This is a genomic window from Streptomyces sp. Act143 (assembly GCF_003143935.1).
Classification (GTDB): domain Bacteria; phylum Actinomycetota; class Actinomycetes; order Streptomycetales; family Streptomycetaceae; genus Streptomyces.
Map to the genome: position 1 here is coordinate 3,197,586 of NZ_QFRX01000001.1, position 47,041 is coordinate 3,244,626.

General features: G+C 71.1%; 43 protein-coding genes and 1 tRNA gene (1 of these 44 running past the window's edge). 13 read left to right on the top strand and 31 right to left on the bottom strand.

Annotation, left to right across the window (positions count from 1 at the left end):
• The 5 genes from ffh to DI272_RS14205 form a co-directional block, all read right to left on the bottom strand.
• Positions 1–1,431: the 5' portion of a signal recognition particle protein gene (ffh, locus tag DI272_RS14185; protein ID WP_109495729.1), read on the bottom strand. 123 nt of this gene lie to the left of the window's left edge; only the first 1,431 of its 1,554 coding nucleotides appear in the window; the start codon lies at positions 1,429–1,431; its stop codon lies off the left edge, out of view.
• 81 nt (positions 1,432–1,512) lie between these two features.
• Entirely contained in the window at positions 1,513–3,960 is a 2,448-nt protein-coding gene (locus tag DI272_RS14190; protein ID WP_109495730.1) for a [protein-PII] uridylyltransferase, read from the bottom strand.
• Between the two features lie 23 nt (positions 3,961–3,983).
• On the bottom strand, positions 3,984–4,322 hold the full coding sequence (locus DI272_RS14195; protein ID WP_003997576.1) for a P-II family nitrogen regulator: 339 nt from the start codon (positions 4,320–4,322) through the stop codon (positions 3,984–3,986).
• The gene (locus DI272_RS14200; protein ID WP_109495731.1) at positions 4,319–5,653 is read right to left on the bottom strand and encodes an ammonium transporter; all 1,335 of its coding nucleotides are present in this window, start codon (positions 5,651–5,653) and stop codon (positions 4,319–4,321) included. The genes DI272_RS14195 and DI272_RS14200 overlap by 4 nt, the downstream gene beginning before the upstream one ends.
• Before the next feature lie 324 nt (positions 5,654–5,977).
• The gene (locus DI272_RS14205) at positions 5,978–7,471 is read right to left on the bottom strand and encodes a hypothetical protein (RefSeq protein ID WP_109495732.1); all 1,494 of its coding nucleotides are present in this window, start codon (positions 7,469–7,471) and stop codon (positions 5,978–5,980) included.
• Between the two features lie 433 nt (positions 7,472–7,904).
• Here DI272_RS14205 and DI272_RS14210 point away from each other — a divergent pair, with 433 nt between their 5' ends.
• Complete coding sequence (locus DI272_RS14210) at positions 7,905–8,570, top strand: bifunctional DNA primase/polymerase (RefSeq protein ID WP_109495733.1); 666 nt, start codon at positions 7,905–7,907, stop codon at positions 8,568–8,570.
• 78 nt (positions 8,571–8,648) lie between these two features.
• On the opposite strand, the gene ftsY is transcribed toward DI272_RS14210, so the two are convergent.
• Positions 8,649–9,860, bottom strand: a complete 1,212-nt coding sequence (ftsY, locus tag DI272_RS14215; protein ID WP_109495734.1) for a signal recognition particle-docking protein FtsY — start codon at positions 9,858–9,860, stop codon at positions 8,649–8,651.
• A gap of 322 nt (positions 9,861–10,182) precedes the next feature.
• Between ftsY and DI272_RS14220 the strand changes: the two genes are divergently transcribed.
• Complete coding sequence (locus DI272_RS14220) at positions 10,183–11,154, top strand: LLM class flavin-dependent oxidoreductase (RefSeq protein ID WP_109495735.1); 972 nt, start codon at positions 10,183–10,185, stop codon at positions 11,152–11,154.
• Positions 11,155–11,270: 116 nt separating this feature from the next.
• On the opposite strand, the gene DI272_RS14225 is transcribed toward DI272_RS14220, so the two are convergent.
• The 4 genes from DI272_RS14225 to DI272_RS14240 form a co-directional block, all read right to left on the bottom strand.
• The gene (locus DI272_RS14225; protein WP_109495736.1) at positions 11,271–12,689 is read right to left on the bottom strand and encodes a sugar porter family MFS transporter; all 1,419 of its coding nucleotides are present in this window, start codon (positions 12,687–12,689) and stop codon (positions 11,271–11,273) included.
• Positions 12,690–12,867: 178 nt separating this feature from the next.
• On the bottom strand, positions 12,868–16,452 hold the full coding sequence (gene smc / locus DI272_RS14230; protein WP_109495737.1) for a chromosome segregation protein SMC: 3,585 nt from the start codon (positions 16,450–16,452) through the stop codon (positions 12,868–12,870).
• Positions 16,453–16,668: 216 nt separating this feature from the next.
• A complete protein-coding gene (locus DI272_RS14235) occupies positions 16,669–16,872 on the bottom strand; it encodes a hypothetical protein (RefSeq protein WP_059198049.1) in 204 nt (67 codons plus the stop codon).
• A 383-nt stretch (positions 16,873–17,255) separates the two neighbouring features.
• Positions 17,256–17,537 carry an acylphosphatase gene (locus DI272_RS14240; RefSeq protein WP_059198050.1) on the bottom strand — a complete coding sequence of 94 codons (282 nt, stop codon included), beginning with the start codon at positions 17,535–17,537 and terminating at the stop codon, positions 17,256–17,258.
• Positions 17,538–17,710: 173 nt separating this feature from the next.
• Here DI272_RS14240 and DI272_RS14245 point away from each other — a divergent pair, with 173 nt between their 5' ends.
• Positions 17,711–18,904: a CAP domain-containing protein gene (locus tag DI272_RS14245; protein ID WP_109495738.1), complete on the top strand. Its 1,194-nt coding sequence runs from the start codon at positions 17,711–17,713 to the stop codon at positions 18,902–18,904.
• 69 nt (positions 18,905–18,973) lie between these two features.
• Here DI272_RS14245 and DI272_RS14250 read toward each other — a convergent pair whose 3' ends face one another.
• Positions 18,974–19,564, bottom strand: coding sequence for a flavodoxin family protein (locus DI272_RS14250; protein WP_109495739.1), 591 nt, complete (start codon positions 19,562–19,564; stop codon positions 18,974–18,976).
• A 108-nt stretch (positions 19,565–19,672) separates the two neighbouring features.
• On the opposite strand from DI272_RS14250, the gene DI272_RS14255 reads away from it, so the two are divergent.
• Positions 19,673–20,074, top strand: a complete 402-nt coding sequence (locus DI272_RS14255; protein WP_109495740.1) for a helix-turn-helix domain-containing protein — start codon at positions 19,673–19,675, stop codon at positions 20,072–20,074.
• On the opposite strand, the gene mutM is transcribed toward DI272_RS14255, so the two are convergent.
• From mutM to recG, 8 genes are all read right to left on the bottom strand, one after another.
• A complete protein-coding gene (gene mutM, locus DI272_RS14260) occupies positions 20,047–20,907 on the bottom strand; it encodes a bifunctional DNA-formamidopyrimidine glycosylase/DNA-(apurinic or apyrimidinic site) lyase (protein ID WP_109495741.1) in 861 nt (286 codons plus the stop codon). The genes DI272_RS14255 and mutM overlap by 28 nt on opposite strands.
• A 73-nt stretch (positions 20,908–20,980) precedes the next feature.
• A complete protein-coding gene (gene rnc, locus DI272_RS14265; RefSeq protein ID WP_109495742.1) occupies positions 20,981–21,772 on the bottom strand; it encodes a ribonuclease III in 792 nt (263 codons plus the stop codon).
• Positions 21,773–21,791: 19 nt separating this feature from the next.
• On the bottom strand, positions 21,792–21,965 hold the full coding sequence (gene rpmF / locus DI272_RS14270; RefSeq protein ID WP_003951102.1) for a 50S ribosomal protein L32: 174 nt from the start codon (positions 21,963–21,965) through the stop codon (positions 21,792–21,794).
• 2 nt (positions 21,966–21,967) lie between these two features.
• On the bottom strand, positions 21,968–22,615 hold the full coding sequence (locus DI272_RS14275) for a DUF177 domain-containing protein (protein WP_109495743.1): 648 nt from the start codon (positions 22,613–22,615) through the stop codon (positions 21,968–21,970).
• Between the two features lie 132 nt (positions 22,616–22,747).
• Positions 22,748–23,800, bottom strand: coding sequence for a DivIVA domain-containing protein (locus tag DI272_RS14280; protein WP_109495744.1), 1,053 nt, complete (start codon positions 23,798–23,800; stop codon positions 22,748–22,750).
• Positions 23,801–23,858: 58 nt separating this feature from the next.
• On the bottom strand, positions 23,859–24,338 hold the full coding sequence (gene coaD / locus DI272_RS14285; protein WP_181387183.1) for a pantetheine-phosphate adenylyltransferase: 480 nt from the start codon (positions 24,336–24,338) through the stop codon (positions 23,859–23,861).
• A gap of 26 nt (positions 24,339–24,364) precedes the next feature.
• Positions 24,365–24,952, bottom strand: a complete 588-nt coding sequence (gene rsmD, locus DI272_RS14290) for a 16S rRNA (guanine(966)-N(2))-methyltransferase RsmD (protein WP_109495746.1) — start codon at positions 24,950–24,952, stop codon at positions 24,365–24,367.
• 107 nt (positions 24,953–25,059) lie between these two features.
• Positions 25,060–27,270 carry an ATP-dependent DNA helicase RecG gene (gene recG, locus DI272_RS14295; RefSeq protein ID WP_109495747.1) on the bottom strand — a complete coding sequence of 737 codons (2,211 nt, stop codon included), beginning with the start codon at positions 27,268–27,270 and terminating at the stop codon, positions 25,060–25,062.
• Positions 27,271–27,439: 169 nt separating this feature from the next.
• Between recG and DI272_RS14300 the strand changes: the two genes are divergently transcribed.
• Positions 27,440–29,266, top strand: a complete 1,827-nt coding sequence (locus DI272_RS14300; RefSeq protein ID WP_109495748.1) for an HSP90 family protein — start codon at positions 27,440–27,442, stop codon at positions 29,264–29,266.
• A complete protein-coding gene (locus DI272_RS14305) occupies positions 29,266–32,241 on the top strand; it encodes a tetratricopeptide repeat protein (RefSeq protein WP_109495749.1) in 2,976 nt (991 codons plus the stop codon). Before DI272_RS14300 ends, DI272_RS14305 begins: the two co-directional genes overlap by 1 nt.
• A gap of 24 nt (positions 32,242–32,265) precedes the next feature.
• Here DI272_RS14305 and DI272_RS14310 read toward each other — a convergent pair whose 3' ends face one another.
• Positions 32,266–33,957, bottom strand: a complete 1,692-nt coding sequence (locus DI272_RS14310) for a DAK2 domain-containing protein (protein ID WP_109495750.1) — start codon at positions 33,955–33,957, stop codon at positions 32,266–32,268.
• A gap of 256 nt (positions 33,958–34,213) precedes the next feature.
• On the opposite strand from DI272_RS14310, the gene rpmB reads away from it, so the two are divergent.
• Positions 34,214–34,399, top strand: a complete 186-nt coding sequence (rpmB, locus tag DI272_RS14315; protein WP_003993230.1) for a 50S ribosomal protein L28 — start codon at positions 34,214–34,216, stop codon at positions 34,397–34,399.
• Positions 34,400–34,551: 152 nt separating this feature from the next.
• Here the strand turns inward: rpmB and thiD are convergent, their stop codons facing one another.
• Positions 34,552–35,349: a bifunctional hydroxymethylpyrimidine kinase/phosphomethylpyrimidine kinase gene (gene thiD, locus DI272_RS14320; protein ID WP_109495751.1), complete on the bottom strand. Its 798-nt coding sequence runs from the start codon at positions 35,347–35,349 to the stop codon at positions 34,552–34,554.
• Positions 35,346–36,311 (bottom strand): thiamine-phosphate kinase, encoded by a 966-nt coding sequence (locus DI272_RS14325; RefSeq protein ID WP_109495752.1) that lies wholly within the window; start codon positions 36,309–36,311, stop codon positions 35,346–35,348. Before DI272_RS14325 ends, thiD begins: the two co-directional genes overlap by 4 nt.
• A 206-nt stretch (positions 36,312–36,517) precedes the next feature.
• Between DI272_RS14325 and DI272_RS14330 the strand changes: the two genes are divergently transcribed.
• Positions 36,518–36,751: an Lrp/AsnC family transcriptional regulator gene (locus DI272_RS14330; protein ID WP_003997603.1), complete on the top strand. Its 234-nt coding sequence runs from the start codon at positions 36,518–36,520 to the stop codon at positions 36,749–36,751.
• A gap of 20 nt (positions 36,752–36,771) precedes the next feature.
• Positions 36,772–37,254 carry a DUF3515 domain-containing protein gene (locus tag DI272_RS14335; protein ID WP_109495753.1) on the top strand — a complete coding sequence of 161 codons (483 nt, stop codon included), beginning with the start codon at positions 36,772–36,774 and terminating at the stop codon, positions 37,252–37,254.
• 25 nt (positions 37,255–37,279) lie between these two features.
• Here the strand turns inward: DI272_RS14335 and DI272_RS14340 are convergent, their stop codons facing one another.
• The 3 genes from DI272_RS14340 to DI272_RS14350 are packed head-to-tail and all read right to left on the bottom strand — an operon-like array spanning position 37,280 to position 40,268.
• A complete protein-coding gene (locus tag DI272_RS14340; RefSeq protein ID WP_109495754.1) occupies positions 37,280–38,437 on the bottom strand; it encodes a D-alanine--D-alanine ligase family protein in 1,158 nt (385 codons plus the stop codon).
• Positions 38,438–38,496: 59 nt separating this feature from the next.
• Positions 38,497–39,507 carry an NAD(P)H-dependent glycerol-3-phosphate dehydrogenase gene (locus tag DI272_RS14345; protein ID WP_109495755.1) on the bottom strand — a complete coding sequence of 337 codons (1,011 nt, stop codon included), beginning with the start codon at positions 39,505–39,507 and terminating at the stop codon, positions 38,497–38,499.
• Positions 39,504–40,268, bottom strand: coding sequence for a 1-acyl-sn-glycerol-3-phosphate acyltransferase (locus DI272_RS14350; RefSeq protein WP_109495756.1), 765 nt, complete (start codon positions 40,266–40,268; stop codon positions 39,504–39,506). Before DI272_RS14350 ends, DI272_RS14345 begins: the two co-directional genes overlap by 4 nt.
• Positions 40,269–40,424: 156 nt before the next feature.
• On the opposite strand from DI272_RS14350, the gene cofC reads away from it, so the two are divergent.
• Together cofC and DI272_RS14360 are read left to right on the top strand one after the other, a co-directional pair.
• Positions 40,425–41,069, top strand: coding sequence for a 2-phospho-L-lactate guanylyltransferase (gene cofC / locus DI272_RS14355; RefSeq protein WP_109495757.1), 645 nt, complete (start codon positions 40,425–40,427; stop codon positions 41,067–41,069).
• 9 nt (positions 41,070–41,078) lie between these two features.
• The gene (locus DI272_RS14360; RefSeq protein ID WP_109495758.1) at positions 41,079–41,270 is read left to right on the top strand and encodes a hypothetical protein; all 192 of its coding nucleotides are present in this window, start codon (positions 41,079–41,081) and stop codon (positions 41,268–41,270) included.
• Between the two features lie 79 nt (positions 41,271–41,349).
• Here the strand turns inward: DI272_RS14360 and DI272_RS14365 are convergent, their stop codons facing one another.
• The 4 genes from DI272_RS14365 to leuC form a co-directional block, all read right to left on the bottom strand.
• Positions 41,350–42,003 carry an HU family DNA-binding protein gene (locus DI272_RS14365; RefSeq protein ID WP_109495759.1) on the bottom strand — a complete coding sequence of 218 codons (654 nt, stop codon included), beginning with the start codon at positions 42,001–42,003 and terminating at the stop codon, positions 41,350–41,352.
• A 136-nt stretch (positions 42,004–42,139) separates the two neighbouring features.
• Positions 42,140–42,370, bottom strand: coding sequence for a hypothetical protein (locus DI272_RS14370; RefSeq protein ID WP_109495760.1), 231 nt, complete (start codon positions 42,368–42,370; stop codon positions 42,140–42,142).
• 277 nt (positions 42,371–42,647) lie between these two features.
• Positions 42,648–43,241 (bottom strand): 3-isopropylmalate dehydratase small subunit, encoded by a 594-nt coding sequence (gene leuD, locus DI272_RS14375; protein WP_109495761.1) that lies wholly within the window; start codon positions 43,239–43,241, stop codon positions 42,648–42,650.
• A 6-nt stretch (positions 43,242–43,247) separates the two neighbouring features.
• On the bottom strand, positions 43,248–44,672 hold the full coding sequence (leuC, locus tag DI272_RS14380) for a 3-isopropylmalate dehydratase large subunit (RefSeq protein ID WP_109495762.1): 1,425 nt from the start codon (positions 44,670–44,672) through the stop codon (positions 43,248–43,250).
• 192 nt (positions 44,673–44,864) lie between these two features.
• On the opposite strand from leuC, the gene ndgR reads away from it, so the two are divergent.
• Complete coding sequence (ndgR, locus tag DI272_RS14385; protein ID WP_007384919.1) at positions 44,865–45,581, top strand: IclR family transcriptional regulator NdgR; 717 nt, start codon at positions 44,865–44,867, stop codon at positions 45,579–45,581.
• A 75-nt stretch (positions 45,582–45,656) separates the two neighbouring features.
• Here the strand turns inward: ndgR and DI272_RS14390 are convergent, their stop codons facing one another.
• On the bottom strand, positions 45,657–46,175 hold the full coding sequence (locus DI272_RS14390; RefSeq protein ID WP_109495763.1) for a DUF4188 domain-containing protein: 519 nt from the start codon (positions 46,173–46,175) through the stop codon (positions 45,657–45,659).
• 89 nt (positions 46,176–46,264) lie between these two features.
• On the opposite strand from DI272_RS14390, the gene DI272_RS14395 reads away from it, so the two are divergent.
• A complete protein-coding gene (locus DI272_RS14395; protein ID WP_109495764.1) occupies positions 46,265–46,909 on the top strand; it encodes a MerR family transcriptional regulator in 645 nt (214 codons plus the stop codon).
• A 70-nt stretch (positions 46,910–46,979) separates the two neighbouring features.
• On the opposite strand, the gene DI272_RS14400 is transcribed toward DI272_RS14395, so the two are convergent.
• Positions 46,980–47,041: transfer RNA gene (locus DI272_RS14400), tRNA-Glu, on the bottom strand.

Genomic DNA, 47,041 nt, shown 5'->3' on the forward strand with positions numbered 1-47,041 from the left:
CTGCTGCTTGCGCTTCATCGGGTTGCCGGAGCGCTGCTTGCCCTTGGCCTTCTTGGGCTGCTTCTTGGCGCGGCCGGGACCGCCACCCATGCCCGGCATCCCGGGCATCCCCGGCATGCCGCCGCCCTGGGCCATGCGGGACATCATCTTGCGGGCCTCGAAGAACCGCTCGACCAGGCCCTTGACCGCGCTGACCTCGACGCCGGAACCCTTGGCGATACGGGCGCGACGGGAGCCGTTGATGATCGTCGGGTCCTGGCGCTCGCCCGGCGTCATCGACTTGATGATCGCGGCGGTGCGGTCGACGTCCCGCTCGTCGAGGTTGTTGATCTGGTCCTTGATCTGCCCCATGCCGGGCAGCATCCCGAGCAGCTTGCTGATGCTGCCCATCTTCCTGACCTGCTCCATCTGGGCCAGGAAGTCGTCCAGGGTGAAGTCCTGGCCCTTCTTGGACGCCAGCTTGGAGGCCATCTTCTCGGCCTCTTCCTGGCTGAACGTCTTCTCCGCCTGCTCGATCAGGGTGAGCAGGTCACCCATGTCGAGGATGCGGGAGGCCATCCGGTCAGGGTGGAAGGCGTCGAAGTCGTCGAGCTTCTCGCCGTTGGAGGCGAACATGATCGGCTTGCCGGTGATCTGCCGGATCGACAGGGCGGCACCACCGCGGGCGTCGCCGTCGAGCTTGGAGAGCACCACGCCGTCGAAGCCGACGCCGTCGCGGAAGGCCTCGGCGGTGTTGACCGCGTCCTGACCGATCATCGCGTCGACGACGAAGAGGATCTCGTCGGGAGAGACGGCGTCACGGATGTCCGCGGCCTGCTGCATCATCTCCTGGTCGATACCGAGGCGGCCCGCGGTGTCGACGATGACGATGTCGTGGACCTTGGACTTCGCGAAGTCGATGGAGTCCTTGGCGACCTTGACCGGGTCACCGACGCCGTTGCCCGGCTCCGGCGCGTAGACGGCGACGCCGGCGCGGTCGGCGACGACGCTGAGCTGGTTCACGGCGTTGGGGCGCTGGAGGTCGGCGGCGACCAGCAGCGGGGAGTGGCCCTGGCCCTTGAGCCAGGCGCCGAGCTTGCCCGCGAGGGTCGTCTTACCGGCACCCTGGAGACCGGCCAGCATGATGACGGTCGGCGGCTGCTTGGCGAAGCGCAGGCGCCGGGTCTCGCCGCCGAGGATCGTGACGAGCTCGTCGTTGACGATCTTCAGGACCTGCTGGGCGGGGTTCAGCGCCCGCGAGACCTCGGCCCCGAGGGCACGCTCCTTGACGTTCTTGATGAACGTCCGGACGACCGGCAGAGCCACGTCCGCTTCGAGCAGCGCGATACGGATCTCGCGCGCGGTGGCGTCGATGTCCGCCTCGCTCAGACGCCCCTTGCCGCGCAGATTCTTGAAGGTCGCTGAGAGGCGGTCGGAGAGAGTATCGAACACGGCGGCGTCGGTCCTCGGAGTCGGGGGCAGTATGAGCGTCCTCCAGGGTATCCCGGCGCGGCAGGTCGCCGGGATCCCCCGTCAGCCCCGCAACGTCTCCTCCAGCTTCCGCGTCACCGAGGCCGCCTCGTCGCCGGGCAGCGGGGCGCCCTCGGGGCCGGTGACGTAGAAGGCGTCGACGGCGTTGGCGCCCAGCGTCGAGACGTGCGCGCTGCGCACGCGCACGCTCGCGTCCTCCAGCGCCCGCCCGATCCGGAACAGCAGCCCGGGGGCGTCCTGGGCGCGTACCTCGATGACCGTGGCCAGCCGGGAGGCGGCCGGTGCGACCGTCACGCGTGGCGGCGGCGCGACGACGCCCCGGCGGCGCGGATAGGCGGCGTCCCGCTCGGCGAGGCGCCCCGCGATGTCCAGCGACCCGTCCAGCGCCCGCACCAGATCCGCCCGCAGCCGGGCGGCCTGCGGCAGGGAGCCGTACTCGGCCGCCACCCGCCAGTTCAGCAGCAGCACCGAGCCCTCGACGCCGTCCGGCAGGTCCAGGGCCCGCAGCTCCGCGGTGCGGACGGTCAGGCGGTGCATCGCCAGCACACCGGCCACCGCCGGGAGCACGCCCGGCTGATCCGGTACGGCGATCAGCAGTTCCACGCCCAGCGGCTCGGGGTCCCCGGAGGGCTCCTCCCCCGTCGGCGGCTCGGTCTGGGCCCGCAGCGACAGCACCGGGCTGCCGGTCGCGACCGCCTCGATCGCCAGCCGCTCCTGCTCCGCCGTGGGTGCGGCGGCCTCCGGCTCGTCGAGTTCGTCCCCGGCGAGCACGGCCGCGACCCGCTTCACCAGGTCGGCGACGAGCGAACCCCGCCACGACGACCAGGCCGCCGGTCCGGTGGCCAGCGCGTCCGCCTCGGTCAGGGCGTGCAGCAGCTCCAGCGTGGACTGCGTGCCGACCGCCTCCGCGACCGACCGGACCGTCTCCGGGTCCTCCAGGTCACGCCGGGTGGCGGTGTCGATGAGGAGGAGGTGGTGCCGGACGAGAGCGGCCAGTACGGCGACGTCCTCGCGGTCGAAGCCGATGCGGGCGGCCACGTCCTTCGCGATGATCTCGCCGGCCACCGAGTGGTCGCCGGGCCAGCCCTTGCCGATGTCGTGCAGCAGCGCGGCGACCAGCAACAAGTCCGGCCTGTGCACCCGCCGCGTGAATTCCGAGGCCCGCACCGCCGTCTCGATCAGGTGCCGGTCGACGGTCCAGATGTGCACGGCGTTGCGCTGCGGCCGGCAGCGCACCCGCTCCCAGTCGGGCAGCAGCCGGGTGATCAGTCCCTCCGCCTCCAGCGCCTCCCAGACGTCGATCGTCGGGGCGCCGGAGCCGAGCAGCGTCACGAGCTGTTCGCGCGCCTCCGCGGGCCAGGGTGTGGGCAGGGCGCGCGCGTGGGCCGCCATGCGCCGTACGGCGTGCAGCGAGAGCGGCAGTCCGGCCTGCGCGGCGGCCGCGGCGGCGCGCAGCGGCAGGACGGGGTCGCGCTCGGGGCGGGCGGCGCGGGCGAGCACCACCTCGCCGTCCATCTCGACCACGCCCTCGGCCAGCGGCGACCGCTCCGCAACGGGTTTCCCGCCACCGAGCATGGCGCGCAACCGCGGTCGCACGGACCGCGACCTGAGCACCCGCCCCACCTCGCGCCAGGTGACATCACTGGCGTACGACACGACCCGCGCCGCCTCGTACACCTGCCGCAGCAGCGTGTCCGCGTCGAGGAGGCCGAGCTCGGCGGCGACCTGGTCCTGTTCCTGGAGCGCGAGCCGGTCGGTGGCCCGCCCGGTGGTGAGGTGCAGCGCGTCGCGGACGTCGAGGAGCCGGCGCCGGGCGTCGTCGAGGCCCTCGCGCGGGGCGTCGGCCAGCCAGGAGGCGGCGACGGCGCGCAGCGCGGTGGCGTCCCTGAGGCCACCGCGGGCTTCCTTCAGGTCCGGCTCCAGCAGGTACTGCAACTCGCCCTGGCGTTCGGCGCGTTCGGCGCAGAGTTCCTGGAGTTCGGGGAGGCGCTTGGGCGCCTGGTTGCGCCAGTCGGCGAGGACGGCGGTCCGCAGCCCGGCCGTCAGGCCGAGGTCGCCGGCGATGTGCCGGGCGTCCAGCAGGCCGAGCTGGACCTTCAGGTCCTCGCCCGCGGTCTTGCGGGCCTCGGCCGGGGTCCGTACGGAGTGGTCGAGGGCGAGGCCGAGGTCCCAGACGGGGTACCAGATGCGGTCGGCGAGGGCGGCGACCGCGCCGGAGTCGCCGCCGTCGTGCAGCAGGAGCAGGTCCAGGTCGCTGCGCGGGGAGAGCTCGCCGCGGCCGTAGCCGCCGACGGCGACCAGGGAGACACCGCGCAGCCCCTCGGCGCCCGCCGCGAAGAGTCCGGTCAGCCAGTCGTCGGTCAGCTCCGACAGGGCCGAACGGCGCGGCGGCCCGGACTGCGCCCCCTCGGTGAGGAGACGCAGCCGGGCCGCCGCATAGCCGCTGGGTCCCGAGTCCTCTGCTTCTTTACGCACGTCCGTACTCGACACCCAGCAGCTCCTGTTCTTTTCCGTCAGAGCGCGTCGGGACCGCGCTCGCCGGTCCGGACCCGTACGGCCGTCTCGACCGGCAGGGACCAGACCTTGCCGTCACCGATCTTGCCGGTGCGGGCGGCCTTGACGATGACGTCGATCAGCTGCTCGGCGTCGTCGTCCTCGGCCAGGACCTCGATGCGGATCTTCGGGACCAGGTCGACGGTGTACTCGGCACCGCGGTAGACCTCGGTGTGGCCCCGCTGACGACCGTAACCGCTCGCCTCGGTGACCGTCAGGCCGTGCACCCCGAAGGCCTGGAGGGCTTCCTTGATCTCGTCGAGCCGGTGGGGCTTGACGACTGCGGTGATGAGCTTCATGCGTCCACCTTCTTGCTCGCAGCGGCGGCGGCCGGGGCGGCGACGGCGGCCTTGGCGGCACCGCCACCGGCGCCGCTGAAGTCGTATGCCGTCTCGGCGTGCTCGGCCTGGTCGATACCGGAGATCTCCTCGTCCTCGCTGACCCGCATGCCGATGGTCTTGTCGAGGAGGAAGGCGAGGATCGCGGAGGCGATCAGGGAGTAGGCGAGGACCGCGAAGACACCGGCGCACTGCTTCCAGAACTGGTCCAGGCCGCCGCCGTAGAAGAGGCCCTCGACGTCGGACTGGCCCTTGCCGCTGGCGAAGAAGCCGATCAGCAGGGAGCCGATGACACCGCCGACCATGTGGACGCCGACGACGTCGAGCGAGTCGTCGTAGCCGAACTTGTACTTCAGGCCGACCGCCATGGCGCACACGACACCGGCGATGACACCGACGCAGATCGCGCCGATCGGGGTGACCGCACCACCGGAGGGGGTGATGGCGACCAGACCGGCGACCGCGCCGGAGGCGGCGCCCAGCGTGGTGAACGCGCCGTGCCGGATCTTCTCGTAGAGCAGCCAGCCGAGCATGGCGGCGGCGGTGGCGATCTGGGTGTTGACGAACATCAGCGAGCCGACGCCGTCGTCGTTGCCCAGCCACGAGCCGGCGTTGAAGCCGAACCAGCCGAACCACAGCAGACCGGCACCGAGCATGACCAGCGGGAGGCTGTGCGGGCGCATCGGGTCCTTCTTGAAGCCGACGCGCTTGCCGATGACCAGGATGACGCCCAGCGCCGCGGCACCGGCGTTGATGTGGACCGCCGTACCACCGGCGAAGTCGATCACCCCGAGCTCGAAGGCCCAGCCGCCGGTGCCCCAGACCCAGTGGGCGACCGGGAAGTAGACGACCGTCGCCCACAGGACGACGAACAGCGACCAGGCGCTGAACTTCACGCGGTCGGCGATCGCACCGCTTATCAGGGCGGGCGTGATGATGGCGAACATCATCTGGAAGACGGCGAAGGCGAAGACCGGGATGGTGTACCCGGACCAGATGTCGCCCTTGTCGATGCCCGTCCAGCCGAAGAAGTCGCTCTCCCAGCCGATGAGCGAGCCGTGGTCCGTCCCGAACGCCATGGAGAAGCCGTACAGCACCCACAGGATGGTGACGATCCCCATGCTGATGAAGCTCATCATCAGCATGTTCAGGGTGCTCTTGACGCGGACCATGCCTCCGTAGAAGAAGGCCAGGCCCGGGGTCATGATCAGCACCAGGGCGGAACAGATGAGCATGAAACCTGTGTTGGCCACCGACAGCTTGTCTGCGGCGAGCGTGATGGCTGGTGCCATCGGCGTCTCCTCGTCGTTGGTACGGCCCCGTGCGGGCGAAGCCTGAGCGGATTGAGGGGTGGGCCGGTTATGCGCCATGAGATTGGCGCAGCGCGGTTTCGGTGGAAGCCCCTCGTTGTTTCGCCGCCGTGACGAAGGCGCCGGGCGTGTTACGCGTCGATGAACTGCCGGATGTTCGCCGGATGGATCGTTATCGTGGCGCAACCTTCGGTGAAGGAAAGAAACCGGCCGCGGGCGGCCTTCCGATGACCTGGCATGGGGGAGCCGAGTCGGGCAGTTCGGGAGGGCCGGCCGCGGCCGGGGTTCAGGGATTCCCTGGGGGTGTCAGACGGCCTCGGCCGTCTCCGGGAGCTCGATGGCGAGCTTGTCGGTGAGATCGACGACCTCGGCGAGATCACCGAAGTCGCGTACGGCCGTGTCGACCGTCTTTCGAATACGAGTGTTCACACGCTCGGAGCGGACCTTCTTGGCGATGACCATGGCCTGCTCCGCCAGTACCGTGCTCCGCTCGGGCTCGCGCTGGAGCAGGTGCACGGTGGCCATGCCGATCAGGTTGAGTGCGTACGACCGCTGGTGCTCATGGTCCTTGGCGAAAAGGTCCACCGCCCGCTGCATCAGCGGCTCGGCCAGGGAGGCGTACGTCGGGCTGCGGCCCGCGACGTAGGCGAGGTCACGGTAGGAGTGGGAGTTCTCGCCGTGCAGCTCGGCCTCGGAGAAGAAGCGGATCCAGTCGGGGTCCGGCTCGTCCCACTCGTCGGCGTCGGCGAAGGTGTCCTCGGCCATCCGGACGGCGCGCTTGCACTTGCCGGGCTGGCCCATGTTCGCGTAGGCGCGGGCCTCCATCGCATACAGCATCGCCTGGGTCCGCGGACTCGCGCAGTCCCGGCTGCCGTACTGCGCGAGATGGATCAGCTCCAGGGCGTCCTCGGGCCGGCCGAGGTGGATCATCTGGCGGCTCATGCTGGACAGGACGTACGAGCCGAGCGGCTTGTCGCCGGCCTCCTTGGCGGCGTGCAGCGCGAGGACGAAGTACTTCTGCGCGGTGGGCTGGAGCCCCACGTCGTACGACATCCAGCCGGCGAGCTCGGCCAGCTCGGCGGCGACCTTGAACAGCTTGCGGGTGGTGGTCTCGGGCTGGGGTTCCTGGAGGAGGTCGGTCACCTCGTGCAGCTGGCCGACGACCGCCTTGCGGCGCAGGCCACCGCCGCACTGGGCGTCCCACTGCCGGAACATCACGGTGGTGGATTCGAGGAGGTCCAGCTCGGGCTTGGAGAGCCGGCCGCCCCGGCGGGCCGTGGCGGGCGGTTCGGGTTCGTGGTGCGCGGCGGACGGGCTGGGGACGAGCCAGCGCTGCATGGGCTCGATGAGGGACGGGCCCGCGGAGAGGGCCAGCGAGGTCCCGAGGAAGCCGCGCCGCGCCAGCATGAGGTCGCTGCGCGAGAACTCGCTGAGCAGTGCCACGGTCTGCGGGCCCGTCCAGGGCAGGTCGACCCCGTGTGCGGAGGGTGACTGGCGGGCGGCGCGCAGCCCCAGGTCCTCGACCGAGACCACGCAGCCGAACCGCTCGGAGAACAGTTCCGACAGGATGCGGGGGATCGGTTCACGGGGGTTCTCGCCGTCCAGCCAGCGGCGGACGCGCGAGGTGTCGGTCGAGATGTGATGGGCGCCCAACTGGCGGGCCCGGCGGTTGACTTGGCGGGCAAGCTCGCCCTTCGACCAGCCGCTGCGCACGAACCACGAGGTGAGCAGCTCATTGGGACGCTTGTCGCCGTTCGCCGCGCTGCCGGCGCCCGTTCCGCTTCCGCCGTTGCCGCTCACTGGAACGCCCCCATCCCTGAGACCACTTGTCGCTGAGTGCGCCAAGCCCTATCAGAATGCCGGTAAATACGGCTTCCTGTCCGACGGTTGTCACCCTTCGAACGGGATACCGACTTGCCTCCGGCATACCCACGAGTGCATGTGCCCCCAGGACTCGTGCACTCAAAGTAATCCTACGATCACCCCTCCAGCCATGGCGATCCCGGAAACGCCACCATTCGCCACCCCTTCGAATGAACTCACGGTCGCCCACACGCGATTCACTTGACATAGGACGGCCGGGAGTGGGCGGAGCGGTGCACTCAGGGGCGCACGCCGCCGGGCGCACCACCGGGGGCGCATCCGGGCGCGGGGTGGACGTTCGACGTACCGCTCAGGTCACTTTCCGTACCCGTCTCGTAACCACCGGTGTGCTGGACCCGTTGGAGGGGGCATGGGCTTCACGATCGGCAGTAGTCGGGGCATTCGCGACATCCGCCCCTCCTCGCGCCGCCGCGGCCGCTCGTCGGAGTGCACCGCCGTGGCAGAGTTCACCGGCCTGTGGGGCTGGGACGTGGTCCCGGGCGCCCGGGCCGCCGCGGGCGCCTGTTCCTGCGGCCACTCCGACTGCCGGGCGCCGGGCGCGCACCCGCTGGACTTCGCGCCGGAGGTGCCCGCGGGCGCGACGCTGGACGAGGTGACCGGCGCCTGGTCCGAGTTCCCGGGCGCCTCGGTGATGCTGCCGGTCGGCCGGGCCTTCGACGTGATCGAGGTGGCCGAGCCCGCGGGGCGCCGGGCGCTGGTCCGCCTGGAGCGCATGGGCCTCCCCCTCGGCCCGGTCACCGCGACTCCCGAAGGCCGCGCCCACTTCTTCGTCGCTCCCGGCGCCGCCGCCGAACTCCCCGAACTCCTCTACCGCATGGGCTGGGACGACCCGACCTCCCTGGACCTGCGCGGCCTGGGCCCGGGCACGTACATCACGGCGCCCTCTTCGGACCGGGGCGGCCTGGGCCCGGTGCGCTGGCTGCGCCCACCGGCCCTGGACTCGGCGACGAAGCCGCCGGCGGCGCGACTGCTGCTGGGGACGCTGGCCTACGTCGCGCATCGGTCGCGGGCGTAGGCGCACGGGCACCGAAAAGCGAAGTGCCCGCTCCCAACTGCACCTTGGGGGCGGGCACTTCTTCGCGGGTACGACGTCCTACTCTCCGATCAGCGCATCCACGAACGCTTCCGGCTCGAACGGCGCCAGGTCGTCCGCGCCCTCACCGAGCCCCACCAGCTTCACCGGCACCCCCAGCTCCCGCTGGACCGCCACGACGATGCCGCCCTTGGCGGTGCCGTCCAGCTTGGTCAGCACGATGCCCGTGATGTCCACGACCTCGGCGAACACCCGCGCCTGCACCAGGCCGTTCTGCCCGGTCGTCGCGTCCAGCACCAGCAGCACCTCGTCGAGCGGCGCCTGCTTCTCCACGACGCGCTTGACCTTGCCGAGCTCGTCCATGAGGCCGGTCTTGGTGTGCAGCCGCCCGGCGGTGTCGATCAGCACGACGTCGGCGCCGATCTCCTTGCCCTCCTTCACCGCGTCGAAGGCGATGGAGGCGGGGTCGCCACCCTCGGGCCCGCGCACGGTGTGGGCGCCGACCCGCTCGCCCCAGGTCTGCAGCTGATCGGCGGCGGCGGCACGGAAGGTGTCCGCGGCGCCGAGGACGACGGACTGGCCGTCGGCGACGAGCACGCGGGCCAGCTTGCCGGTGGTGGTGGTCTTGCCGGTGCCGTTGACCCCGACGACCATCACGATGCCGGGCTTGGAGGCCGCCGGCTCGGTCTTCACCGTGCGGTCGAAATCGGTGCCGACCAGCTTGAGAAGCTCCTCGCGCAGCAGACCGCGCAGCTCCTCGGGGGTCCGGGTGCCGAGCACCTTCACGCGCTCGCGCAGGCCCTCGACCAGCTCCTGGGTGGGGGCGACGCCGACGTCGGCGGTGAGGAGGATGTCCTCGATCTCCTCCCAGGTGTCGTCGTCGAGGTGCTCGCGGGACAGCAGGGTCAGCAGGCCCTTGCCGAGCGCGTTCTGTGAGCGGGAGAGACGGGCGCGCAGCCGCACCAGGCGGCCGGCGGTGGGCTCCGGGACCTCGATCTCGGTCGGCGGGAGCTCTTCGACGACGGGCGGTTCCTCGACGGCGACTCCGGTCGAGCCGTCGGGCAGGTCCACCTCCTCTATCGTCCGGCGCGGTTCGTCGCGGGGCGTCTCGGCCTCGTCGCCGACGTGCGGCTCGGCCGGAGGGGCGGTGATGTCGGGCGCTGCGGGAGGCGGCGGGGGCAGCGGCTTCTTGCGTCGGCTGCCGACGACGAGCCCGCCGAGCACACCGAGCACGACCACGGCGATGACTACAGCAAGGATGACGGTTTCCATAACCCGACCAGTATCAGTCATGGCCCCCGGGCAGACCCAGCCTGTACTTTCCTCCAAGCGCAAAAGGCCCCGAAGTGTATCAATTCGAGCGAACCCGGCCGTGGCGTGCGGACTCGGCTCCTGGCAGGCAATCGCCGGCGGCGTCGCGACGCCGATCGCCCCCCGGCCCCGGGCCGATCGCCCCGCATGGCCCGGTCGGTCCGGTCCGTGCCGCCCGGCACACCGCCGCACCTACGCCGGCAGGGCCACGGCCATGGTGATCTGACGCCTCGTCAGCTAACGTCCCCCTCCACCGCCGGAACCCGCGTGAAGGGGGACCCCCATGCCCGTCACGGTCGTCCGCTTCAACCTCGTCGAGCCAGCCGCCACCCCCGCCTCCCTGCGCGCCCGCTACCAGGCCGCCCTGGAGATGGCCGCGTACGCCGACGAACACGGCGTCACCACCGTTCAGACCGAGGAGCACCACGGCGTCGCGAACAACTGGCTCCCCTCCCCCTTCGCCTTCGCGGCAGCCGTCTTCGGCGCCACCCGCCGCATCGCGGTCACCGTCTCGGCGGTCATCGGCCCGCTCCACGACCCGCTGCGGCTGGCCGAGGAGATCGCCGTCCTCGACCTGCTGAGCGGCGGCCGCCTGGTGACGGTCGCCGGGATCGGGTACCGGCCCGAGGAGTACGCCCTGTTCGATGTGGAGTGGAAGCGGCGCGGCAAGCTCCAGGACGAGCTGCTGGAGACGCTCCTGAAGGCGTGGACCGGCGAGGAGTTCCCGTACCGCGGCCGTACGGTACGCGTCACCCCGCGCCCCTTCACCGACCCGCACCCCCTCCTCCTGGTCGGCGGCTCCTCGAAGGCCGCCGCCCGCCGGGCCGCCCGCCTCGGCCTCCCCTTCTTCCCCAGCGCCCACCTGCCGGAGCTGGAGGCGTACTACAAGGAGCGGCTCGTCGAGTACGGCACCGAGGGGTGGACGATGATGCCGGCCGCCGAGACCCCGCTGCTGCACATCGCCGAGGACCCGGACGAGGTGTGGGCCGCGCACGGAGAGCACTTCCTGCACGAGGCGCGGACGTACGCCTCCTGGCAGTCGGGGGACATCCGGTCCGCCGTGAAGTCGGCGGCGACGAACGTGGCGGAGCTGCGCGCCGAGGGCGTGTACCGGGTGCTGACGCCGGAGGAGTGCGTGGCGCTGGGGCACGACAACTACGTACTGCATCCGCTCGCCGGGGGGATGCCGGTGGCGGAGGGGTGGCGGAGTCTGCGGTTGTTCGCGGAGCGGGTGCTGCCGGCCCTGGCGGACTGAGCGCCGCGGACACACCGCCGCCCCGGCTCGGACAGTGGCCGAGCCGGGGCGGCGGCGGGATACGAGGAGAGGGGGCAGCGGGGACTTGGCCCCTCCTCCTCGGGAACGGGGTGGGCTCAGCCCATCTCCTCCAGCGCCTTGCCCTTCGTCTCCTTGACGTACTTGAGGACGAACGGGATGGAGAGCGCGGCGAAGACCGTGTAGATCACGTAGGTCACGGACAGGTTCCAGTCGGCCAGCGACGGGAAGCTCGCGGTGATGGCCCAGTTGGCGATCCACTGCGCGGAGGCGGCGACGCCCAGGGCGGCGGCGCGGATGCGGTTCGGGAACATCTCACCGAGGAAGACCCAGACGACGACGCCCCAGGACAGGGCGAAGAAGAGGACGAAGACGTGGGCCGCGATCAGCGCGGTCCAGCCCTGGGCGGCCGGGAGCTTGCCGTCGACCAGGTCGTAGGAGAACGCCCAGGCCTCCAGCCCCAGACCGATCACCATGCCGACCGAGCCGATGAGGGCCAGCGGCTTACGGCCGACGCGGTCGACGAAGATCATGGCGATCACGGTGCCGATGATGTTGATGATCGACGTCGTGAAGGAGTAGAAGAACGAGTCCGTCGGGTCGACGCCGACCGACTGCCACAGCGTCGAGGAGTAGTAGAACGCGACGTTGATGCCGACGAACTGCTGGAAGACCGACAGGCCGATGCCGACCCAGACGATCGGCTTGAAGAAGAAGCCGCCGCCGAGCAGGTCCTTGAAGGTGGACTTGTGCTCGCTGTGCATGCCGTGCTCGATCTCGGCCACGCGGGCGTCGAGGTCGACGTTCTCCCCCTCGACCTCCTTGAGGATCTCGCGGGCGCGGTCGTGCTTGCCGACGGAGATGAGGAAGCGCGGGGACTCGGGGATGGCGAAGGAGAGCAGGCCGTAGAGGACGGCCGGGATCACCATGACGCCGAGCATGACCTGCCAGGCCTCCAGGCCCATCAGCTTGCCGCGCTGGTCGCCGTCGGCGGCGTTGAGCAGCCCCCAGTTGACCAGCTGCGAGATGGCGATGCCGATGACGATCGCGGCCTGCTGGAAGGAACCGAGGCGGCCGCGGTAGGCCGGCGGGGCGACCTCGGCGATGTAGGCGGGGCCGATCACCGAGGCCATGCCGATGGCGAAACCGCCGACGACGCGCCAGAGGGCGAGGTCCCACAGGGCGAAGGGCAGTGCGGAACCGACGGCGCTCACGGTGAACAGTACGGCCGAGATCTGCATGCAGCGGATGCGCCCGATGCGGTCGGCGATCCGTCCCGCGGTCGCGGCGCCGATGGCGCAGCCGATCAGGGCGATGGCGATGACCTGCGCCAGCGCCGCCGAACCGATGTCGTACCGGTCCCGGATGGCCTCGACGGCGCCGTTGATCACGGAGCTGTCGTAGCCGAAGAGGAATCCGCCCATCGCGGCGGCCGCCGCGATGAAGATGACGTGCCCGAGATGATCAGGGTGAGCCGTTCTGGCTCCTGACTGGGACGCCTGCGCTGTGCTGGTCACGTTCAACTCCTAAGGCCATCGGCAACGCTGCCTGAAGGCAAGAACAACGATGCAGACCCTATGCCTTCAAGTTATGAAGTCAACAGAAGAAGCGATGTGAGAAAACAGGCACCCGTGAGGACCTTGAGTTCAAGGATTGAAGATTTGGAGACCGGGTAGACGGGCAGGTCGGGGACGGCTAGCGCAGCCGCTGGCTGATGACCTTCGAGACGCCGTCGCCCTGCATGGAGACGCCGTACAGCGCGTCGGCGACCTCCATCGTCCGCTTCTGATGCGTGATCACGATGAGCTGCGAGGCCTCTTGCAGCTCCTGCATGATCCGGATCAGTCGCTGAAGGTTGGTGTCGTCGAGCGCGGCCTCGACCTCGTCCATGACGTAGAACGGACTCGGCCGGGCCTTGAAGATCGACACCAGCAACGCTACGGCGGTGAGCGAACGCTCGCCACCGGAGAGCAGGCTGAGCCGCTTGACCTTCTTGCCCGGCGGACGCGCCTCGACGTCCACGCCCGTGGTGAGCATGTTGTCGGGGTCGGTCAGGATGAGCCGCCCCTCGCCCCCCGGGAACAGCCGGCTGAAGACGCCCTCGAACTCCCGGGCGGTGTCCCGGTAGGCCTCGGTGAAGACCTGCTCGACGCGCTCGTCGACCTCCTTCACCACCTGGAGCAGGTCGGCGCGGGTCTTCTTCAGGTCCTCCAGCTGCTCGCTGAGGAACTTGTGGCGCTCCTCCAACGCCGCGAACTCCTCCAGGGCGAGCGGATTGACCTTGCCGAGCTGCTGGTACGCCCGCTCGGCGGCCTTCAGCCGCCGCTCCTGCTCCGCCCGGTGGAACTGCTTGGGCTGGTTGCGCGGATGCTCCGGGTCATCCGGCAGCTCCTCGCCCTCGGCGGGCGGGGAGGGCGGTACGAGCTGATGGGGCCCGTACTCGGAGACGAGCCCGGCCGGTTCGACCCCCAGCTCCTCCAGCGCCTTGGTCTCCAGCTGCTCGATCCGCATCCGCTTCTCGGCGCCGAGCACCTCGCCGCGGTGGACGGAGTCGGTGAGCTTGTCCAGCTCGGCCTTGAGGTCGCGGCCGGTGGCGCGCGCGGCCGTGAGCTCCTGCTCCCGCAGGGCCTTGGCGGCCTCGGCGGCGGTCCGCTCGGCGTCCGCGCGCCCGAGCGACACCTCGACGTGCGCGAGCAGCTGCCGGGCACCGGAGGCGACGGCCTCCGCGACCGCGGCCTCGTGCCGCAGCCGCGCCCGCCGCTGCTCGGCACGCGCGCGTGCGTCGCGCTCCGCGCGGGCGGCACGGTCGAGGGAGTCGGCCCGTCCGGCCAGTCCCTTGACACGTTCCTCGTGCGTACGGACCTGGAGCCGGGCCTCCATCTCGGTCTGCCGGGCATTGGCACCGTCGGCGGCGAGCCGGTCCCGTACGGCGGTGTCCGGCTCCTCCTCGACGGGCATCTCCTCGGCGACGGCGAGCCGCTCGGCGAGTTCCTCGACGTCCTGGAGGGCCTTGTCCAGCGCGTCCTGCGCGCGGGCGGCGGCCGCGGTCGACCGCTCGGCCTCCCCCGCGGCACCCTTCGCCTGCCCGGCAAGGCGACCGAGCTGCTGGGCGACGGCGGACTTCTCCCGGTCGGCGGCGCGGCGGCGCTCGGTCAGTTCCTCGACGAGCGCGGTGCTTTCCTTGCGCCGCTCCGCTGCCGCGTGCTGGGCCTCGGTCAGCACCTCGCACTGCACGGCCAGCTCTTCCAGCTCGGCGGCCGCCTCGTCCACCGACGCCTGTACTTCCAGGAGGCTGGGGGCGCCCGCGGAACCGCCGTGGGCGAAGTGGGCGCCGAGGAGGTCGCCTTCGGCAGTGACGGCGGTGAGGTGGGGGTTGGCGTAGACGAGGTCCTCGGCGTCTTCGAGGGTGCTGACGACGACGATGCCGTGGAGCAGGCGGCGCACGGCCGGCATGAGGTCGGAAGGGCCGCGGACGAAATCCGCCGCGTGCTGCTGTCCGGCGACTGCGGGCGCATCGTGGCTGGTCGCGCAGTTCCCATCGCCCCTTGGCCGCGTTTCCGGAGCGCCTGCCAACAGGAGTGACGCTCGTCCGCCGTCCTGCTTGCGCAGCAGGCGGATGGCGTCCGCCGCCGCGGACGGGGAGGTGACCGCCAGGGCATCCGCCGCCGCGCCGAACGCCGCCGCCAACGCGACCTCGTAGCCCGGCGTCACACTCAGCAGCTCCGCCGCCGGGCCCAGCAGGCCGCTGAGGCGGTCCTTCGCGCCCAGCAGTATTCCCGTCCCGTCCTTTCTCCGCAGTCCCAGCGCCAACGCCTCGTGCCGGGCCTGCGTCGCCGCCCGCTTCCGCTCCGCCGCCGTCGCCGCCTCCCGTGCGGCGGCCAGCGCGGCCTCCGCCTCGGCGAGTGCCGCCTTCGCCGCGTCATGCTGTTCGGCGAGCTCCGCATCCCCGGCATCAAGCCCGTCGACCTCGGCCTTGAGCGTCTCGTACTCCTCCTGCGCGGCGACGGCCCGTTCCTGGGCCTCGTCCCGTGCTGCGGCCAGGCGGTCGATCTCGGCCTGGGCGGCGGCGGCACGTGAACGGGCCGCGTTGACCTGGCCGTTGAGGCGGGCCAGGCCCTCGCGGCGGTCGGCGATGGCGCGGGCCACGTCCTTCAGACGCCGCTCCTCCTGCACGAGCTCGCGTTCCAGGTCGGCGCGGTGGGCGACCGTGTCCTCAAGGGCTCGCTCGGCCGCTTCCAGGGCCGCCTCCAGCTCGGCCTCCTGCTCGCGGATGCGGGCGGCCTCGCGCTCCATGTCCTCGGGGTCGCGGCCCCGCCGTTCCTCGGGCGGGGCGGAGGTCGCGCTCTTCACGCGCGCGTCGGCGAGCGAGATGGTGCCGCGCACCCGCTCGGCGAGCTGGGAGAGCTCGTACCAGGTCTGCTGGGCGCGCTGGAGGCGTGGCGTGAGCTGCCGTACCTCGTCCTCCAGGAGCGCCTCGCGCTGGAGGGCCTTCTTCAGCTCCTGCTCGGCGGTCTCCTTGCGTTCCTTCAGCGCGGCCTCGTCGGCGACCTCGGTCTTGAGGGCTTCGCGCAGTCGTACGAGGTCGTCGGCGAGCAGCCGCAGCCGGGCGTCGCGCAGGTCGGCCTGGATCACGGCGGCCCGGCGGGCCACCGCCGCCTGGCGGCCGAGGGGCTTGAGCTGCCGGCGCAGTTCGTCCGTGAGGTCCTGCACGCGCGCGAGGTTGGCCTGCATCGCGTCCAGTTTGCGGAGGGCCTTCTCCTTGCGCTTGCGGTGCTTGAGGACGCCCGCGGCCTCTTCGATGAAGGCGCGGCGGCCCATGGGGTCGGCGTGCAGGACGGAGTCGAGCTGGCCCTGGCCGACGATGACGTGCATCTCGCGGCCGATGCCGGAGTCGGAGAGGAGCTCCTGGATGTCGAGGAGGCGGCAGGTGTCGCCGTTGATCTGGTACTCGCTGCCGCCGTTGCGGAACATGATCCGCGTGATGGTGACCTCGGCGTACTCGATGGGCAGTGCCCCGTCGGAGTTGTCGATGGTCAGGGACACCTCGGCGCGGCCCAGGGGCGGGCGGCCGGTGGTGCCGGCGAAGATGACGTCCTCCATCTTGCCGCCGCGCAGCGACTTGGCGCCCTGCTCGCCCATGACCCAGCTGAGGGCGTCGACGACGTTGGACTTGCCCGAGCCGTTCGGTCCCACGACGCACGTGATGCCCGGCTCGAACCGGAGCGTGGTCGCCGAGGCGAACGACTTGAACCCGCGGAGGGTCAGGGCCTTGAGGTGCACGCCGCTGGACTCTACCTTCCGGGGTTGTCTCACTCCATGAACGCGCGGTTGCCCGCGGTTTCACCGATGAACGTGCAGGGCACATCAAACGTTAAAGAGGTGAGGGGAGCGCCGGGGGAAAGAAAGAAGGGACGCCGAAGCGTCCCTTGCAACTCTGACAACTTAGCGGTTGACACGGGCAGCCCAACCACTGCTTGTCGTGGTGCGATGCAGTGATCAGGTGAGCGCAGGCTCCGCCTGGTGTGCGTCGATGCTCTCCAGAAGCGAGTCCTGAGAAGCGGCAGCCGCGAGCGCGTCGTTCTCGGCCTGGATCCGTACGAGCTCGGATTCGAGGTCCTGTACGCGCTGCTGGAGCCGTCGCATCTCGGCAATGAGTCGCGGGTCGGAGCCGCCGACGTAACCGAGAAGCGCCTTTGCCATGATGGATGGTCCTCCACACTGAGTGACCGACCGAAGCGGTGTGGGTCGTGAGGGATTCGCACCCGCGATGCTTGGCACTGTTGAGTTCCTGCTGCCGTTCAACCATGCCAAACAGCTAAGGTGCGCGGGGTGTATTCAGCGTCTCACCAAAAAGTTTGACGGTCAACACGATCACGCCCCGTATTGGCGGGCAACCCCGGGCGCGCGGCCGGGAAACGGCGGCGCTGCGACTCCTGCGGGGCCCTCGGGGGCGTGGCGATCATCCTTAAGTGCGGAGCCTCCCACGAGAACCCCTTCTTGGCAACCACCAGCACCTTTCTGCTCCGGGCAGCTGCCGGAGGCATGTCCTTCCGCCTCCACCGGGGGTGGTTTACAGAACCGGTTCACCGGATGGCGAAGCCGTCGTACCCCCCGCGGGGTGTGTCCCAGATCTCGGTGACGCCGTCCACGCGTCCGGGCGTGTCGTCACCCAGAAGCCAGGCGAGGAGTCCCTCGCAGCGCTCGCGCGGGCCCTCGGCGACCACTTGGACCCGTCCGTCCCCCAAATTGAGAGCAAAACCACTCAGCCCGCCGAGCTCCAGGGCCTTGGCCCGCGTGAACCAGCGGAAACCCACACCTTGGACGCGTCCGCGCACCCAGGCGACCAGTCGTACATCCTCGCTCATGGGTGCAACCTAACCAACCAATGTCTCTCGGGGCGCTCCCTCCCCTGGCGCCATGCGGTACCGTCCCCTGCCAATGAATCTCATACGAAACTCACTCGATCGTGTGAGTTTTGTGAGTTCGGTCCGACCGCCGGGGACGAGTCGGCCACAAAGGACGAGGAAGGCCAGGACACATGGGACGCCACCGACGCTCCGCCGCCGGCCGCGCCGCCACGGGCCGCGCCACGGGGGTCACGGAAACAGACGGCTCGTACCCGAGCGGCTACGACCCGCAGCACTCGTACGGCTTCGACGAGCAGCACTTCGACGGACAGCACTCGTACGGCATCGACCGGCAGTTCTCGTACGACTTCGAGGCCGACGCCCGGGGGCCGCACACCGGCGAGTACCCCACGGTCGGCATCGCGCCCTATCTGAACCCCGAGGCGCACGCCCGCAGCGAGGCCTACCTCTACGCGACGGACGACGAGTACGCCCAGGTCGCCGGAGCCACCAGCACCGCCATGTTCCCGAGCGAGGGCTTCTCGCCGGACGGCGGAGCGCGGCGCGGGGGCTCCCGGCGCCGGCGCAAGAAGAAGGTCGTGACGCCGGTCAGGACCGGGCTGCTCGGAGTGTCAGCGGCGGTCGCCATCGGCACTGTCGCGGTCGCCACCGGTGTGGTGCCGGGCCTCGACACCTACAAGCTCGGCGGCGGCAGCGGCGGCGACAAGGTGCAGGCCGCGGACACCCCGACCAACTCGGCCACCGAGCAGGGCGGCACGTCCGGCAGCGCCGACGACGGCCGGGACGACGAGGCGGCCAGCCGCGGCGGTGAGCGCACGGCCTCGCCGGCGCCGTCCGCCTCGACCGCGGCACCGACCGAGAAGCCGACCGAAAAGCCGACCGAGGAGCCCACGAAGGAACCGGCCAAGGAGCCGGAGGCGACGCCGTCGAAGACGGCCACCAAGGCGCCGCAGAGCAGCACCGCTCCGGGCATCACCGTGTCCGCGGAGGCGCAGGCCGAGGCCGAGGTGCTGAAGCTCGTCAACGAGGAGCGGGCCAAGGTGGGCTGCAGCGCGGTCTCCGCGAACAGCGCGCTGGGCAAGCTCGCCGAGGACTTCAGCGACGCCATGGCCGCCCAGGGCTTCTTCGACCACACCGACCCCAGCGGCAACACCCCCTGGGACCGGGCCGAGGCGGCGGGCATCACCGGCCTCGGCGGCGAGAACATAGCCCGCGGCCAGGCCGACGCCGCCGCGGTGATGGAGGCCTGGATGAACAGCCCCGGCCACAAGGCGAACATCCTGAACTGCGACTTCAAGACGCTGGGCGTCGGAGTCCACTTCGGGACCGGCGGCCCCTGGTGGACGCAGGACTTCGGCTACTGATCGCGAGCTCGACGAAGGGGGCTCCCGTCCGGCGACCGGACGGGAGCCTCCTTCGCGTTGCGTCAGCCCTCACGCCGCGACGGCGGTGCGCCCCTGGGTGAACACCTTCGCCGTCTCGGCCAGCCGACGGCCCAGGTGCTCGGCGGTCGCCACGTCCGCCTTGTGGACGCCGTCCGGGCCCTCGTCGACGTTGGTCTGCGCGGCGGCACCGGCGAAGACGCCGAGGCGGTTGAGGTCGTGCTCGGAGCCCTCGCTGTTGTTCCAGCCCGGGTGCAGACCGAGGTTGATCCAGTGCATGCCGTGCTGCGCGGCGAGGATCTGGAAGAACTGCAGGGTGTGCAGCTTGTCGCCGCTCTTGGAACCGGAGTTGGTGAAGCCGGCGGCCAGCTTGTCCTTCCAGTCCTGTCCGAACCAGCGCTTGGAGGTCGCCTCGGCGAAGACGTGGAAGGGGCCGGAGGCGGTGCCCATGTAGGTCGGGGAGCCGAAGACGATCGCGTCGGAGCGGTCGAGGGTGGCCCACTCCTCGTCGGTGATCTCGGCGACGTTGATCAGATGCACCTCGGCCCCGGCGTCCTGCGCACCGGCACGGACGGCCTCGGCGAGGACGGCGGTGTGGCCGAAGCCGGAGTGGTAGGCGACGGAAACGACAGGGGTGGTCATGATGCTTACTCCTGAAATGAGCAGTTCACTGGCGATGAGGAAAGGTAAGCACTAACTTTTAGTTAGCGCAACCTCCGGGTTGGCGCTGCGTTCGAGTACGCTTGAGATATGGACATCACGCAGGAGCGCACGGCGGACCGGGATCTGCCCTTCGACGTGTTCGCCAAGGCCTGCCCCTCGCGCGGCACGCTGGAGCACATCACCGGCCGTTGGGGCGCACTCACGCTCGGCGCGCTGCACGAAGGCTCCCTGCGCTTCAACGAGCTGCGCCGCCGCGTCGACGGGGTGAGCGAGAAGATGCTGTCGCAGACCCTGCACGCACTGGAGCGCGACGGCCTGGTGCACCGCGAGGCGCAGCCCACCAACCCGCCCCGCGTGGACTACGAACTGACGCCGCTGGGCCACGAGTTGGCCACCCGGCTGCTCGGCCTCATCCACTTCCTGGAGGGCCGGATGGACGACGTGCTCGACGCACGTCAGCGCTACGACGAGACGCGCGGCGCCCTCTGACACTTCGGGCAGAAGTAGCTCGACCGGTTCATCCACGGCCGCCGGCGCATCGGCGTACCGCACCGCTTGCAGGGCAGGCCCTCACGGCCGTACGCGTCGAGTGAGCGGTCGAAGTAGCCGGACTCGCCGTTGACGTTGACGTACAGGCTGTCGAAGCTGGTGCCGCCGACCGCGAGGGCCGCGTTCATCACATCCCTTACATGGCCCAGGAGTTCGGCCGTGCGCGGGCGCGTGAACCCGGCGGTCGGGCGTTCGTAGTGGATGCGGGCGCGCCAAAGCGCCTCGTCCGCATAGATGTTGCCGACGCCGCTGATCAACGACTGATCCAGCAGGGCCCGTTTGATGGTGCTGCGCTTGCGGCGGAGGTTCTGGTGGAAGGCCTCGTCGTCGAAGAGCGGGTCCAGCGGATCGCGGGCGATGTGCGCGATGACGTCGGGCAGGCCGTCCTCGGTGTTGTCGTGCAACGACAGTCCGCCGAAGGTGCGTTGGTCGACGAAGCGGAGCTCGGTGCCGAGGCCGTCGGCGAAGCGGACGCGGATGCGCAGGTGCTTCTCCTCGGGTGCCTCGTGCGGCTGGACCAGGAGCTGGCCGCTCATGCCGAGATGGGCGAGGACGGACTGGTTGGTGTCCTCCAGGGGCAGCCACAAGTACTTGCCGCGGCGGCTGGGGACGCCGATGCGGTGGCCTTTGAGGCGGTGCGTGAAGTCGTCGGCACCGGCGATGTGGCGGCGCACCGCGCGCGGGTGCAGCACCTCGGCCTCGGCGACGGCACGATGGGCGACCCACCGCTCCAGACCTCGTCGTACGACCTCTACCTCGGGCAACTCGGGCATCGCATCCCCCGGTGTATGAGCCGAGCGCCCGCCCCGGGGCGGGACGGGCGCTCGGCGTACTGCGCTGTACTTGTCAGGCGGAGGCGGACGCCTCGTCGGCACCCGCGGCGGCCTCGGCGGCCTTCGCGGCGGCCTTGGCGCGCTCGTCCGCCGCGGCCCGGATGGACCGCCAGGCGGACTCGGCGGCCTGCTGCTCCGCCTCCTTCTTGCTGCGGCCGGTGCCGGTGCCGTACGAGACGCCTCCGACGCGGGCGGCAGCAGTGAAGGTCTTCTCGTGGTCGGGGCCGGTCTCCGAGACCTGGTACTCGGGGACGCCGAGCCCTTCGGTCGCGGTGAGCTCCTGGAGACTGGTCTTCCAGTCCAGGCCGGCACCGAGGTTGGAGGACTTCTCGATCAGCGGGTCGAAGAGCCGGTGGACGAGTTCGCCCGCCGCGTCCAGACCCTGGTCGAGATAGACCGCGCCGATCACCGCTTCGAGGGTGTCGGCGAGGATGGACGCCTTGTCCCGGCCGCCCGTGCCCTCTTCACCGCGGCCGAGCCGGATGAAGGAGCCCAGGTCGAGCCCGCGGCCGACCTCCGCCAGCGCACGAGAATTGACCACCGCGGCCCGCAACTTGGCCAGCTGGCCTTCGGGCAGGTCGGGGTGGGTGCGGTACAGCGTGTCCGTGACCACGAGGCCGAGGACGGAGTCCCCGAGGAACTCCAGGCGCTCGTTGGTCGGCAGACCGCCGTTCTCGTACGCGTAGGACCGGTGGGTCAGCGCACGCACCAGAAGGGCGGACTCGAGCTTGTACCCGAGCCGCCCTTCCAACAGCGTGTGGGACGAGGCCGTGTTCTCCGCAGAGTTCTTCTTCGGCGTGGACACAGTGCCTCTCACCAGCCGCTCAGACCTCGAGGACCTGGCGCTTGTTGTAGGTGCCACAAGACGGGCACGCGATGTGCTGCTGCTTGGGCTCGTGGCAGCGCTCGCACGCAACCAGGGTGGGGACCGCAGCCTTCCACTGCGACCGGCGGTGGCGCGTGTTGCTGCGCGACATCTTCCGCTTCGGAACAGCCACGGCTACTTCTCCTGCTTCTCGTCGACGCCCGCTTCGGCGCCGCTCATCTCGTCCTTCTCGCCATCTTCGAGTGAACCGGCGAGTCCCTGCAGTGCCGCCCAACGGATGTCGACGGCGTCGTGGTGGTGGTCCGGGTCGTCCGCCAGCCGGGCTCCGCACTCGGAGCACAGGCCGGGGCAGTCGTCCTGGCACACCGGCTGCATCGGCAGGGCAAGCACCACCGCGTCACGCAGCACTGGTTCGAGGTCGAACAGGCCGTCCTCGAGAAAGAGCCTGTCCTCGTCGTCCTCGGCGTCGTCGTCGGGCTCCGTCGCTTTCGCGCGGCCCCGCTCGTCGGCGTCAGGGTACGAGAACATCTCCTGGAAGTCCGCTTCGAGAGCGAGCTCGAGCGGCTCCAGACACCTTACGCACTCCCCCTTCGCCTGTGCACGGGCGGTGCCTGTGACAAGCACCCCTTCCATGACCGACTCAAGGCGGAGTTCGAGCTCCACCGGGGCGCCTTCCGGCACTCCGATGACTCCCGCGATCCCGAGATCCTTGGGAGCGTCGATCTCGCGGGTCAGGCGCTGTTGCGCGCCGGGCCGCCGCCCCAGCTCGTGTGTGTCGAACACGAGAGGCTTGCGGTGGTCGAGGCGGGCGTTCAGGGCCATTCCTGCTTTCGATCTTCGAGCTCAGAGGGACGCTGCCCTTCGGTGTTCCCGGGCAGCGTTGATCGCGGACGTACGCGCGACCGAAGAGCCAGGATACTGGACCTTTCGCTCACGGCCCAATCCGGTGGTCCCTTACTGGCCGCGACCCTGTTCGTAGGCCCTCAGCTGCTCCGGCGTGATCATGCCGGTGTCGAAGAGGCTGGTCTCGTCGAGGGCGTACGACTGCTGGGCGTGCTGCGCCTGCTGGACCTGCTGCGCCTGTCCGGCGTCGTAGGGGGCCTGCTGGGTGTCGTAGCCCTGGTACGCGTACGGGTCGGCCTGCTGGTAGCCGTAGGGGTCCTGCTGCTGGGCGTAGGCCGGCTGCTGCGGGTAGCCGCCGTAGGTGTCCTGCTGCGGGTAGCCGTAGGCGGGCTGCTGGTCGTACTGCTGCTGTTGCGGTACGGCCGCGGCGGCCGAGGCGTCCTGCTCGGCCAGGGCCGCGAGGTCGGCGAGGTAGTCGGCGTCGCTGGAGTGCTGGACGGTGCTGTCGTCGTCGGCGAGGGCGCCGAGATCGTCGGTGGCGATCCGGCCGTGCAGCTTGGCGCGGCCCTTGCCGACGGCCTCCAGGGTCTTGGCGAGGACCGCCTCGAAGGCGCCGAGCTTGGTGTCGACGTAGGCGTCGGCGTCGCGGCGCAGGGTCTCGGGGTCGTGGCTGCGCTCGGGGGCGTCCTCGTCCTCGTAGCCCTGCTCGTCCAGGCCCGGGCCGGTGCCGAGGAGCTTCTCGCGGCCACGGCCGACCGAGCCGAGGGTCTTGGTGAGGACGACCTCGAAGTTGGCCAGCTTGGAGTCGACGTAGTCGTCGGCCTCGGCGCGGACCTCCTCCGCCTCCCGGCGGGCCTCGTTCAGGATGCGGTCGGCCTCGGCCTGGGAGCGGCGGGCGACCTCGGTGTCGGAGATCAGGGAGCCGCGCTCGGCGTGCGCGCCGGAGATGATCCGCTCGGCCTCCTGGCGGGCCTGCTCGACCATCGACTCGCGGTCGCCGATCAGCTCCTGGGCCTGGGCGAGGGAGTCGGGCAGAGCGGCCCGGACCTCTTCCAGCATGGCGAGCAGTTCGGCGCGGTTGACCACGCACGAGGCCGACATGGGCATGGACCGGGCGCCGGAGACCGCGGCGACGATCTCGTCGAGCTTCTTCTGCACGTCCACCGTGTGCTCGCCACTCTCTACCGATGTGTTGGAGACGGACGGGACGACTGTAGCCCCATCAGTCCTTGCGCAGGCGCTCGTTGAGGGCCCGCAGCACGACCGGCGGGACGAGGTGGGCGATGTCGCCGCCCCAGGTCGCGACCTCCTTGACGAGCGAGGAGGACAGGAAGCTGTAGGTGGGGTTGGTGGGGACGAACAGGGTCTCCACGCCGGACAGCCCGTTGTTCATCTGGGCCATCTGGAGTTCGTAGTCGAAGTCGCTGACCGCGCGCAGGCCCTTGACGATCGCGGGGATGTCGCGCTGCTTGCAGTAGTCGACGAGGAGGCCGTGGAAGGACTCGACCCTGACGTTGCCGTATTCGGCGGTGACCTCGCGGATCAGCTCGATCCGCTCGTCGACCTCGAACAGGCCCTTCTTGGACTTGTTGATCATCACCGCGACATAGACCTCGTCATACAGACGGGAGGCGCGGGAAATGATGTCGAGATGTCCGTTGGTGATCGGGTCGAACGACCCGGGACAGACGGCGCGGCGCACTTGAGATCCCTCGCTCTCCGGTCCGGTCATCGTGCGTCTTCGCACGTAGAGGCGGCGCGACCGTACCAAAACGTTCCCTCGCCGTAACGACGGGACCGGAGCGCTTCAAAACCCTCCGGCCACCCGAATTCCCCGCCTCTGGTGCTGCGCTCCACGGTGACGAGCGCCTCCGCCGCGAGCCAGCCCCCCGAGCGGAGTGTGAGGAGAATCTCCCGAAGATCGTGATCTGTGACTCGGTACGGCGGGTCGAGGAAGACGATGTCGTACGGCTCGGCCGACGCCGGTTGCTGAATGATCTGTTCCGCTTTGCCCGCCCGCACCTCGGCGCCGGGGAGGCCGATCGCCTTCACGTTCTCGCGGATGACGCGGGCGGCACGGGCGTCCGCCTCCACGAGGAGGGTGTGGCTCGCGCCGCGGGAGAGGGCTTCGAGGCCGACCGCGCCTGATCCGGCGTAGAGGTCCAGGACCCGTTCGCCCTCCAGGGGGCCGCCCAGGAGGGACTGCCAGGTGGAGAAGAGGCCCTCGCGTGCGCGGTCGGAGGTGGGGCGGGTGCCGGTCCCTGGCGGGACGGCCAGGCGGCGACCGCCGGCTGCGCCGGCGATTACGCGGGTCATCGTTGGTCCTTGTTTCGTGAGCGGCTTCAGGTTTCAGTGTGGCTGGTCGCGCCCGCGCGGCGGTAGCCGCATATGGATTACAGCCCCGCGCCCCTAGGGCGCCTTCCTCACCCCTTTTCCAAGTACTGCTCTCTCTCCTCGTCCAAGAGGGCGTCCAATGCCGTGCGCAGGCCCGGAAGGTTCGCCAGCTCCGGGTCGGCCTCCACCACCGCCACGGCCTCCTCCCGCGCCTCCGCGATGACCTCCTCGTCCTCGATGACGGCGAGGACCTTCAGGGAGGTGCGGGCGCCCGACTGGGCCTGGCCGAGGACGTCGCCCTCGCGGCGCTGTTCGAGGTCGATGCGGGACAGCTCGAAGCCGTCCAGCGTCGACGCCACCGCGTTCAGCCGCTGGCGGGCCGCGCTCGCCTCCGGCATCTCCGTGACCAGGAGGCACAGGCCCGCCGCGGAGCCGCGGCCCACCCGGCCGCGGAGCTGGTGGAGCTGGGAGACGCCGAAGCGGTCGGCGTCCATGATCACCATGGCGGTGGCGTTGGGGACGTTGACCCCGACCTCGATGACCGTGGTGGCGACCAGGACATGGGTCTCGCCGGCGGCGAAGCGGCGCATGACCGCGTCCTTGTCGTCGGGGTGCATACGGCCGTGCAGCACCTCGACCCGCAGGCCCTTCAGCGGGCCCTTGGTGAGCTGGTCGGCCACCTCCAGGACGGCCAGCGGCGGGCGCTTCTCCGCCTCGTCCTCGGCGGACCTGCGGGCCTTCTTGGGGTCGGCGGGTTCGTCGATGGCGTCGCCGATGCGGGGGCAGACGACGTACCCCTGATGGCCGTTCTCCACCTCCTCGCGCACGCGTTCCCAGGCGCGGGCCAGGAAGTGGGGCTTGTCGGCGGCCGGCACGACATGGCTGGCGATCGGGGAGCGGCCGGCCGGGAGCTGGTCGAGGACCGAGGTCTCCAGGTCGCCGAAGACCGTCATCGCGACCGTGCGCGGGATGGGGGTGGCCGTCATCACGAGGAGGTGCGGCGGCTGCTTGCCCTTACCGCGCAGCGCGTCCCGCTGCTCCACGCCGAAGCGGTGCTGTTCGTCGACGACGACCAGGCCGAGGTCATGGAACTGCACCTTGTCCTCGATCAGCGCGTGCGTGCCGATGACGATGCCGGCCTCGCCGGTGACGAGGTCGAGCAGTGCCTGCTTCCGCGCGGCCGTTCCCATGGACCCGGTCAGCAGCACCACCTTGGTGGCGTGCTCGGCGCCGCCGAGCATCCCGCCCTCGGCCAGCTCGCCCATCATCTCCACGATCGAGCGGTGGTGCTGCTGCGCGAGGACCTCGGTGGGCGCGAGCATGGCGGCCTGGCCGCCCGCGTCGACGGTGGCGAGCATGGCGCGCAGGGCGACCATCGTCTTCCCGCTTCCCACCTCTCCCTGCAGCAGCCGGTGCATCGGATGCTCGGTGGCCAGGTCGTCGAAGATCTCCTTGGAAACCTTCTGCTGGCCCTCGGTGAGGGTGAAGGGGAGGCGGTCGTCGAAGGCCGACAGGAGGCCGTCCGGCTGGGGGCGCCGGGCCACCGCCGGGAGCTGGGCGTCGGCGTGGCGGCGGCGGGCGAGGGCGACCTGGAGGACGAAGGCCTCGTCCCACTTGAGGCGGGAGCGGGCGTCCTCGATGTCGGCCTTGGTGTGCGGGCGGTGGATCTTGAGGAGGGCCTCGGGGAGCGAGACCAGGCCGCGGCCCTCGCGGAGGGAGTCCGGGAGCGGGTCGACCGCCTCCTGGGCGCTCGGCAGGACCGTCTGCACGGCCTTGCCGATCTTCCAGGACTCCAGCTTGGCCGTCGCCGGGTAGAGGGGAATCAGGGCGCCGGCCCAGGTCTCGACGGTCTCGTCCGAGTCGCCGCGCAGCAACTCGTACGCCGGATGCGCCAGTTGCAGGCGGCGGTTGAAGACGGAGACCTTGCCCGCGAACATCGCGCGGGTGCCCGGCAGGAGTTCCTTGTGGGGCTTGTGGACGCCGGCGCCGAAGAAGACCAGTTGGAGGCGGCCGTTGCCGTCCGTGATGGTCACTTCGAGGCGCTGGCCCTTGCCGCGCGGGGCCTTGGCGGAGGCGAAGGTGTGCAGCCGGGCGTCGGCGACCATCGCCACCACCGTGACGTGCTCGTCCATGGGGAGGTCGGCCAGGTGGGTGAGCTGGCCCCGCTCCTCGTATCTGCGCGGGTAGTGGTGCAGGAGGTCGCCGACGGTGTGCAGGCCGAGATGCTCGGCCATCACCTTCGCGGTGGGTGGGCCGAGCACCTTTTTCAGTGGTTCTTCGAGCGCGGGCACGAGATCCATTGCACACCACCCCACTGACAATGCCGTATACGTCTTGCGAAACCCCTGGTCAGGCGGGCTGTTCGGGCTCTAGGATGGCGCGCCTCCGGCCATCCCTCCGCGGTCACCGCCCCACCGGGACCGCCCGACCCCGCGCCGTAGACCGTCCCCCGCCCACGGCGCCGTTGCGATGGACTCCCAGACCTCACAGGCATCCCAGGCTTCCCCGTCACCGCACACCTTCCAGGTCGACCTGCGCGGTCTGGTGGACCTGCTCTCCCACCACCTCTACTCCAGTCCCAAGGTCTACCTCCGCGAGCTGCTCCAGAACGCCGTGGACGCCATCACCGCCCGGCGGGCCGGACAGCCGGGCGCCCCGGCGACGGTGCGGCTGTACGCCGAGGGCGGCACCCTGCGGGTCGAGGACTCCGGTGTGGGGCTCACCGAGACGGACGTGCACGACCTGCTGGCGACCATCGGCCGCAGTTCGAAGCGGGCCGAGGGCATCCAGGAGGTGCGGTCCGACTTCCTCGGGCAGTTCGGCATCGGGCTGCTCGCCTGTTTCGTGGTGGCCGAGCGGATCCGGGTCGTCAGCCGCAGCGCCCGTACGCCGGACGCGGCACCGGTGGAGTGGACGGCGAGCGACGACGGGTCGTACACCGTGCGCACCCTGGCGCCCGAGGCCCGGCCCGAGCCCGGCACCACCGTGCACCTGACGGCGCGGGCGGGGGCCGGGGAGTGGCTGGCGCCGGAGCAGGTCCTGCGGCTCGCGCGGGACTTCGGCGCGCTGCTGCCGTACGACGTACGCGTGAACGGCGAGGCGGTCACCGATCTGCCCGCGCCCTGGGACCGGTCGTACCCCTCCCCCGCCGGCCGGAGGGTGGCCCTGGCGCGGCACTGCCACGACCTGTTCGGGTTCACTCCGCTGGACTCGATCGAGCTGAACGTGCCGCTGGCGGGCGTCCGCGGGGTGGCGTACGTCCTGCCGTCGGCGGTCAGTCCGGCGCAGCGGGCCACGCATCGCGTCCACCTCAAGGGCATGCTGCTGACCGAGCGGGCCGAACAGCTGCTGCCGGACTGGGCGTTCTTCGTGCGGTGCGTGCTCGACACCGACAGCCTGCGGCCGACGGCCTCGCGCGAGGCGCTGTACGAGGACGAGACGCTGGCCGCGGTGCGGGAGGCGCTCGGCGAGCGCGTCCGGTCCTGGCTGACCGGGCTCGCGGCCGGGGACCCGGAGCGGCTGGCGGCGTTCCTGTCGGTGCACCACCTGGGGGTGAAGGCGCTGGCGCGGCACGACGCGGAGATGCTGCGCACGATGCTGCCGTGGCTGCCGTTCGAGACGACCGACGGGCAGCTGTCCCTGGAGGAGTTCGCGCGGCGGCACCCGGTCGTGCACTTCACGCGGACCGTCGAGGAGTTCCGGCAGGTCGCGCCGATCGCGTCCGCGCAGGGCATCGGGGTGGTCAACGGCGGTTACACCTACGACGGCGACCTGGTCCAGGCGCTGCCCTCGGTGCGGCCGGGGACGGCGGTGGCGGAGCTGGACGCGGACACCGTGACCGCGCATCTGGACGCCGTCGACCCGGCGGAGGAACTGGCGCTGGCCGGCTTCCTGGCCGCCGCGCGGGCCACGCTCGACCCGCTGGGCTGCGATGTCGTGCTGCGCGCCTTCCACCCGCTCACCGTGCCCGCGCTGCACCTGGACGACCGCGCGGCCCGCCACGAGCAGGCCCGCGCCGACGCCGAGGCGCAGGCGGACGACCTGTGGGCGGGCATCCTCGGCTCGCTGCGCGGCACCGCCCCGCGCGCGCGTCTGGTGCTCAACCACCTCAACCCGCTGATCCGGCGGATCAGTTCGCTGCGCGGACCGGAACTGATCGGCACCGCCACGGAGTCCCTGTACGGGCAGGCGCTGCTGATGGCGCAGCGGCCGCTCAGGCCCGCGGACTCGGCGCTGCTGAACCGGGCCTTCATCGGCCTGCTGGAGTGGGCCACGAACGGCGAGGAGGGGCACTGATGGGGGAGATCACGGACTTCGACGCACTCCGCCGGGCGATGGCGGAGAACGGCGAGCAGCCGGAGGGTCCCGCCCGCAACGCGCGCGCGGAGCAGCTGCTGGCCGAGGCGGAGAAGCTGAACATCCCGCTCGCCGTCATCGAAGCTCTCGGGCACCAGCTGAAGGTCTACAACTACAGCTCCGAGAAGGACAAGATGTTCGTCCCGTTCGCGCGCCTGCTGCGCATGTGGGACGAGCGGCCCGAGGACTTCGACGAGTACGAGACGCACTCGCTGCACTGGGTCTTCAAGTGGATGTCGTCCGGCATGCTCGACCAGCCGCACATCCCGCTCGCCTCGATAGAGAAGTGGCTCGGCGAGATGGAGCACCGCTACCGGCTCGCCGGGCACTCCGAACGGGCGGTGCGCAGCGTCGAGTTCACCGTCGCCGCGCATGTCGGTGACATCACGCGCGCGGAGCGGGCGTTCACCGCGTGGCTGGCCGCCGACCGGGACGCCATGGCCGACTGCCACGCGTGCGAGCTGAACGGGCAGGGCTGGTGGCGGGCCGAGCAGGGCCGGGACGGCGAGGCGCTCCGGCTGTGGGCGCCGGTCCTGGAGGGCGAGTTCACCTGCGCCCACGAGCCGCACGCGGTCCTCGCGTCCTCCCTGGTGCCGCTGCTGCGCCTGAACCGCCTGGACGAGGCGCGCGCCCACCATCTGCGGGGTTTCCGGCTGGTGCGGACCATGGAGAGCATGCGCACCGCGTACGCGCTCCACGTGGAGTTCTGCGCGCTGACCGGCAACGAGGCACGCGGCCTGGAACTGCTCGCCGAGCGCCCCGCGTACTTCACGGACACCGGGCATCCGCGCAGCAAGCTGGAGTTCCTGAGCGTGGTGGCGCTGCTCATGGACCGGCTGACCGCGCTCGGCCTGGGCGACCGGCAGGTCCCGGGACCGGCGGGCCGGTCCTGGACGGCCGCCGAACTCGCCGCACACGCGCGTGCGGAGGCCCTGGAGCTGGCCGGCCGGTTCGACCTGCGCAACGGCACGACCTACGTCAGCGACCGGGCACGCACGCGTATGGCGCAGGAACCGTTGGTGGAACGGCTGCCGTTGGGCGTGCGCTCGGCCCGCCCGACGACCACGCCCATCCCCCCTCCTCCGCCCGCCGCGCCGGAGACCGGCCGCCCCGGCCTCACCGCCCTGATCGCCGAGGCCCGCCGCCTGTCGGACGGCCTCCAGCCGAACGCCGTGGAGGCGTGGGCGGAGGTCGCGCGGGCGGCGGAGGGCGTCGAACTCGACCCGCGCGATCAGGCGGAGATCGCCGACCACCGGGCGATGGACCTCGGCCCCGAGGGCATCGACCTGTTCGAGCGCGCCGCCGAGCTGTACGCGCAGGCGGGCGACCCCGGAGAGGCCCTGGCGGCGCGCACGCGTGGGGCGTTCATGCGGGCCCTCGCCGGTGACGTGGACGAGGCGCTCGCGGCGGTCGCGGGACCGTACGACGAGGCGCTCGCCCTGTACGCCGACGACGGCACCGGCGTACGGCAGACGGCGTCGGTGCTGATGGGGCGGGCGCGGATCCTGCTGCGGCGGGTGCAGGTCGCCGAGGAGGCGGGCGCCCCGGAGGCCCGGGTCCTCGCCGACGCGGAGGCCGCCGCGCGGGAGGTGCTCGCGCTGGTCGGCGGGCGGGCCGGGGACGACGTACGGCTGGGTGCGCGGGCCGCGGAGGCGCGGGCGATGCTCGCGGAGCTGGCGGCGCACGCCGGCGACCTGCCGAAGGCGGCCGGGCTGTTCGCGCGCGCGGCGGAGGGATTCGTGGCGGCGGGGCTGCCCTGGTTCGCGGTGGAGTACCAGGCCCGGCTGGCCGGGCTCGCGCACCATCTCGGCGACATCCCGCAGGCCGAGCGGGCGTTACGGGCGGCCCTGGAGCACGGCGGGCCGTACCTGGAGGCCACGGGACACGCCCAGCTGCACCTCCAGCTCGCCGAGGTGCTGGGCGGCACGGGGCAGCCGGAGGAGGCCGCCGAGCAGGCCCTGGAGGCGGCGCACTGGGCCGACGAGGCCGGGGCCGGACCGACGCTCGGCGCGTGGGCTCGGCATCTGCTCGGCGGGTTCCTGCTGCGGCAGGGCCGGTGGGCCGAGGCGGCGGAGGTGCTGGAGTCGGCGCTGCCCGACCTGAGCGTCGAGACGCACGGCGACGGCGCGGTGGTCCAGGCGCAGTGGTGGCTGGGCGACTGCCTGAGCGAGCTGGGTGAGCACCGTGAGGCCGCCGAGTACCGCCTCCGGGCCGCCGAGCTCGCCCGGGAGTGGCCCGAACAGCAGGACCACGCCACGCTGGCCCACCTGGCCGGCGAGTCCCTCGGCCAGGCGGAGCTGCCCGAGGAGGCCGATCGGGCGTACGCGCGCGCGGGTGAGCTGTGGCGCGCGCTCGGTGACGTGCACGGTCTGGTCCGCTCGCTGCGCGCCCGCGCGTGGCTGGCGCTGCGCGCGGAGGGCGGGCAGGACGAGGCCCGGGAGCTGATGGCGGAGGCGGTGCGGGAGTGCGGGGAGGCGCTGGGCGCGGACTCCGTGGACGACGAGGCCCGGCAGCGGCTGGTCGCCGAACTCGGGGACACCCACCGGCAGTACGGCGACCTGCTCGCCCGTTCGGCCGCCGAGGACGCCGAGGACGAGACGATCCAGGCCGCCCTGGAGGACGCCCTGGCCCAGATGACCGAGGCCATCGTGGTGTTCGCCTCCCTCGGCGACGGGGCCCTGCACAGCCGCACCGGCGCCGAGCTCGCCGCGGGCTGGCTGGAGGCCGACCTCAGCCGCCCGGACCGCGCGGCGGCCCGCGCGCGTGCGGTGCTGGCGGCGTACGAGGCGTACGAGGCCCGCGGGGCGAATGAGTCGTACGAGGGCCACGACGCGTACGACGGCAGCGCGCCGGACGAGACGGCACAGGCCCGGCGCGCGGAGGCGGAGCAGATGCTCCAGGTGCTGGAGGACTAGCGGCACGTCCCGAGCAGGGGGCGGCTACTCGACGCCGATGAGGAGCAGCGCGCCCTGCCGTCCGCCCCGGTACACCACCGTGTCGACGGCGAGGTACGCCTCGCGCACGCGTGCTTCGAGGTGGTCGGCGATGGACTCGGGGGCGTCGTCGCCGAGGACCAGCGTCACGAGCTCGCCGCCGGCCGACAGCATGCGGTCCAGGACGGTCTCGGCGGCGGCGGTGACGTCCGAGCCGATCACCGCGACGTCGCCGTCGATGAGGCCGAGGATGTCACCCGCCTCGCAGATGCCGGCGAGCGTCCAGGACTGGCGTTCGGCGACGGCGATCTCGGCGTAGCGGGTGGCGCCGGCGGCCGAGGTCATCGACACGACGTCCTCGTCGAAGCGGCGCTCGGGCTCGTGCACGGCGAGCGCGGCGATGCCCTGGACCGCGGAGCGCGTCGGGATCAGCGCGACCCGGATGCCCTCGGTGCGGGCCTGCTCGGCCGCGGCGGCCGCGGTGTGGCGCAGGTCGGCGTCGTTGGGCAGCAGCACGACCTCACGCGCGTGGGCCCGTCGTACGGCCTCGACGAGTTCTCCGCTCGCGGGCGGCTCCCCGGGGCGCGCGAGCACGGTGGTGGCGCCGGCCTCGGTGTAGAGCCCGGCCAGGCCCTCGCCCGGCACGACGGCGACGACGGCCCGCTGCACCCGTTCGCGCGGCGGCCGCTCGCCCCCGCGCGTGTGCACGTCACCGACCCCGAAGTGCGTGATCCGGATCCGGTACGGCCGCCCGGCCTCGACGCCCGCCTCGACGGCCGCGCCCGCGTCGTCGACGTGCACGTGCACGTTCCACAGCCCGTCGCCGCCGACGACGACCAGGGAGTCCCCGAGGGCGTCGAGCCGGGTTTTCAGCCGCGCCACGGCCGCGTCCTCGGCCTCCAGGAGGTAGATCACCTCGAAGGCGGGCCCGCCGTCCTCCGCGGGGCCGTCGGCGCACTCGTCGACGGTGGGCGCGGGCGCCGCGCCGGAAACGGCGTCCACGCGCGCGTACGCGGAAGCGACCGCCGATCCCGGCACCGCCCTCGGCGCCTCCCCCGTGAAGGTCTCCACCAGCGCCCCCAGCACCGCCACCAGCCCCCGCCCCCCGGCGTCGACCACCCCGGCCCGCTCCAGGACGGCCAGCTGCCCCGGGGTCGCCGCGAGTGCCGCCCGTGCCGCTTCGTAGGCGGCCCGCGCGACCGCCCCGCAGTCGCCCAGGCTGCCCTCGACCGCGTCGGCGGCGGCCGAGGCAACGGACAGGACCGTGCCCTCCACCGGGTGGGCCACGGCCTCGCGGGCGGAGTCGGCGGCGCGCCGCAGGGCGAGGCGGAGACCGGAGCCGTCGGTGTGAGGCGCCTCACTGTCGTCGGCGAGGACCTGCGCCATGCCGCGCAGCAGCTGGGCGAGGATCGTCCCGGAGTTCCCGCGGGCGCCTATGAGGGCGCCGTGCGCCATCGCGCGGGCGGCGTCGGCCAGGGAGGGCTTGCCGCCCTCGTCGTAGGCGGTGAACACGGCCTCGACGGCGGTCACCGTCGACTCGACCGTCAGGTACAGGTTCGTCCCGGTGTCGCCGTCGGCCACCGGATAGACATTGATCGCGTCGATCTCCTCGCGCGCCCGCCCGAGCGCCTCCAGCGCGAGACCGCACCAGGTGCGCACCGCGAGAGCATCGAAGAATGTCTGCGGCACCTGCGCCACCTGCGCCTCCTTGGACTGCTGGACGTGGACGCAGCGTAGACCCCGGAAAGGTGTCCGCCGGAAGAGGGCCGGGAGCAGGGCCCTGAGCAGCCATGGTAGTTTCGTTCTACTGGCGCAGTCGTTGTATGCTGCTCCGGTTGCCCGATCCGATCGGGCCATTCCCCTGGCAGCGCCACTCAGATCTCTGATCCTACGATCTCGATCCCGGCTTGCCGGGATTCAACCGTAAGTGCATCTGAAGTCTTTGGAGTGACCCGTGGCTGCCAACTGCGACGTCTGCGGCAAGGGGCCGGGCTTCGGCAACAACATCTCGCACTCGCACCGCCGTACGTCCCGTCGCTGGAACCCGAACATCCAGCGCGTCCGTACTGTGGTCGGCGGGACGCCGAAGCGCGTGAACGCTTGCACCTCGTGCATCAAGGCCGGCAAGGTCTCGCGCTGACGCACAGCTAAGCGCGCGGCCACTGCTGGTTCGCTGCACAGAGCCGGTCCACCTCGGTGGACCGGCTTTTTGCCGTACCCGGAAGACGGCCCGGAAGACGGCCCAGAAGACGGTCGGGGCACTGCCCGGAATACACCCCGGGAGGACGACGCCTACCGGAACCGCCATCCATGATCGACCGGCCCGATCCCGCCGCCGAGTGCGAACCCGGCCCTGATCGCCCCGGTGACGTACTCCTTGGCCGCCGCGACCGCCTCCGGCACGGACCGCCCCTTGGCGAGTTCCGAGGCGATCGCGGACGCGAGCGTGCAGCCGGTGCCGTGCGTGTGCCGGTTGTCGTACCGCGGCGCCCGCAGCCAGTGCTCCTCGGACCCGTCGGTCAGCAGATCGACCGCGTCCCCGGTGAGGTGACCGCCCTTGATGAGCACCCACCGCGGGCCGTACGCCAGCACGGCCTCGGCGGCCCGCCGCAGGTCCTCCTCGGACTCCGCCCGCACCCCCGCCAGTTGCGCCACCTCGTCGAGGTTCGGGGTCGCCACGGTCGCCGCCGGGAGCAGCCGCGTGCGCACCGACTCCAGCGCGGACGCGGCCAGCAACGAGTCGCCGTGCTTGGACACGCCGACCGGGTCGACGACCGCGGGGGCGTCCGTCGCGGCGAGCAACTCGGCCACCTCCTCCACCAGTTCGGCCGAGGCCAGCATGCCGGTCTTCACGGCCTGTACGCCGATGTCGTCGACGACGCTGCGGTACTGGGCCCGCACCGCCTCCACGGGCAGCGGCCAAGCCCCTTGCACGCCCAGGGAGTTCTGCGCGGTGACGGCCGCGACGACGCTCATGCCGTGCACGCCGAGCGCGAGCATCGTCTTCAAGTCGGCCTGGATTCCGGCACCTCCGCCGGAGTCGGAGCCGGCGACCGTGAGGACCCTGGGCGGCGCGCCCGAAGACGTCACGACTCGATGTCCCCGAAGTGGTCCCAGCCGCCCTTGCTCGTCCAGGGCGCCCCGTCGACCGTCACCTGGGGCAGCGCCGAGGGGTTGAGGACCTCGCCGATGACCTTCCAGCGGGCCGGGAGCTTCACGTCCGGCGGGAAGGTCGCCACGATCGCGTGGTCCTCTCCCCCGCTCAGCACCCACTGCATGGGGTCGACGCCGACGGCCTGACCGATGTCGTTCATCTGGGAGGGGATGTCGATCGCGCCGGAGCGGATGTCGATGCGGACCTTACTGGCCTCGGCGATGTGCCCGAGATCGGCGATCAGCCCGTCGCTCACGTCGCACATGGCCGTCGCGCCCAGGCCGGCCGCCGCCGGTCCCGCGTGATACGGCGGCTCGGGGCGCCGGTGCGCCTCCACGAAGGCCCGCGGCGAGCGGAAACCCCGGGAGAGCACCGCATACCCGGCCGCGGACCAGCCCAGCCAGCCGGTCACCGCGACGAGGTCGCCGGGCTGCGCGCCGGCCCGCGTGACGGGCTCCTGGTTGCGCAGATCGCCGAGCGCGGTGATGGACACCATGATCGTGTCCCCGCGTACGACGTCCCCGCCCACCACCGACGCGCCCGCCACCTGGCACTCGTCCCTGAGCCCGTCCATGAGCTCGGACGGCCACGTCACCGGGAGTTCGGCCGGGACGACCAGCCCGAGCAGCAGAGCCGTCGGTACGGCGCCCATGGCGGCGATGTCCGCGAGGTTCTGCGCGGCGGCCTTGCGGCCCACGTCGTAGGCGGTGGACCAGTCCCGGCGGAAGTGCCGCCCCTCCAGGAGGATGTCGGTGCTCGCCACGACCCGGCGGTCGGGAGCGGCCACCACCGCGGCGTCGTCGCCGGGGCCGACCCGGACCGCCGGCGTGGTGGTGAGACGGGAGGTGAGCTCCCTGATGAGCCCGAACTCCCCGAGCTCACCAACAGTGCCCTTCATCGACCTTTCGCCCCTTCTGTCCCTTGCCGTGCCCGGTCGCGCGTGACCAGTGTCCTCGATACGGTCGAGGTGACCGTCAACTTCTGTCGTCCCTGCACCCCGGCGCGGGCGTCCACGTCCCCACAGGTCTCCCCGCGGCGAGCGGCGACGCGATACCGTGGCGTTCCTTTTCCCCACATGATCCTCGTGGCCGCCCTGGAGGTTCCGTGGTACAGGCGTACATCCTGATCCAGACGGAGGTCGGCAAAGCGTCGACCGTCGCCGAGACGATCAGCAAGATTCCTGGAGTGATCCAGGCCGAGGACGTGACAGGACCTTATGACGTGATCGTGCGAGCGCAGGCCGACACCGTGGACGACCTGGGTCGGATGGTGGTCGCGAAGGTCCAGCAAGTGGACGGCATCACGCGCACCCTGACCTGCCCGGTCGTCCATCTGTAGCCCCCGTCTACCCTTGGCCGGTGAACTCTTTCCGTCACCGGCTCATCGGTCTTCCCGCCCTCGCCCTGCTGATCACCGCCGCGGGCTGCTCATCTGCAGACGACAGCGCGTCGGCGGCGGTTCCCTCGCCGGGCACGAAGGTCACGAAGCTCTGCCAGGAGCTGGACCGGGAGCTGCCGTCGGAGGTCGACGGCCAGGACCGCCGTGACCCCGAGCCCGCTTCCGAGCTGACGGCGGGCTGGGGCGACCCGGCGATCATACTGCGGTGCGGTGTCGCCAAACCCGCGAAGATGACCGATCCGGAGGCCGACGGTGCCGAGGTCAACGGGGTCGGGTGGCTGCTGGAGAAGCAGGGCGACGGGGCGTTCCGGTTCACCACGACCCTGCGCACCGCGTATGTCGAGGTGACGATCCCGAAGAACCGCACCGACGACGGCGCCGCGGCCCTGGTGGACCTGGCCGCGCCCATCAAGAAGGCGATCCCCGAAGGGATCGCCGACTAGAGCAGCACCGGGGACCGGCGCGGGGTCAGCGCAGGCCGGTCGACCTGCGCAACGCCGCCTGGACCAGCCGGTCCACCAGCTCCGCGTAGCCGATCCCGCTCGCCTGCCACATCTGCGGGTACATCGAGATCGGCGTGAAGCCGGGCATCGTGTTGATCTCGTTGATCACGAACTCGCCGTCCTCGGTGAGGAAGAAGTCCGCGCGGACCAGCCCTTCGCAGGAGGCCGCGTCGAAGGCGTCCACGGCGAGCCGCCGCACCTCGGCGGTCTCCTCCGGCGTCAGCGGCGCCGGCACGATCCCCGGGGTGGAGTCGATGTACTTGGCCTCGAAGTCGTAGTACGCGTGCGCGTCCGGCGGCGGGATCTCGGCCGGGACCGAGGCACGCGGGCCGTCCTCGAACTCCAGGACGCCGCACTCGATCTCGCGGCCGCGCAGCGCCGCCTCGACGAGGATCTTCGGGTCGTGCCGCTGGGCCTCCTCGATCGCCTCGTCGAGCCCGGACAGGTCGTCGACCTTGGTGATGCCGATCGACGAACCCGCGCGCGCGGGCTTCACGAACAGCGGCCAGCCGTGCTCACCGGCGAAGTCGACGATCTTCTTGCGCGCGGCGGAGGTGTCCTGCTCCCACTCACGCGGCCGGATCACCACGTACGGGCCGACCTTGAGCCCGAAGGAGGTGAACACCCGCTTCATGTACTCCTTGTCCTGGCCGACGGCCGAGGCGAGCACGCCCGAGCCGACGTACGGGACACCGGAGAGCTCCAGCAGGCCCTGGAGGGTGCCGTCCTCGCCGTAGGGGCCGTGCAGGACGGGGAAGACGACGTCGACCTCGCCGAGCGCCTTGGGCACCGATCCCGGTTCGCTGTACACGACTTCGCGGTTCGCGGGGTCCACGGGGAGCACCACGCCGCCCTCGTGCGACTCGGCCAGCTCGTCGACGTTGGGCGTACGGCGCTCGGTGATCGCCATGCGGTCCGGCTCGTCGGCGGTGAGCGCCCAACGGCCGTCCTGGGTGATGCCGATCGGCAGGACGTCGTACTTGGTCCGGTCGATGGCCTTCAGGACGGCGCCGGCGGTGACCACGGAGATCCCGTGTTCGGAGCTGCGCCCGCCGAACACGACGGCCACGCGCGGCTTGCGAGACGGCTGCTCAGGGCTCTGGGGGAGGTTCTCGGTGCTCATATCGCGTTGAGAGTACCCGTTGGTAGAGCCCCGATACAGCGTGCCTCCACCCGCGTCGCTCAGCGTCGTTCGGGCTTCGCGCTGCGCGACATCAGCTCCTTGACGGCGACCACCGGAGGCTTGCCCTCGTGCACGATCGCGACCACCGTCTCGGTGATCGGCATGTCGACGCCGTGCCTGCGGGCCAGATCCAGCACGGACTCACAGGACTTGACGCCCTCGGCGGTCTGCTTGGTGACCGCGATGGTCTCCTGGAGGGTCATGCCCTTGCCGAGGTTGGTGCCGAAGGTGTGGTTGCGCGAGAGCGGCGAGGAACAGGTCGCCACCAGGTCGCCGAGACCGGCGAGTCCGGCGAACGTGAGCGGATCGGCGCCGAGCGCCACCCCGAGCCGCGCGGTCTCGGCGAGGCCGCGCGTGATGAGCGAGCCCTTGGCGTTGTCGCCGAGCCCCATGCCGTCCGCGATGCCGACGGCGAGCCCGATGACGTTCTTCACCGCGCCGCCGAGCTCGCAACCGACCACGTCCGTCTCGGTGTACGGCCTGAAGTACGGGGTGTGGCAGGCGGACTGGAGCTTCTGGGCGACCGCCTCGTCCCGGCACGCGACCACCGCGGCGGCCGGCATCCGGGCGGCGATCTCGCGCGCCAGGTTGGGTCCGGTGACCACGGCGATGCGGTTCCGTCCCACCTTGGCGACGTCCTCGATCACCTCGCTCATCCGCATCGCGGAGCCGAGTTCGACGCCCTTCATCAACGACACGAGGACGGTGTCCGGCGCGAGCAGCGGCACCCACTCGGCGAGGTTCCCGCGCAACGTCTGCGAGGGGACGGCGAGGACGGTGAAGTCGGCGTCGCGCGCGGCCTCGGCGGCGTCCGTCGTCGCCCGCAGGTTCACCGGGAGTTCGACGCCGGGGAGGTAGTCCGGGTTGGTACGCGTGGAGTTGACCGCGTCCGCGAGTTCGGCGCGGCGGCCCCACAGCGTGACCTCGCAGCCCGCGTCGGCGAGGACCATGCCGAAGGCGGTGCCCCACGATCCGGTACCGAAGACAGCCGCCTTGACGGGCTTGCTCACTTGGCGCTCTCCTCCTCGTGGCCGGCCTCGGCCTGGCTCCGTCGGCGCTGCTCGATCCGCTCCTGGCGCGGGTCGTAGGGCGTGGCGGGCGCCTTCTCACCGCGGATCTGCTCCAGCTGGTGGGTGATGGCGGCCATGATGACCTCGGTGGCCTCCTTCAGGAGTTCCGGGGTCATCTCCTTGTCGTAGAACGCCGACAGGTCCACGGGCGGGCCGGCGAGCACCTGCGAGGTCTTGCGCGGACGGAGGTTGGGCTTCTTGGCGTACGGCGGCAGCAGCTCGTTGGCGCCCCACTGCGCGACCGGGATCACCGGGCACTTGGTCTGCAGGGCCACCCGCGCGGCACCGGTCTTGCCGGTCATCGGCCACTGGGCGGGGTCCCGGGTGATGGTGCCCTCGGGGTAGAACGCGACGCACTCGCCGCGCTCCACGGCGTCGATCGCGGCCCGGAAGGCGCTCAGCGCGTCCGTGGTCTCGCGGTAGACGGGGATCTGACCGGTGCCGCGCATGAAGGCACCGACGAATCCCTTCTTGAAAAGTCCGCTCTTCGCGAGGAATCGCGGAACGCGGCCGGTGTTGTACTGAAAGTGCGCGTACGCGAAGGGATCGATGTGCGAATTGTGGTTCACCGCGGTGATAAATCCGCCATCAGCCGGAATGTTCTCCATTCCGCGCCAGTCCCGCTTGATCAGAACCACCAGCGGCGGTTTGGCGATCACCGCTGCCAAGCGGTACCAGAAGCCGATTCTGCGGCGGGGCACGCGGACACCTTCCTCTAGGGGCCTTCAGGGCCGCACAAGTGTCGCCCCAGGCCGCCGGTCTGTCGAGAACACCGTACGCCCCGCTGCGACGACCGCCAGATGGCCGAGGTGACGGCTGAGTGACAATGACCGCGACAAGAGAGGGACGGAACGCCTGTGCAGTGGACCTTGGTCATACCCCTGAAACCCCTGGAGCGGGCCAAGAGCAGGCTCTCGGACACCGCGGCGGACGGGCTGCGCCCGGGGCTCGCCCTGGCGTTCGCGCAGGACACGGTGGCGGCCGCGCTGGCCTGTCCCGTGGTCGGGGATGTGGCAGTCGTCACGGACGACGCCCTGGCCGGCCGCGAGCTGGCCGCCCTGGGGGCCCGGATCGTCCCCGACGAGCCGCGAGGCGGTCTGAACGCGGCGCTGGCGTACGGGGCGGGGGCCGTACGGGCAGCGCGCCCCGAAAGCGCACTGGCAGCCCTGAACGCCGATCTGCCGGCCCTGCGCCCCCTGGAATTGGCGCGGGTCCTGGACGCGGCCGCGGAATTCCCGCGCGCTTTTCTGCCGGACGCGGCCGAGATCGGCACGACGCTGCTGGCGGTCCGCGCGGGTCAGGAATTGCGCCCGGCTTTCGGAACGGATTCCCGGGCCAGGCATCGGGCCTCGGGGGCGGCGGAGCTGGAGCTCGCCGGGGTGGATTCGGTACGGCAGGACGTGGACACCGGGGACGACCTGCGGGCGGCGCTGGCACTGGGGGTGGGGCCCCGCACGACGGCGGTGGCGGCACAGCTCCTGGGGCCGGTGCCCGGGCACTAGGCTGCGACCATGCAGGCCACCGCATTCACCTACGACGACCGAACCCGGACCGGCAGCGTGCTGCTCGACGACGGCACCCCCCTCCCCTTCGAGGCGCCGGCGTTCGACGCGGGCGGGCTGAGGCTGCTGCGGCCCGGGCAGCGGGTGCGGATCGAGCTGGAGGACAGCAAGATCACCCTCGTCACCCTGCAGACCTTCTGACCTCGCTCAACGCCGAGAACGCGCCGCGGGCCGGACTCCACAACGGAGTCCGGCCCGGCGCGTGAGTACCGCTGCGCCCTTACCTCTTGCGGGCGGTGGTCTTCTTGGCGGTGGTCTTGCGGGCCGTCGACTTCTTGGCGGGGGCCTTCTTGGCCGTCGCCTTCTTCGCCGGGGCCTTCTTGGCCGTCGCCTTCTTGGCGGTGGTCTTCTTCGCGGCGGCGGTGGTCTTGGCGGCGCCCGTGGTCTTCTTGGCCGTCGTCTTCTTCGCCGTGGTCTTCTTCGCGGCCGCCGTGGTCTTCTTGGCGGTCGTCTTCTTCGCCGTGGTCTTCTTCGCGGCGGCGGTGGTCTTGGCGGTGGTGGCCTTCTTGGCGGCCGCCTTCTTGACCGTGGCGGAAGCACCGCCGGTCAGGCTGCCCTTGGGGGCCTTCTTGACCGCGACGTCGTTCTTCGGGAGCTTCTTCGTGCCGCTCACCAGGTCCTTGAAGCCCTGGCCCGCGCGGAACCGCGGGACGGAGGTCTTCTTGACCCGAACCCGCTCGCCCGTCTGGGGGTTGCGGGCGTACCGGGCCGGGCGGTCGACCTTCTCGAACGAACCGAAGCCGGTGACCGAGACCCGGTCCCCCGCCACGGTCGCGCGGACGATGGCGTCCAGGACCGCGTCGACCGCGTCGGCGGCCTGCTGACGGCCACCGACCTTGTCGGCAATCGCTTCTACGAGCTGCGCCTTGTTCACGTCTTCCCCTCGGAGACATCGCCCGAACGAAACTGTTCAGGCTTTTTCGCACGTTAGGCAGATATATACCGCAAATCAAACACGAAACGGGCTTATCACCCTTGTGCCGCAACGGGTTCGGCTGTCTCGGACTTGTTCAGCGGTCCTCTTCGGGGAATCGACCCGCGTCGAGGTCCGCCGTGAAGGCCTCCAGACGCCTTGCCGCATCGGCGAGATCGTGCTTGGCCGCGGCCGTAATGACCAGCAGCTTCCGGGTCAGCGCCATCCGTACGCCCTCCGGGACTTGCAGTGCGCGCACTGTTGTGTGCGCTTCCTTGAGTTGGTCCGCGACTGCCGCATAGAGCTCGAGTTGGCCGTCGTGTTCCATGCACAGATTGTGCCATCTGGGGCGAGTTGTCGCCCGCTCAGGGTGCAACTGCCGCCTCAAACAGCCTTCCGGGCGCGCGCCGAAGCCACCGCCACAACATTCGCGTACCCCTGCAACACCCCGTCTAACGTGGGAAGTTGAGAAGCGTTTCGGGCACGCGCAGGGCCGATCGGGTGCAGACACGGCTGTACCCCCGATCGGGCTGATCGGGGGTACAGCGGGGGGTGTTCGGTGGCCGAAACTCGACCTGTTCAGTTGCGTCGCGACCGCCTCGTGGTCAGACCTCGAGCGTCCGCGGCTTGAACGAGGGCCGCTTGGTCTCGTACGCGGCGATGTCGGCCTCGTTCTGGAGGGTGATGGAGATGTCGTCCAGCCCGTTCAGCAGCCGCCAGCGGGAGTTCTCGTCCAGCTCGAAGCTCGCGGTGATGCCCTCGGCGCGCACCTCGCGGCTCTCCAGGTCGACCGTGACCTCGGCCTCGGGGTCGGCCTCGGTCAGCTCCCAGAGCGCGTCCACGATCTTCTGGTCCAGAACGACCGTGAGCAGGCCGTTCTTGAGCGAGTTGCCGCGGAAGATGTCGGCGAACCGGGAGGAGATGACGGCCTTGAAGCCGTAGTTCTGCAGCGCCCACACGGCGTGCTCACGGGAGGAGCCGGTGCCGAAGTCGGGGCCGGCGACCAGGACCGTGGCGCCCTTGCGCTCGGGCTGGTTGAGGATGAACGTCTCGTCCTTGCGCCAGGCCTCGAACAGCCCGTCCTCGAACCCGTCCCGCGTGACCTTCTTGAGCCAGTGAGCAGGGATGATCTGGTCGGTGTCGACGTTGCTGCGGCGCAGCGGGACGGCCCGGCCGGTGTGGGTGGTGAATGCTTCCATGACTGATCAGACTCCAGCGGCGACAGGGGCGTCGGACAGGTCGGCGGGCGAGGCCAGGTGGCCCAGCACGGCGGTCGCGGCGGCGACCTGCGGCGAGACCAGGTGCGTACGGCCGCCCTTGCCCTGCCGTCCCTCGAAGTTGCGGTTGGAGGTGGACGCGGAGCGCTCACCGGGCGCCAGCTGGTCCGGGTTCATGCCCAGACACATCGAGCAGCCCGCGTGCCGCCATTCGGCGCCGGCCTCCTTGAAGACGACGTCCAGGCCCTCGGACACGGCCTGCAGACCGACCCGCGCGGAGCCCGGGACCACCAGCATCCGTACCCCGTCGGCGACTTTGCGGCCCTTGAGGAGCTCGGCGGCGGCGCGCAGGTCCTCGATACGGCCGTTGGTGCACGAACCTACGAAGACGGTGTCCACCTTGATGGAGCGCAGCGGCTGGCCGGCCTCCAACCCCATGTACTCCAGGGCCTTTTCGGCGGCGAGGCGCTCCGAAGCGTCTTCGTACGAAGCGGGATCGGGGACGTCCGCCGAAAGCGGCGCGCCCTGGCCGGGGTTGGTGCCCCAGGTGACGAACGGCGACAGTTCGGCGGCCTCGATGACGACCTCGGCGTCGAACTCGGCGTCCTCGTCCGTCTTCAGGGTCTTCCAGTACGCGACGGCCGCGTCCCAGTCCTCGCCCTTGGGGGCGTGCGGACGGCCCTCCAGGTAGTCGAAGGTGGTCTGGTCGGGGGCGATCATGCCCGCGCGGGCGCCGGCCTCGATCGACATGTTGCAGATCGTCATCCGGGCCTCCATCGAGAGCTTCTCGATGGCGGAGCCGCGGTACTCCAGGACGTAGCCCTGGCCGCCGCCGGTGCCGATCCTGGCGATGATCGCCAGGATCAGGTCCTTGGCGGTGACGCCCTCGGGCAGTTCGCCGTTGACCGTGATGGCCATGGTCTTCGGGCGCACCAGCGGCAGCGTCTGGGTGGCCAGCACGTGCTCCACCTGGGAGGTGCCGATGCCGAACGCCAGGCCGCCGAAGGCGCCGTGCGTGGAGGTGTGGGAGTCGCCGCAGACGACCGTCATGCCGGGCTGGGTCAGACCCAGCTGTGGGCCGACGACATGCACGACGCCCTGCTCGACGTCGCCCAGCGGGTGCAGCCGCACCCCGAACTCGGCGGCGTTCTTGCGCAGCGTCTCCAGCTGGACCCGGGAGACCGGGTCGGCGATGGGCTTGTCGATGTCGAGGGTGGGGGTGTTGTGGTCCTCGGTGGCGATGGTCAGGTCGAGGCGGCGCACCTGGCGACCGCTCTTGCGGAGGCCGTCGAAGGCCTGCGGGCTGGTCACCTCGTGCAGCAGATGCAGATCGATGAAGAGGAGGTCGGGCTCGCCCTCGGCGCGCCGGACGACGTGGTCGTCCCAGACCTTCTCCGCGAGTGTCCTACCCATCGCTTTCCCTCCGGCCGGCAAAAGGTGCGCCGGCCCAACTAGAGATCTTCCGGAAGCGGCGCCCGCACCCCTGGATTCCCGGGCAGCCGCCGCCAGGCCCGTTTGGTCCGCGGGCCGCTGTGCATCCAAGGGTTGCGCGTCTCACGAAAAAAGGAACTTGCGTTTCACAGAGTGAGACGTGAGTATCGTTTCATGGACAACAGTAGCGGCGTCGGCGTTCTGGACAAGGCAGCCCTTGTCCTCAGCGCCCTGGAGTCCGGTCCGGCCACCCTCGCGGGGCTTGTGGCGGCCACCGGACTGGCAAGACCCACGGCCCACCGGCTGGCCGTGGCTTTGGAACACCACCGTATGGTGGCGCGCGACATGCAGGGCCGTTTCATTCTCGGCCCGCGCCTCGCGGAACTGGCCGCGGCGGCCGGCGAGGACCGCCTCCTCGCCACGGCGGGCCCGGTCCTGACCCACCTCAGGGACATCACGGGCGAGAGCGCCCAGCTCTACCGACGCCAGGGTGACATGCGCATCTGCGTCGCCGCGGCGGAGCGCCTGTCCGGCCTGCGGGACACCGTCCCGGTCGGCTCGACGCTCACGATGAAGGCCGGCTCCTCCGCCCAGATCCTGATGGCCTGGGAGGAGCCGGAGCGCCTGCACCGCGGCCTCCAGGGCGCCCGCTTCACGGCGACGGCCCTCTCGGGCGTCCGGCGCCGCGGCTGGGCCCAGTCGATCGGCGAGCGGGAGCCGGGCGTCGCCTCCGTCTCCGCGCCCGTACGCGGTCCGTCCAACCGGGTCGTGGCCGCCGTGTCGGTCTCCGGCCCCATCGAGCGCCTGACCCGCCACCCGGGCCGTATGCACGCCCAGGCCGTCATCGACGCCGCGGCCCGCCTCTCCGAGGCCCTGCGCCGCACGGGCTGACCCCGGACCGGGACATCGACGAAGGGGCCTGCCTCAACGCCGCGGCAGGCCCCTTCGTTCCCCCGGTCCCCCGTGTCAGCCGGCCTTCTCGGCCGCCTTCGCCGACCGGTGCGCGAACCGGTCCTTGGCGTACCGCCCCCGCCGCTCCAGCGGCACCTGTCCGTGCGCCGCGGCGAGCCCGAACGCGGGCATGTCCCCGTAGATCGCCTCGTACGACCCCTCGGGCACCACATAGGCCTCGTGCCAGATCCCCACATGCCCCTTCACCTTGCCGTCCCGCTCCTTGCGGTTGAGGAGGGCCCAGATGCGGTGGTGGAGCATCTCCGGCGAGTGGGCGTAGGCGTAGAGCTTCTCCTTGGACTCCCAGTACTGGACGATGTAGTACGTCCGCGGCGACGCCGTCAGCATCACCTTGCCCAGCAGCCCCCGGCTCGGGTCCTTGGCGAGCTCCGCCAGCATGCGGAACATCGACAGCATCACCAGCCCCCACTGGTGCACCGCCCAGAAGTGGTTGATGCGCATCCCGATGAGCAGGACCACCACGTCCCCCTCGGCATCGGCGGTCGTACGGCCCGGCACCGGCTTCACGAACACGGCTCCCCCATGGCTCCCTCGTCGGATAGCGGCACTATCCTTCTGAATGGTGCTTGGATAGTGGCACTCCCCAAGGAAAGGCGCAAGGCATGCGGCTGGCTGAACTGAGCGAGCGCAGTGGGGTGTCCACCGCGACGATCAAGTACTACCTGCGCGAAGGGCTGTTGGCGCCCGGCCGCCAGATCAACGCGACCACGGCCGAGTACGACGAGGAGCATCTGCGCCGGCTGAAGCTGATCCGCGCGATGATCCAGGTCGGCCGGGTGCCGGTGGCGACGGTCAAGGAGGTGCTGGGGCACGTCGACGACGACTCCCTGCCGCGCGCGATGCGCCTGGGCGCGGCGGTGTGGGCCCTGCCGCAGGTGCCGGAGCCGGCCGAGGACGACGAGTTCGTCCAGGGCGCCCGGGTCGCGATGGAGGGGCTGCTCAAGGCGCTGGGGTGGTCCAACGCCCAGGCCATGACATCCGTCTCGCCCTCCTTCCGCTCCCTGGTGGTGGCGGCGGCGGCGCTGCGCCGGCTCGGCTACGAATGGAGTCCCGAGACCCTGGTGCCGTACGCCCGGCTGATGCACCAAGTGGCCGAGCTGGACATGGAGTTCATGGAGTCGCATGTCTCGGAGGCCGAGAAGGCGGAGGTGGCGGTGCTGGGTGTGGTGCTCGTCGAGCCGATGCTGCAGGCGCTGCACCGGCTGGCCCAGGAGGAGGAGTCGACGCGGCGGTACGGCTTCGAGTAGGCCGCCGGACGCCGGTCCACCGGCAACGGCGAAGGCCCCCCACCGAAGTGGAGGGCCTTCCTCTACGTACCCCCGACCGGATTCGAACCGGCGCTACCGCCTTGAGAGGGCGGCGTGCTAGGCCGCTACACA

Coding starts and splice junctions, on each gene's coding strand:
- DI272_RS14195 (WP_003997576.1), bottom strand. CDS start 4,322: ATGAAGCTCATCACCGCAGTCGTCAAGCCCCACCGGCTCGACGAGATC.
- DI272_RS14200 (WP_109495731.1), bottom strand. CDS start 5,653: ATGGCACCAGCCATCACGCTCGCCGCAGACAAGCTGTCGGTGGCCAAC.
- DI272_RS14210 (WP_109495733.1), top strand. CDS start 7,905: ATGGGCTTCACGATCGGCAGTAGTCGGGGCATTCGCGACATCCGCCCC.
- ftsY (WP_109495734.1), bottom strand. CDS start 9,860: ATGGAAACCGTCATCCTTGCTGTAGTCATCGCCGTGGTCGTGCTCGGT.
- DI272_RS14220 (WP_109495735.1), top strand. CDS start 10,183: ATGCCCGTCACGGTCGTCCGCTTCAACCTCGTCGAGCCAGCCGCCACC.
- DI272_RS14235 (WP_059198049.1), bottom strand. CDS start 16,872: ATGGCAAAGGCGCTTCTCGGTTACGTCGGCGGCTCCGACCCGCGACTC.
- DI272_RS14240 (WP_059198050.1), bottom strand. CDS start 17,537: ATGAGCGAGGATGTACGACTGGTCGCCTGGGTGCGCGGACGCGTCCAA.
- DI272_RS14245 (WP_109495738.1), top strand. CDS start 17,711: ATGGGACGCCACCGACGCTCCGCCGCCGGCCGCGCCGCCACGGGCCGC.
- DI272_RS14250 (WP_109495739.1), bottom strand. CDS start 19,564: ATGACCACCCCTGTCGTTTCCGTCGCCTACCACTCCGGCTTCGGCCAC.
- DI272_RS14255 (WP_109495740.1), top strand. CDS start 19,673: ATGGACATCACGCAGGAGCGCACGGCGGACCGGGATCTGCCCTTCGAC.
- mutM (WP_109495741.1), bottom strand. CDS start 20,907: ATGCCCGAGTTGCCCGAGGTAGAGGTCGTACGACGAGGTCTGGAGCGG.
- DI272_RS14275 (WP_109495743.1), bottom strand. CDS start 22,615: ATGGCCCTGAACGCCCGCCTCGACCACCGCAAGCCTCTCGTGTTCGAC.
- rsmD (WP_109495746.1), bottom strand. CDS start 24,952: ATGACCCGCGTAATCGCCGGCGCAGCCGGCGGTCGCCGCCTGGCCGTC.
- recG (WP_109495747.1), bottom strand. CDS start 27,270: ATGGATCTCGTGCCCGCGCTCGAAGAACCACTGAAAAAGGTGCTCGGC.
- DI272_RS14300 (WP_109495748.1), top strand. CDS start 27,440: ATGGACTCCCAGACCTCACAGGCATCCCAGGCTTCCCCGTCACCGCAC.
- DI272_RS14305 (WP_109495749.1), top strand. CDS start 29,266: ATGGGGGAGATCACGGACTTCGACGCACTCCGCCGGGCGATGGCGGAG.
- DI272_RS14325 (WP_109495752.1), bottom strand. CDS start 36,311: ATGAAGGGCACTGTTGGTGAGCTCGGGGAGTTCGGGCTCATCAGGGAG.
- DI272_RS14340 (WP_109495754.1), bottom strand. CDS start 38,437: ATGAGCACCGAGAACCTCCCCCAGAGCCCTGAGCAGCCGTCTCGCAAG.
- DI272_RS14360 (WP_109495758.1), top strand. CDS start 41,079: ATGCAGGCCACCGCATTCACCTACGACGACCGAACCCGGACCGGCAGC.
- DI272_RS14370 (WP_109495760.1), bottom strand. CDS start 42,370: ATGGAACACGACGGCCAACTCGAGCTCTATGCGGCAGTCGCGGACCAA.
- leuD (WP_109495761.1), bottom strand. CDS start 43,241: ATGGAAGCATTCACCACCCACACCGGCCGGGCCGTCCCGCTGCGCCGC.
- leuC (WP_109495762.1), bottom strand. CDS start 44,672: ATGGGTAGGACACTCGCGGAGAAGGTCTGGGACGACCACGTCGTCCGG.
- ndgR (WP_007384919.1), top strand. CDS start 44,865: ATGGACAACAGTAGCGGCGTCGGCGTTCTGGACAAGGCAGCCCTTGTC.
- DI272_RS14395 (WP_109495764.1), top strand. CDS start 46,265: ATGCGGCTGGCTGAACTGAGCGAGCGCAGTGGGGTGTCCACCGCGACG.